53 protein-coding genes, 4 tRNA genes and 1 pseudogene (1 of these 58 running past the window's edge) are annotated in these 57,161 nt (G+C 53.4%); 13 read left to right on the top strand and 45 right to left on the bottom strand.

Annotation, left to right across the window (positions count from 1 at the left end; all coding sequences use genetic code 11):
• Positions 1-1,064, bottom strand: partial view of a long-chain-fatty-acid--CoA ligase gene (locus tag HMPREF2609_RS04965; RefSeq protein ID WP_246825576.1) — the 5' portion only. It extends 733 nt beyond the left edge of the window; the window shows 1,064 of its 1,797 coding nt (coding positions 1-1,064); its start codon is at positions 1,062-1,064; its stop codon lies off the left edge, out of view.
• Positions 1,065-1,263: 199 nt separating this feature from the next.
• Between HMPREF2609_RS04965 and HMPREF2609_RS04960 the strand changes: the two genes are divergently transcribed.
• From HMPREF2609_RS04960 to HMPREF2609_RS04950, 4 genes are all read left to right on the top strand, one after another.
• The gene (locus tag HMPREF2609_RS04960; RefSeq protein WP_070535321.1) at positions 1,264-1,803 is read left to right on the top strand and encodes a potassium channel protein; all 540 of its coding nucleotides are present in this window, start codon (positions 1,264-1,266) and stop codon (positions 1,801-1,803) included.
• Positions 1,804-1,894: 91 nt separating this feature from the next.
• A complete protein-coding gene (locus HMPREF2609_RS10905; RefSeq protein ID WP_004005629.1) occupies positions 1,895-2,047 on the top strand; it encodes a hypothetical protein in 153 nt (50 codons plus the stop codon).
• A complete protein-coding gene (locus HMPREF2609_RS04955; RefSeq protein WP_070535319.1) occupies positions 2,044-2,718 on the top strand; it encodes a sugar O-acetyltransferase in 675 nt (224 codons plus the stop codon). Before HMPREF2609_RS10905 ends, HMPREF2609_RS04955 begins: the two co-directional genes overlap by 4 nt.
• 80 nt (positions 2,719-2,798) lie before the next feature.
• On the top strand, positions 2,799-3,965 hold the full coding sequence (locus HMPREF2609_RS04950; protein WP_070535316.1) for a voltage-gated chloride channel family protein: 1,167 nt from the start codon (positions 2,799-2,801) through the stop codon (positions 3,963-3,965).
• A gap of 223 nt (positions 3,966-4,188) precedes the next feature.
• Here the strand turns inward: HMPREF2609_RS04950 and HMPREF2609_RS04945 are convergent, their stop codons facing one another.
• The 6 genes from HMPREF2609_RS04945 to HMPREF2609_RS04920 form a co-directional block, all read right to left on the bottom strand.
• A complete protein-coding gene (locus tag HMPREF2609_RS04945) occupies positions 4,189-5,679 on the bottom strand; it encodes a dihydrolipoamide acetyltransferase family protein (protein WP_070535315.1) in 1,491 nt (496 codons plus the stop codon).
• A 77-nt stretch (positions 5,680-5,756) separates the two neighbouring features.
• Positions 5,757-6,752: an alpha-ketoacid dehydrogenase subunit beta gene (locus HMPREF2609_RS04940; RefSeq protein WP_048751797.1), complete on the bottom strand. Its 996-nt coding sequence runs from the start codon at positions 6,750-6,752 to the stop codon at positions 5,757-5,759.
• 2 nt (positions 6,753-6,754) lie between these two features.
• On the bottom strand, positions 6,755-7,921 hold the full coding sequence (locus HMPREF2609_RS04935) for a thiamine pyrophosphate-dependent enzyme (protein ID WP_070535312.1): 1,167 nt from the start codon (positions 7,919-7,921) through the stop codon (positions 6,755-6,757).
• 297 nt (positions 7,922-8,218) lie between these two features.
• The gene (locus HMPREF2609_RS04930) at positions 8,219-9,352 is read right to left on the bottom strand and encodes a histidinol-phosphate transaminase (RefSeq protein WP_210391449.1); all 1,134 of its coding nucleotides are present in this window, start codon (positions 9,350-9,352) and stop codon (positions 8,219-8,221) included.
• Between the two features lie 86 nt (positions 9,353-9,438).
• Positions 9,439-11,616 carry a hypothetical protein gene (locus HMPREF2609_RS04925; protein ID WP_070535311.1) on the bottom strand — a complete coding sequence of 726 codons (2,178 nt, stop codon included), beginning with the start codon at positions 11,614-11,616 and terminating at the stop codon, positions 9,439-9,441.
• Positions 11,617-11,643: 27 nt separating this feature from the next.
• Positions 11,644-12,258: a hypothetical protein gene (locus HMPREF2609_RS04920; protein WP_070535309.1), complete on the bottom strand. Its 615-nt coding sequence runs from the start codon at positions 12,256-12,258 to the stop codon at positions 11,644-11,646.
• A 424-nt stretch (positions 12,259-12,682) separates the two neighbouring features.
• Between HMPREF2609_RS04920 and purB the strand changes: the two genes are divergently transcribed.
• Positions 12,683-14,122 carry an adenylosuccinate lyase gene (purB, locus tag HMPREF2609_RS04915; protein WP_070535307.1) on the top strand — a complete coding sequence of 480 codons (1,440 nt, stop codon included), beginning with the start codon at positions 12,683-12,685 and terminating at the stop codon, positions 14,120-14,122.
• Between the two features lie 279 nt (positions 14,123-14,401).
• Here the strand turns inward: purB and HMPREF2609_RS04910 are convergent, their stop codons facing one another.
• Complete coding sequence (locus HMPREF2609_RS04910) at positions 14,402-16,144, bottom strand: DUF5635 domain-containing protein (RefSeq protein ID WP_070535305.1); 1,743 nt, start codon at positions 16,142-16,144, stop codon at positions 14,402-14,404.
• 259 nt (positions 16,145-16,403) lie between these two features.
• Complete coding sequence (locus HMPREF2609_RS04905) at positions 16,404-17,291, bottom strand: hypothetical protein (protein WP_013397908.1); 888 nt, start codon at positions 17,289-17,291, stop codon at positions 16,404-16,406.
• 442 nt (positions 17,292-17,733) lie between these two features.
• On the opposite strand from HMPREF2609_RS04905, the gene HMPREF2609_RS04900 reads away from it, so the two are divergent.
• A complete protein-coding gene (locus HMPREF2609_RS04900; RefSeq protein WP_070535303.1) occupies positions 17,734-18,804 on the top strand; it encodes an EamA family transporter in 1,071 nt (356 codons plus the stop codon).
• Between the two features lie 110 nt (positions 18,805-18,914).
• On the top strand, positions 18,915-19,952 hold the full coding sequence (locus HMPREF2609_RS04895; protein WP_070535301.1) for an EamA family transporter: 1,038 nt from the start codon (positions 18,915-18,917) through the stop codon (positions 19,950-19,952).
• 60 nt (positions 19,953-20,012) lie between these two features.
• On the opposite strand, the gene HMPREF2609_RS04890 is transcribed toward HMPREF2609_RS04895, so the two are convergent.
• Together HMPREF2609_RS04890 and HMPREF2609_RS04885 are read right to left on the bottom strand one after the other, a co-directional pair.
• Complete coding sequence (locus HMPREF2609_RS04890; protein WP_070535299.1) at positions 20,013-20,858, bottom strand: spermidine synthase; 846 nt, start codon at positions 20,856-20,858, stop codon at positions 20,013-20,015.
• 9 nt (positions 20,859-20,867) lie between these two features.
• Complete coding sequence (locus tag HMPREF2609_RS04885) at positions 20,868-21,683, bottom strand: DsbA family protein (protein WP_070535297.1); 816 nt, start codon at positions 21,681-21,683, stop codon at positions 20,868-20,870.
• Positions 21,684-21,842: 159 nt separating this feature from the next.
• Here HMPREF2609_RS04885 and HMPREF2609_RS04880 point away from each other — a divergent pair.
• Positions 21,843-21,914 (top strand) — tRNA-Thr (locus HMPREF2609_RS04880).
• Positions 21,915-22,048: 134 nt separating this feature from the next.
• Positions 22,049-22,243, top strand: a complete 195-nt coding sequence (locus HMPREF2609_RS04875) for a hypothetical protein (RefSeq protein ID WP_013397915.1) — start codon at positions 22,049-22,051, stop codon at positions 22,241-22,243.
• Between the two features lie 94 nt (positions 22,244-22,337).
• Here HMPREF2609_RS04875 and HMPREF2609_RS04870 read toward each other — a convergent pair whose 3' ends face one another.
• The 3 genes from HMPREF2609_RS04870 to HMPREF2609_RS04860 form a co-directional block, all read right to left on the bottom strand.
• Entirely contained in the window at positions 22,338-23,213 is an 876-nt protein-coding gene (locus HMPREF2609_RS04870) for an HpcH/HpaI aldolase/citrate lyase family protein (protein ID WP_004005648.1), read from the bottom strand.
• 268 nt (positions 23,214-23,481) lie between these two features.
• Positions 23,482-24,000, bottom strand: coding sequence for a hypothetical protein (locus HMPREF2609_RS04865; RefSeq protein WP_004005649.1), 519 nt, complete (start codon positions 23,998-24,000; stop codon positions 23,482-23,484).
• 164 nt (positions 24,001-24,164) lie between these two features.
• Positions 24,165-25,175: an NAD(P)H-quinone oxidoreductase gene (locus HMPREF2609_RS04860; protein ID WP_070535559.1), complete on the bottom strand. Its 1,011-nt coding sequence runs from the start codon at positions 25,173-25,175 to the stop codon at positions 24,165-24,167.
• A 149-nt stretch (positions 25,176-25,324) separates the two neighbouring features.
• On the opposite strand from HMPREF2609_RS04860, the gene HMPREF2609_RS04855 reads away from it, so the two are divergent.
• A tRNA-Ser gene (locus HMPREF2609_RS04855) sits at positions 25,325-25,412 on the top strand.
• Positions 25,413-25,481: 69 nt separating this feature from the next.
• Here HMPREF2609_RS04855 and HMPREF2609_RS04850 read toward each other — a convergent pair.
• Entirely contained in the window at positions 25,482-25,814 is a 333-nt protein-coding gene (locus HMPREF2609_RS04850) for a DUF4190 domain-containing protein (protein ID WP_048751817.1), read from the bottom strand.
• Between the two features lie 231 nt (positions 25,815-26,045).
• Complete coding sequence (locus HMPREF2609_RS04845; protein WP_070535295.1) at positions 26,046-26,612, bottom strand: cell division protein FtsK; 567 nt, start codon at positions 26,610-26,612, stop codon at positions 26,046-26,048.
• Between the two features lie 228 nt (positions 26,613-26,840).
• Here HMPREF2609_RS04845 and HMPREF2609_RS04840 point away from each other — a divergent pair.
• A tRNA-Ser gene (locus HMPREF2609_RS04840) sits at positions 26,841-26,932 on the top strand.
• A 188-nt stretch (positions 26,933-27,120) separates the two neighbouring features.
• On the opposite strand, the gene HMPREF2609_RS04835 is transcribed toward HMPREF2609_RS04840, so the two are convergent.
• The 12 genes from HMPREF2609_RS04835 to HMPREF2609_RS11250 form a co-directional block, all read right to left on the bottom strand.
• Positions 27,121-27,642 (bottom strand): SixA phosphatase family protein, encoded by a 522-nt coding sequence (locus tag HMPREF2609_RS04835; protein ID WP_004005656.1) that lies wholly within the window; start codon positions 27,640-27,642, stop codon positions 27,121-27,123.
• Positions 27,643-27,764: 122 nt separating this feature from the next.
• Entirely contained in the window at positions 27,765-28,532 is a 768-nt protein-coding gene (locus HMPREF2609_RS04830) for a winged helix-turn-helix domain-containing protein (RefSeq protein ID WP_004005657.1), read from the bottom strand.
• Positions 28,533-29,076: 544 nt separating this feature from the next.
• Positions 29,077-29,715: a uracil phosphoribosyltransferase gene (upp, locus tag HMPREF2609_RS04825; RefSeq protein WP_070449326.1), complete on the bottom strand. Its 639-nt coding sequence runs from the start codon at positions 29,713-29,715 to the stop codon at positions 29,077-29,079.
• 1,286 nt (positions 29,716-31,001) lie between these two features.
• Entirely contained in the window at positions 31,002-32,723 is a 1,722-nt protein-coding gene (locus HMPREF2609_RS04820) for an ABC transporter ATP-binding protein (RefSeq protein WP_070535293.1), read from the bottom strand.
• Between the two features lie 64 nt (positions 32,724-32,787).
• Positions 32,788-33,270, bottom strand: a complete 483-nt coding sequence (locus HMPREF2609_RS10590; protein ID WP_168162152.1) for a CPBP family intramembrane glutamic endopeptidase — start codon at positions 33,268-33,270, stop codon at positions 32,788-32,790.
• 26 nt (positions 33,271-33,296) lie between these two features.
• Entirely contained in the window at positions 33,297-34,130 is an 834-nt protein-coding gene (locus HMPREF2609_RS04815) for a SagB/ThcOx family dehydrogenase (protein ID WP_070535291.1), read from the bottom strand.
• Positions 34,131-34,140: 10 nt separating this feature from the next.
• On the bottom strand, positions 34,141-35,541 hold the full coding sequence (locus HMPREF2609_RS04810; RefSeq protein WP_070535289.1) for a YcaO-like family protein: 1,401 nt from the start codon (positions 35,539-35,541) through the stop codon (positions 34,141-34,143).
• Positions 35,538-36,521 carry a hypothetical protein gene (locus HMPREF2609_RS04805; protein WP_070535287.1) on the bottom strand — a complete coding sequence of 328 codons (984 nt, stop codon included), beginning with the start codon at positions 36,519-36,521 and terminating at the stop codon, positions 35,538-35,540. The genes HMPREF2609_RS04810 and HMPREF2609_RS04805 overlap by 4 nt, the downstream gene beginning before the upstream one ends.
• Before the next feature lie 10 nt (positions 36,522-36,531).
• The gene (locus HMPREF2609_RS04800; RefSeq protein ID WP_070535285.1) at positions 36,532-37,209 is read right to left on the bottom strand and encodes a hypothetical protein; all 678 of its coding nucleotides are present in this window, start codon (positions 37,207-37,209) and stop codon (positions 36,532-36,534) included.
• The gene (locus HMPREF2609_RS04795) at positions 37,199-37,912 is read right to left on the bottom strand and encodes a class I SAM-dependent methyltransferase (protein WP_070535283.1); all 714 of its coding nucleotides are present in this window, start codon (positions 37,910-37,912) and stop codon (positions 37,199-37,201) included. Before HMPREF2609_RS04795 ends, HMPREF2609_RS04800 begins: the two co-directional genes overlap by 11 nt.
• The gene (locus HMPREF2609_RS04790) at positions 37,905-38,399 is read right to left on the bottom strand and encodes a hypothetical protein (RefSeq protein ID WP_070535281.1); all 495 of its coding nucleotides are present in this window, start codon (positions 38,397-38,399) and stop codon (positions 37,905-37,907) included. The genes HMPREF2609_RS04795 and HMPREF2609_RS04790 overlap by 8 nt, the downstream gene beginning before the upstream one ends.
• Before the next feature lie 97 nt (positions 38,400-38,496).
• Complete coding sequence (locus HMPREF2609_RS11250) at positions 38,497-38,637, bottom strand: plantazolicin family TOMM peptide (protein WP_141745260.1); 141 nt, start codon at positions 38,635-38,637, stop codon at positions 38,497-38,499.
• Between the two features lie 193 nt (positions 38,638-38,830).
• Here HMPREF2609_RS11250 and HMPREF2609_RS04785 point away from each other — a divergent pair, with 193 nt between their 5' ends.
• Positions 38,831-39,352 (top strand): hypothetical protein, encoded by a 522-nt coding sequence (locus tag HMPREF2609_RS04785; protein ID WP_246825575.1) that lies wholly within the window; start codon positions 38,831-38,833, stop codon positions 39,350-39,352.
• A gap of 77 nt (positions 39,353-39,429) precedes the next feature.
• Here HMPREF2609_RS04785 and HMPREF2609_RS04780 read toward each other — a convergent pair.
• The 6 genes from HMPREF2609_RS04780 to HMPREF2609_RS04755 form a co-directional block, all read right to left on the bottom strand.
• Positions 39,430-39,516 (bottom strand) — tRNA-Ser (locus HMPREF2609_RS04780).
• A 225-nt stretch (positions 39,517-39,741) separates the two neighbouring features.
• Positions 39,742-40,392, bottom strand: coding sequence for a TetR/AcrR family transcriptional regulator (locus HMPREF2609_RS04775; protein ID WP_070448762.1), 651 nt, complete (start codon positions 40,390-40,392; stop codon positions 39,742-39,744).
• Positions 40,393-40,401: 9 nt separating this feature from the next.
• Complete coding sequence (locus tag HMPREF2609_RS04770) at positions 40,402-42,966, bottom strand: YhgE/Pip domain-containing protein (protein ID WP_070535277.1); 2,565 nt, start codon at positions 42,964-42,966, stop codon at positions 40,402-40,404.
• Between the two features lie 2 nt (positions 42,967-42,968).
• On the bottom strand, positions 42,969-43,898 hold the full coding sequence (locus HMPREF2609_RS04765) for an ABC transporter ATP-binding protein (protein WP_070535275.1): 930 nt from the start codon (positions 43,896-43,898) through the stop codon (positions 42,969-42,971).
• 368 nt (positions 43,899-44,266) lie between these two features.
• Positions 44,267-44,797 (bottom strand): tRNA adenosine(34) deaminase TadA, encoded by a 531-nt coding sequence (gene tadA / locus HMPREF2609_RS04760; protein ID WP_070535273.1) that lies wholly within the window; start codon positions 44,795-44,797, stop codon positions 44,267-44,269.
• Between the two features lie 55 nt (positions 44,798-44,852).
• A complete protein-coding gene (locus tag HMPREF2609_RS04755; RefSeq protein WP_070535271.1) occupies positions 44,853-46,985 on the bottom strand; it encodes a RecQ family ATP-dependent DNA helicase in 2,133 nt (710 codons plus the stop codon).
• A gap of 358 nt (positions 46,986-47,343) precedes the next feature.
• Between HMPREF2609_RS04755 and HMPREF2609_RS04750 the strand changes: the two genes are divergently transcribed.
• Positions 47,344-48,003 carry a DedA family protein gene (locus HMPREF2609_RS04750; RefSeq protein WP_048754996.1) on the top strand — a complete coding sequence of 220 codons (660 nt, stop codon included), beginning with the start codon at positions 47,344-47,346 and terminating at the stop codon, positions 48,001-48,003.
• Positions 48,004-48,110: 107 nt separating this feature from the next.
• Here the strand turns inward: HMPREF2609_RS04750 and HMPREF2609_RS04745 are convergent, their stop codons facing one another.
• The 11 genes and pseudogenes from HMPREF2609_RS04745 to HMPREF2609_RS04700 all read right to left on the bottom strand — a co-directional run.
• Positions 48,111-48,815 carry a cation:proton antiporter family protein gene (locus HMPREF2609_RS04745; RefSeq protein WP_070535269.1) on the bottom strand — a complete coding sequence of 235 codons (705 nt, stop codon included), beginning with the start codon at positions 48,813-48,815 and terminating at the stop codon, positions 48,111-48,113.
• Positions 48,816-48,986: 171 nt separating this feature from the next.
• Positions 48,987-49,754: a hypothetical protein gene (locus tag HMPREF2609_RS04740; protein ID WP_070535266.1), complete on the bottom strand. Its 768-nt coding sequence runs from the start codon at positions 49,752-49,754 to the stop codon at positions 48,987-48,989.
• A 160-nt stretch (positions 49,755-49,914) separates the two neighbouring features.
• Complete coding sequence (locus HMPREF2609_RS04735; RefSeq protein ID WP_246825574.1) at positions 49,915-50,619, bottom strand: hypothetical protein; 705 nt, start codon at positions 50,617-50,619, stop codon at positions 49,915-49,917.
• Complete coding sequence (locus tag HMPREF2609_RS11120) at positions 50,595-50,798, bottom strand: hypothetical protein (protein WP_246825573.1); 204 nt, start codon at positions 50,796-50,798, stop codon at positions 50,595-50,597. Before HMPREF2609_RS11120 ends, HMPREF2609_RS04735 begins: the two co-directional genes overlap by 25 nt.
• 307 nt (positions 50,799-51,105) lie before the next feature.
• Complete coding sequence (locus HMPREF2609_RS04730; RefSeq protein WP_070535265.1) at positions 51,106-51,639, bottom strand: mechanosensitive ion channel protein MscS; 534 nt, start codon at positions 51,637-51,639, stop codon at positions 51,106-51,108.
• 348 nt (positions 51,640-51,987) lie between these two features.
• Positions 51,988-52,833, bottom strand: a complete 846-nt coding sequence (locus HMPREF2609_RS04725) for a hypothetical protein (protein WP_070535263.1) — start codon at positions 52,831-52,833, stop codon at positions 51,988-51,990.
• 114 nt (positions 52,834-52,947) lie between these two features.
• Positions 52,948-53,664: a hypothetical protein gene (locus tag HMPREF2609_RS04720; RefSeq protein WP_048751708.1), complete on the bottom strand. Its 717-nt coding sequence runs from the start codon at positions 53,662-53,664 to the stop codon at positions 52,948-52,950.
• A 164-nt stretch (positions 53,665-53,828) separates the two neighbouring features.
• Positions 53,829-54,656, bottom strand: coding sequence for a hypothetical protein (locus HMPREF2609_RS04715; RefSeq protein WP_070535262.1), 828 nt, complete (start codon positions 54,654-54,656; stop codon positions 53,829-53,831).
• 237 nt (positions 54,657-54,893) lie between these two features.
• Positions 54,894-55,505: a hypothetical protein gene (locus tag HMPREF2609_RS04710; RefSeq protein ID WP_070535260.1), complete on the bottom strand. Its 612-nt coding sequence runs from the start codon at positions 55,503-55,505 to the stop codon at positions 54,894-54,896.
• A gap of 129 nt (positions 55,506-55,634) precedes the next feature.
• The gene (locus HMPREF2609_RS04705; protein WP_246825572.1) at positions 55,635-56,603 is read right to left on the bottom strand and encodes a skin secretory protein xP2 (protein APEG); all 969 of its coding nucleotides are present in this window, start codon (positions 56,601-56,603) and stop codon (positions 55,635-55,637) included.
• A gap of 104 nt (positions 56,604-56,707) precedes the next feature.
• Positions 56,708-57,161, bottom strand: a pseudogene (locus tag HMPREF2609_RS04700) (hypothetical protein); the annotation flags it as partial.

Below are 57,161 nucleotides of genomic sequence, written 5' to 3'. Positions count from 1 at the left end.
TGCTCTTTGGCGACATCCATCAGGCGGCGGTAGACCGGAGGTACTGCGGGCAGAATCGTGGGGCGAGTCTTCTTCATCGCCTTAGTAATCAGGCCCATATCGACGGTTGGGAAGAGCACCAGCCGGGCGCGGCACAGTGCCGCAATCGTCACACCTAAGGTCATGCCGTAGGCGTGGAAGAGAGGCAGCACCGAGTAGATGCATTCGTCGTCGCTGGGTTTAATCCAGGCTTCGCCCATGCGCCCGTTCGATTCGAGGTTGCGGTGGGTGAGCATCACGCCCTTGGGCAGTCCGGTGGTGCCGGAGGTGTACTGCAAGAGCGCTACGTCGTGGGCGGTGGGCCGTTTAAAGTCGGGGTCGATCGGCGGCCTCTTGAGCAGCTGCGCCCAGCTTGTGGTTCCAGGGGCGGCGCCTTCGAGCTTTTCGCGGGATTCGCGCGCCTTTTTGACCGGCAGTTTGAGCGCCGCGCGGGTGAAGACTGGCATCGCTTTAATAAGGTTCACGGCGTAAATATGCGCTGGTTTGATGTCTGCGGGCAGGCTCGTAATATGCCCGGAAATTTTATCCCACACGATGGCGGCCTTCGCGCCGTGGTCCTCGAACATGTGCCTCAGTTCGGCGCCGGTGTAGAGGGGGTTGTGCTCCACGACAATAGCGCCTAGGCGCAGAATCGCGTAGAAGGCAATAATATGCTGCGGGCAGTTGGGCAGAATCAGGGCGACCCGATCCCCCGCCTGCACCCCGGCCAGGCGCAGCCCTTCGGCGGCGCGGTCGATCTGACTGCCGAGTTCAGCATAGGTGGTGGTTGCGCCGAAGAATTCGAGGGCGACCTTGTGGGGAACCTCGCGGACAGCATCGTCAATCAGGTGGCTCAGCGAGGTTTCGGGCAGGTGAACGTCTACGGCGACGCCGGGTGAATAATTTTTGAGCCAGGGGCGATGCGCCAGCGGGTTCTGCCCGGAAGCGGCATCAGGCGTAGTTTGAGCGGGTGCGGGTCTTTGAGATTCCTGCGCGGAAGCCTGGGCATCGTGCGGATGCGAGTCGTGATATTGCGGGTCAGTCATGCTTCGATTGTGCCTGCTGAGAGTGTTTCGCTCAACCCGCGACGCGCTGTGTGCTCCCATTCGGCGAGCATCCCGCCCCATTCCGCGAGCAGTATTCGAGGTTTCTTCGACCATACACTCGCTCCCACTTGCGACGTCTCTATATACAACGACGTACACCACATGCATCAGCACACATCGCAATGTTACGGTGGAGAATATGAGTGAGAAGTCTTCCGGCGATAATCCCACGCACCAGAATTCGAGCTCGCAGATCTCGGCAGCGGGCACCACACGCCCGGCTCTTCCTCTCCGGAAACTCTACGGTATGCGTTTGGGATTAGCAGGTATAACGCTTGCGCTCATGGCTCAGACTTTTCTTGCCATCTTTTATCCGAGTTCTCTCAATTATTTCCCGGTATATACATCCTCACCTATCCTCGTTACTGTGCTCTACTGGGCTCTGCAGATCACCGCGACAGTATTTTATCTGCGGTCACGGTATTTAGGGTTTATCCTCGGAGCCAATATCGTGGGTGCGCTGCATCATGGGCTTGACCTCTTCATGCTTATCTTCCTGGGGCTTCTGTATCACCCAGGCGGTATCGGTCATTATCTCGAAGGTGCAAACGCTGTATATATAATTGCTTACTGGCTCGGACAGGCTGTTACCCTCATCGACTTTACGCTCTGCATTGTCTTTATCATTGTGCTCGTGCGTGTGTTTTCTCGCCGCCGCCAGAGCAAAGTTCAGCCCTAGCGCCTAGCCCAGTTCCCTGTGTTCAAGCCCTAGTTGAGGGCGCTATACAGTAAGCCTGCATCCGGTGGGGCCTTTCTGAGATACTAGGTGTATGAGCAACAGGCATGACATTACCGATGAGCAGTTTAAAAAGCTGCTCCGAGAAATCTCGAAACGCTTCGCCATTCTGGGCGGCATCGTGATTCTCATCGGCTTAGCAATTATCCTCATCATGTACTTCTGGATGGGAGGGACTCACTCATGAGCAAGCCCAACCGCCAGAACCTCAGCGAGGCTTTTGAACGTATGACGGCGGGCAAAGCCTACCGCTCTACCGAGGAGAATAAGCAAGTCGGCGATTCTATCTACCAAGCGGTCAAGTTTTTCGAGCAGTACTATGCGCGCGGCGAGCACGCCCACGGCATGCATGTGCTCCGCGACTACTTGGGCAGCCTAGGCGAGCATACCCAGATGCGCCCGCCGGTTGCCTTCGATTTTGGGGTCAATACCCATATTGGCAAGTATTGTTTCTTCAATTTCAACACCACGTTCCTAGACGTAGCCCCCATTACCATCGGCGACTACGTGTTCGTCGGCCCCGGCTGCCAGTTCCTCACCCCCACCCACCCGATTAATGTTCAGGATCGCATCAATTTTTGGGAGGGCGCTCTGCCGATCACGGTAGGCAATAACGTGTGGATAGGCGGCGGAGCCATTATTCTTGGAGGCGTCACGATCGGCGAAAACGCGGTGATCGGGGCGGGGTCTGTGGTCACGAAAGACGTTCCCGCGAACACGATCGTCGCCGGTAATCCGGCGCGCACTATCCGCACGATTGACCCGCAGCAGCGACCGGCACATCCGCACCAATACAGCGACCAGGAAATGACGCAAGCGCAGGAATTTTATGCGCGCCTTGAAGCTGATAACTTTTAATATCGCTCAACTTCCGACCCTTAAACTGAGCGCCACAAGCGCCACAGTTTTTATGAGCATATAAAGATAAAAATTCTCAGATGCCAACCACCGATATGGAGGAGACCATGACATCTACCCCAAAGAATACCTCAGGTCCCCATCACAATACCCCTGCTGAAGAAAATACCGCTCACGCGAAGGATAAAACGAACCAGAGTGAGCTTCGGGAGAGCTCTCATGACGCATGGGACGCCGCTTTTGAGAGCGACGACCCGACCGTCGTGCTCTCCCCCAAGGATGTACCGGTCGATGATATAGCCGAAGAGAAAACCCGTCCTCTCTCTGCCGCCGACCAGCAGAAATATCTTGAGGAAAGCTCTTCATCCGCCAATGCGCAGGTGAAGACTGATGCGGGTACCGCCAAGGAACGTTCACGCGATGGCGATTCTTCCTTCGGCTGGTTAGAAGATTCCGACGAGTCTGCCAGCAGCGACTCCGTGGATCAGTTGCGCCCCGCCGTGCCCAGCAGCATGGTTACCTACAGTACGGAGGCGCTTCCCCCGCTCCCCGAACATCCCACAACGCCCAGGGAAGTCGGCGACAGCGATGCCATTGTGGCCGTGTCTGCTCCTTCCCCCACGCAGGGTTACCTCATAGAAGACGGTGAAGATACCGACGAGCACGCCCCCATTCTCACGGCGGCAACTGCGTTCGAGCTTCAGAAAGCACGCTACGGGCGACTTCAGGTTATTCCCGGGCTGATGGGCTGGTTCGCCGCAATGGGCGTTTTGCAGTTTTTGCTCTGGGTTACGGCAACCGTGGTCGAGGCTAATCACGGGTCCCCCTACGATTCCATGGCTCCTATTGTGCGTGGGCTATTCTCGGGGAACGATGCGCTCGCCCTCTGGCAGGGTATCGGAACCGGTGCCGCGTACCTGGTGGCGTACTGCATTGGCGGGTATGTGGCTGGCCGCATGGCGCGGTTCTCCAGCGCAAAGCAGGGCATTTCGGTGTGGCTGTGGCAGGTCATGATCATGTTTGCGGCAAGCCTGCTCACCTATTTCACGCCCCAGGTTTTCCAGGGAGGCTCCGCAAACCTTTCCGTGCAGTGGTATACGCAGCACGGTACGGCAAGCGCTATTCTTTCGGTTGCGTTGGTTCTCTGCATCACCTTCATCGCTGCGGTTCTGGGCGGCCTGATGGGCGGTCTCTATCACCGTCGTGTGGAACGCTACGCACAAAACTATGTGGACCAGGAGTTATAACGTTTCAGGCATATAACCCATAGGGAATATAGTGATTGGGGCAGGGTTTCGTGACGACATGAGAACCCTGCCCCCATTTTTGTGTGCACGATATGGCTATATGCCAACTCGGGAATATTCCAGAAACAGAATATGTGTGGTTTCAAGACCCAAAAAATACACCAGGGCGCCGAAGGATTCGTGTCTCCTTCGGCGCCCTTGAGCGTTACTGTACTTGTAAGCGCTACATATCCAGAAGCATGGCGGGTTCTTCGAGAATTGCGGCAACATCTGCCATGAAACGCGCCGAGAGGTCACCGTCTACCACACGGTGATCGAAAGAACCGCCCAGCGTGGTGACCCAGCGCGGAATAACCTCGCCATCAACCACCCAGGGCTTTTGCTTAATCGTGCCGAAGGCAACGATCGCCACTTCGCCGGGGTTGATAATCGGGGTTCCCGTATCGATGCCAAGCGAACCGATATTCGTAATCGTCAGGGTTCCGTTTGCCATCTCGGCGGGCTGGGTCTTCCCCTCACGGGCGCGAGTCGTCAGGTTATTCAAGGCGATCGCCAGCTCACGTAGAGAGAGCTCTTGCGCATCCTTGATATTGGGCACCATCAGCCCGCGTGGGGTCGCCGCCGCAATGCCCAAGTTCATAAAGCGCTTGATCTGAATCTCGCTGTCCGTCCACGTAGCATTCACCTGGGGGTTCCGTTCTGCCGCCCATATCACGGCGGCAGCAAGCACCAGCAGCGGAGTTACCTTCACGCCCTCGAAGTGGCGTGACTTCTTCAAACGCTTGATAAATTCCATGGTGCGCGAGGCATCCACGTCCACGAAAATCGACACGTGCGGGGCGCTAAACGCCGAAGAAACCATAGCCTTCGCGGTTGCCTTGCGCACCCCGCGCACCGGAATGTGCTGCATGCGGTCGCCCTGTGTGGACGGGGACTGCCAGAAACGCTGGCTCGTGGACTCCTGCACGTCGTTAAGATGCGCCACATAGTTCAACAGGTCTTGTTTCGTCACCTGCCCGCGCGAGCCGGTCGCGGTCACATTCGCCAGATCGACGCCCAGCTCTTTTGCCGCCAAGCGTACGGGTGGCGCCGCCAGCGATGGGCGATGCGGCACCGGCTCCTGCGTCGGCTGTGCGGTTACGACGGGCCCCTCAGCCCCGCCTTGGAAACGCTGCACCACCGTATTAAACGGGCTGTTTTCCACGAATTTGGAGGCGCGTTCGGCAAGCTCGCTGAAAAGCCCCTGATTGCGCGGCTCGGGTGACGAGGGGGTATGCGCCACCGGCATCTCCTGAGCGGGTGAAACCTGGGCCTGCGGTGCGGCATTCTGAGCCCTTGCGGATGCGGGACGCTTGCGGGCGCGGCGCTTCACCGAATCGGCCTTGGGCCCCGAACCCACGAGTGCCTGGTTACCGCTCTCGCCCTCATCGGCGGATGCGGCAGGCGCATCCTGCGGTTCGTCTGCAGTGGATGCGGCACTGCCGGAGATCGCGATAATAGGCGTCCCAACTTCGATCGTCTCGCCCTCGCTCACCAGAATCTTCTCCACGGTGCCGGTGTAGGGCGAGGGCAGTTCCACAACGGATTTGGCGGTCTCGATTTCGACGAGAACATCGTTGATGCTGACCTCGCTACCAACGCTGACTTTCCAGGTGAGGATCTCAGCCTCGGTAAGACCCTCACCCACATCTGGGAGATTAAAAATCTGGGACATTTTATGCCTTTCGCTAGGGAATATAGCCTATCGGGAATATTCTTCGCGGGTTATATAAGGAATATGGAATATACGGTTTAGTATTCAAATGAGCGATCAACGGCTTCAAGAATACGGTCAATATCGGGCACGTATTCGTCCTCCGTGCGTGGTACCGGGTACGGCATATAGTAGCCGCCCACGCGCAGCACCGGGGCCTGCAGGCTGTAGAAGCAGCGCTCAGTGATCGCGGCGGCGAGTTCGCCGCCCATGCCCCCGAAGGTCGGCGCTTCGTGGGCAACAATCAGGCGCCCGGTCTTCACCACGGATGCGGCGACGGTGGGTACATCCATCGGGGAGATCGACCGCAGATCAATGACTTCGATCGAGCGCCCATCTTCGACGGCAGCCTCTGCGGCGGCAAGCGCTACCGGCACCAGCGGACCGTATGCCACGATGGTCGCGTCTGTGCCTTCGCGCACCACCTGCGCCTGGAACGGATCAAAATCGGTGTCCGCAAAGTTCACCTCGCCCTTGAGCCAGTAGCGGCGTTTGGGCTCGAAAATAATCACCGGGTCGTCGCATTCAATGGATTTGCGAGTCATCCAGTAGGCATCATGCGGTGAGGACGGTGTTACGATGCGCAGCCCGGCGGTATGCGCGAACAGTGCCTCGGGCGATTCCGAGTGATGCTCGACCGCCCCGATTACACCGCCGTAGGGAATACGGATCGTAACCGGAACAACGTATTTTTTGTCGCTGCGGTTGTGGATTTTGGCGAGTTGTGTGGTGATCTGGTTGTAGGCGGGGAAGACGAACCCGTCGAACTGAATCTCGGCTACGGGCCGATAGCCGCGCATCGCCATGCCGATAGAAGTGCCCACAATACCGGCCTCTCCAAGGGGAGAATCCATCACGCGCTTCTGCCCGTGCTTCGCCAGAAGCCCTTCGGTCACGCGGTATACGCCGCCGAGTTTGCCGATATCTTCGCCGATCAGCACGACTTTGCGGTTATCTGCCATTGCGTCGTCGAGGCCGCGAGTGATCGCTTTCGCCAGGGTCAGGCGCTCAACCTGTGCATTCTGCTCGCTCATTCTTAGTCCTCCTCGAAACCTGCGACGTAGTTGCGGTAGAACTCGCGTTCTTCTTCTACCTGAAGGTGTTCTTCGGCGTAGGCGCGGTCGAAGAACCGGTCGAATTCATAGGGTTCGGAGGCAATCGCCGCCTCGCGCACCCCGTTAGCAAGTTCTTGTGCTTCTTCGGCGAGTTTTTCGAAGAAGGCATCATCTGCGTGCCCGTTCTCGCGCAGATATTTTTCCAGGCGAATCAGCGGGTCTGCGTTCAGACGCTGCTGGAGTTCTTCGTCGTCACGGTATTTGGTGGGGTCATCGGCGGTGGTATGCGGGCCCAGACGGTATGTTTCCGCCTCGATTAACACGGGGCCTTCGCCGCGGCGGATTTTATCGAGCGCATAGCGGGTGACGGCGAGGGTGCCGAGCGCATCGTTGCCGTCAACGCGCAGTCCTTCAAAGCCGTAGCCTTGGGCGCGGGTTGAGATGGGCACGCGCGACTGCACGTCGAAGGGTACCGAAATAGCCCAGCGGTTGTTTTGCACGAAGAAGAGTACGGGGGCATCGTAGGATGCGGCAAAGACCATGGCCTCGTGGACTTCGCCTTCGGTGGAGGAACCGTCGCCGAAGTAGACGCCGACGGCGGGTTTCACGGTGTCATTCTCGGGGTTGGTGGCCTGCCCTTGACCTGTCTGCAGCTGCCCGGTTTCCGCCGCAATATCGGCATCAAAGTTCAGGCCCATAGCGTAACCGACCGCATGCGTAACTTGTGCGGCAAGCACTTTGGTGTAGACGTGGAAGTTATGTTTTTTAGGATCCCACCCGTGGGTGTGTGAACCGCGGAAAATCGTGATGAGTTCGCGAAAATCTACACCGCGGGCAAAGGCAACCGCGTGTTCACGGTAGGAGGGAAAAATATAGTCGTTGGGCGCGAATGCCAGTGCGGAGCCGATCTGCGCCGCTTCCTGTCCTCGACTGGGTGCCCATAGAGCCATTTGCCCTTGCCTCTGAAGTGCCGTTCCTTCGTCATCGATACGGCGGGTGATGTACATCAGGCGGTAGGCTTCGCGAAGCTGTTCTGCGTCTACGTCCTGCACATAAGAGCTGAAGGTGGGGTTCTCATGTACCTTGCCGTTCTCATCCATGAGCTGGATGCGTTCAGGTACTCCCGGATATTTTTCGTTCTCGTGCATCAATCCTCCACGCAGATACGAGCTGTCCTTCACGCCGAGCGCACGCAGAGAGTTTCGGCACGCGGGGCGGAAGGCTTGGGCATATTTCCTCTTATTTTACTCGCTTAAGAACGAAGTGAAGATTTATTGTGCGGTTTTCTATGCTTTCCTTCTGGCGTAATGCACCGTTTCTGTGTGCATGTTGATTCGCGGAATACTTACGTGGGCGAGGAGCAGTCTAAGTGTTGTCGCCGAGAACCAACACGGTCTCTTCCCGAGCCCTCGGCGACATAGCTCAACCCCGCGAGTTGAGGGAGTTTAGACTCTGTGCGGGAACTGCTCGCAGATGCTGATGAAGCGGTCATTTGCCTCGTCTTCGCCGATGCTCACCCGCACGCCCTCGGAATCGAATGCGCGCACCGCTAGGGCGTTAGCGCGCGCCAGTTCGGTAAATTCCGCGGTGTGTTCCCCCAGGGGAAGCCACACGAAGTTGGCATAGGTTTGCGGTATGTTGTACCCCAGCTCGTGCAGCCGGGCGGCCACGCGCTCACGCTCAGTCACCAGGTGTTGTACACGTTCCATCACCTGATCTTCATGTTCTATGGAGGCGACGGCGGCGGCCTCTGCCACGGCGGTGACGGCGAAGGTTGTGGCACTCACCCGCAAATACTGGGTCAGCTGCGGATGCGATACCGAGTACCCCACGCGAAGCCCCGCAAGTCCCTGTGCTTTTGAGAAGGTTCTGAGCACGATCACGTTCGGGTATTCACGGTACAGGCGCAGACCGTCCAGCGGTGCATCTTCCCCATCGGGTACGGGTGATACCGTGCAGAACTCGAAATATGCTTCGTCGAGCACCACCACAATATGAGGCGGCACTTGCGCTAGGAACTCGCGGATTTGTTTTTCGGTGACGGCGGGCCCGGTGGGGTTGTTAGGGGTGCACACCAGGATCACGCGAGTGCGGTCGGTGATCGCATCGAGCATTCCCTGCAGGTCGTGGGCGCCGTTGGGCAGGTTCGGAATCTGCACGCTTTTTGCGCCCAGCAGCCCCACCAGAATGGGGTATGCCTCAAAGGAACGCCAAGCGTATATGACTTCGTCCTGCACGCCGTCGGCATCGACTCCGGCAAACGCTTTGAGAATCTGGTTGAGTGCACCCAGGCTTCCGGCGCCGGTCACGATGTTCTCAGCATCCAGGTCGAACCGCTTGGCGAGCGCTTCACGCAACTTCGTTGAGAGCGGGTCTGGGTAGCGGTGTACCGCATCGAAGGTGCTGAGAATTTCGGCAACCTTGGGGACGGGTCCGAGAGGGTTCTCGTTGGAAGATAGTTTGTACTGGGTTAGCCCGGCAACCTGCGGCGCGGGTTTTCCTGCTACATAGGCCGGAAGGTTCGCAAAAATATGGCGCGGGGGAATCGGTGATGTCTGCGGTTGGTGTGATTCACTCATATCCACAGTATAGTGCTCGCCAACCTCCCCGCTCCGGATTTTTGCGCTAGGTCACGCGGGTTTCTGCCGATCGGGCGCGGTTGCGTTTACGCTGGTGCGCCTAGGAGCCTGGGGTCGTGTGAGGTGCGCATCTCGGGGTCTGGGGTGTTGGTGGGCATACGGCTGCCGGTATCGGCGGGGGTTACGGTCTCACCATCGGGCTGCAGCTGATTCTGTGGTATGTGCAGGTGCGGTGTCTCGGCGGGGTTGCTCATCAGGTGCTCACCCAGCGGCGGCAGGTATCCTTCTTGTATTTTCAGGTCAAGGTTCGGCAGCAGGTTTTCGCCTCCGCCCGTGCCGTGGGGCATATCGAGCTTGGGCAGGTGCAGGTCTTCCAGCAGGCGCGGCGCATAATACGGTTCGGCGTGGGAACCTGCCCCGGAGGGTATGATCCCTGCCCCGTGATAGCTGTACGGCATGGGTTTTGGCCCCGATATGTTCTCCAGCGACTCGGGAGCATGCCATGCTGCAGGTGAGTGTTGGGTATCTGTGGTGCCGGGGTTCTGCACCGGTGCGGGCAGTCCCGAAATCTTCGGGTCTGTGTAATCGACGGGCTTTCGTGGATCAAGCGCATCCATACTGGGTTTCAAAAAATCGGGTGTCCATGACCGTGCCTTATCTTGGGCCAAGTCAACCCCTATATTTCCAAGTACTTGAGGATTTACACCACGCTCATTTGATAATGTTGCGGCTCCGCTCTCCCATAACGAAGGTCCTCCCTCAGAGGTAGCGTTATAGACATTTCCGCCTTCGTAGGTGTAGTTACCTTGAGGCGTAACAGCCATAGGTTTCTGCGCGTTAGCATCCCGTTCTAATGATTCACGATAAAACCTCATATCGTGAGTCATTTCATGTGGTTTAGGATCTCCGCCCTGGCGAAAACTTCTACGGTCAGTAATCACGGTCGAGTCACCTGGGCGTTCCTTCCACGTCTGGCCGCTGATGATTGCGGGGATAGGATCGCCTTTATCTTTGGTTTGATGCACGCGGAAGGTCTTATTTCCTCGGTCTGGTAATGCTTGTACAGGGCCGCCAAAAGTGTACACATCGCTCACGTGGTAGCGTGAGGCAAATTCGTTGTTATTGGCGGCGTTATAGGCGATAGCTGCGCCTTGAGAATGTCCCACGAGAATCACATCATCGGCTGAGGTCACGCCTTGATCTCTTAGCGCACGGTCTAGGGCGCGCATCATGATATGGCTGTCTTGGATAGAGGCGTTCGGGGTATCGGCGCCTATTTGCAGGGTGCCTTGGATACCGTCGGGCTCGCCAGGTTTATTGGAAAAGTCCGTCCCTGGGATATAGGCGTATACGATTTTGCGGCCGGTTTGGGGGTCTCGGTATACCTGTACCTCAATCCCCGAATAACCCTTCCCGTCTTTATCTTCGCCTTCGTATTTTTTCGAGAGGTCTCCCTTGCTCACGCGCTCCATATTCTGGGCGATCTCGGCGCGGGTGCGGGGCATTTTATCCGTCGGTTCTGCCTTATCACGATGCCAGTTCTTGAGTTCACCGCGGTTCTTGTTGTCCTGTTCTTTCTTCCCGAGCCACGGCATTTTTCCATTCGCAATTCGTTCGGCTATCTCACGGGGAATACCCATTTTTTCGAGTTTTCGAGCTATACGTCTGCGCGCCATCTCCGGGTTGGCGCGCATATCCTGGTAGGCGGTCGCCCCGAAGAGAGTGATCGCCGTCAGTGCGGAAAAGCCCATAATATAGGGGTTGCCGCTACGCATACCCCACCCGAAAATGCTCTCTGCGGCGCTATATCCAAGCTCGTACTTTTCCCAGGACCACATGTCGTTGAAGGCGCCTTGCGGATGCATGAGCGCGTTGCGCATCCACTCTTCCTGCGACATGCCGTTAGGCATCTTCCCGTCCTGAGTGAGCCCGATGCGGTTGAACAGTCCCTTCGCGGCTTCTTCTGCCTGATGGTAGCCTTTCGAGCAGGCGTCTATTGCACTGGCGGTTGCCTCCAGCTTAACGGCCCGCTCCCCCAACGTCGCTGCGGCAGAGGTGGTCATGACCGAGGCTTGCCGCCCATGTTCGTTGGTGCCGAGAAAAAGCATGAGCTGCGCCGCGATACCGCTCATCGGCAGGGGTAATGACCCGCAATCGCCGCCTAGCTGGTGTACATTCTGTGCGAGCTGCGGCAGCTCTTCCAGCAGAACGCTAATGGTTTTATCGTCCCCACCGGCTGCTATCTGTTGTCCCGGAGTGTTCATCGTGAGTCCTTCCCTGTTGTCTAGCGATTAGTGAATGCCCGAGCTCTGTAAGAGCCCGGTGGGAACCTGCGAATAATTGAGTAACTGATCTAAGGCATGCTGAGCGTTCAGTGCGCCGGAGGATTTGATGATGTCTGCGGGGTTCAGGTTTTCGAGGGTATCGGCGGTGGTGTTCAGCAGGCCTTTGAGCATTCCGTCTAATCCGGCGGCGGTACCCAAAATAGTGTTTGCTTGGGATTCCAAGGCTGCGGCAACTTCTTCGCCAGCGCGGCGCGCATCCTCGGCTGCGTGCTGTACTTGCTGGTGAGTTTCGGTCAGGCTTTTTTCGTGCTGTTCTAATGCGTTTCGATAGGCTCTCCCTGCCGAGGATTTCCAGTGTTCGGCACGCATACCGTGGGCTTTGTGAAGCATCGTCTGAATGCTCGCGGCATGTTGTTCTAAGCTGGCGGCGAGTTCCTGACCCTTACTGCGCGCCTGCCCCGCTAACCCTTGCAAAGACGCCGCAAAACTGGTTGCAGCGCTGGTACCGATCCCCATGTCACCGGCGGCACGCAGAATATCTGCGGACGTGGGCGGATGCGCTCCCGGGGGAATATCGCCGGTATGCGGCTGGGGCGTTGGTGCGGGTGCGATGGCTGTCATGTCTTCCTCGTTAGCTCTTTGTGTACGGCGGGCGGCTCCCGGTGTGCGGCCGCACGGGTACGCCTGAGTACCCGTGCGCGTGACCGATGCTGTACCTGTTTACCTTCACCCTAGAAGGCTCGGCACAGGTTAATACCCGCTCTCTCGTTGCCCTGTGGATAACCTGCCGTAGTGGGACACTTTCGCTGATTATCCACAGGTTATTTCTCCCGATTTCGTTGGATGCGCGCACTCGCATGACCGAATATGACATGGGCCCGCACAAGCGTGGCAGACCGCGCATCCCATAAATAACGCCTTAGCGGAACAAAGAAAATAACATCCAGAATCCGCAATACGCCGCACCAAGACAGACACGGCGCCCCAGCCGCCATAGAAGACACCCAATCTGACCTTTTACGCCAAAACGTGCGAAGATAGAGGTATGTCTCACCCTGAAAACACGCTCCTGCCCTCGGGAAGAATCGACCTGGGCACCAGTAATCTTGCGCTCGGTCCTCTCGATGGGCGTTACGCCCCTGTGACCACGCCTTTAACGAACTATCTCTCCGAAGCCGCACTGAACCGCGACCGCATCCATGTGGAAGTCGAATGGTTCATATACCTGTGCGAGCATGCCGTTCTTCCCGGGCTCACGCCGCTCACCGATGAGCAGAAGTCTGGTTTACGCGCTATCGTGACCGAGTTCAACGCCGATTCCGTCACCGAACTCGCCGAGATTGAGGCGGTCACTGTTCACGATGTGAAGGCCGTCGAGTACTATATCGGTCGCCGCCTTGAAGCGCTGGGGCTGGGGCATCTGGTGCCGCTCGTGCATTTTGGGTGCACCTCCGAAGACATTAATAACCTCTCCTACGCCCTGGGTATTAAGGACGCGGTCGAGAATGTATGGCTCCCCGCCGCCCGCGATCTGGTGCAGGTTTTGCTCGATCTCGCCGAGACCGGCAGAGATGTTCCGATGCTCTCTCGCACGCACGGCCAACCCGCAACCCCCACCACGTTGGGCAAGGAAATGGCTGTGCTGGCGTACCGTTTGAAACGCCAGATTTCCCATGTTACCGCCACCGAATTTTTGGGCAAGATTAACGGCGCGACGGGCACCTATGCGGCGCATTACGCCTCGGTTCCGGGGGCTGACTGGCAGGCTATTTCGCGGGGTTTCGTGGAGCATCTGGGGCTTAGCTGGAACCCGCTGACTACGCAGATCGAATCGCATGACTGGCAGGCGGAACTGTACTCTGATGTGGCGCATTTCAACCGCGTGCTGCATAATCTGTGCACCGATGTGTGGAGCTATATTTCAATTGGCTTCTTCCGCCAGATTCCGGTGGCTGGTGCAACGGGCTCGTCGACGATGCCGCATAAGGTGAACCCGATCCGCTTCGAGAATGCGGAAGCTAATCTTGAACTCTCCAATGCGATTTTCGATTCGCTGGCATCCACGCTGGTGACTTCGCGTTGGCAGCGTGATTTGACCGATTCTTCGGCGCAGCGCAATATTGGCGTGGCGTTTGGGCATTCGGTGCTTGCGATTTCCAATGTGATTAAGGGTCTGCAGCGCCTCGATATTGCCGCCGACGTTATTGCCGCCGATCTGGAGTCCAATTGGGAGGTTCTGGCGGAGGCCATTCAGATGGTTATGCGCGCGGAGGCGATCGCGGGTACCCCCGGCATGGAGAACCCCTATGAGCGTCTGAAGGAGCTTACGCGCGGTCATCGGGTGGATGCGGTGCGCCTCAAAGAATTTGTGGGCACCCTGGGTCTGTCTGCCGAGGCGCAGGAGCGGCTGTCGAACTTGACCCCGCATACGTACAACGGCATCGCCGCGCAGCTGGTGGATCACGCGAAGGATGCGCAAGGCTAAACGCCTTCGACTCCTTTCGCCCGCCCTCTACGTCCTAAAAAAGGCTCTTTATTCACATAAAGCGGTTTTTCCAATGCTTTATGTGAATAAAGAGCCTTTTTATGGTTCTGACAGGGGCTATAGAACACCCATTTATTCGCCAGGTTTCCCCCTCAACACAAAAAGTTGTTAGATTAAGGATGCTCTAATCTAACAACTTTTCGCACTTTGACGGAAAAGTGTTAGATTAGCAGGCTGCTAATCTAACATCAACTACTTCACCTACAGAAATTCAGCAGATTACCGCCCCTGATGAACCATAACGTACCTTGTGGAACGACCCTGTCCTTCCTGCCTTAGAGTACCTTCATCGACTAGAGCGTCTAAAGCCCTTTTGGCGGTACCGCGGGCTATATGCGTCAGCTCCATCAAATCTCCCGTTGTGATTGCACCGGTGAGGTCGCACCACGCCCGGATCACATCGTGCATAGCCTGCGGGGATCGTGACAGATAGGGCAGCACATAGTGGTCGTTCTCGCCCCGAGCATTCTGAGCAAGGTTAAGTGCACCTTCACCCAGAACCCACACCTGTTGCTCTTTAAGACGGGCTACCAGCGGAACGCCCTCAATAACAGTCTGTTCGGCAGCCCGCAGCGTGAGCGCCGCTGATTCTTCAGAAGATTGCAGACGTTCGGCCAAAGTTTTCAATGTGATAAAAGGGTGCTGTATCAAATAGCTGAGAATAATAGCGATTCCCACGTCTTTCTGACGTGCGGTAGGAACAATCGCTGATACGACCTCTAGTACAGGCAGTACTGGTGTTCCTCCCACGAGCGTGCATTCAATATGCGGACCCGCCACTTCCGCGAAGATAGGGGGCAGATGCCCAAGAACCATCATGGACTGGTACATCCGATCAACCCCCACTCCCTGTTTCTCAACAAGGGTCAGGGCACGGAACAAATCGGCGAGCGCGGGGTATCGTGCAGAACGATTACTGAGCACATTATCCGCAGTAACTCCACCGTAAAATCCGCCTGGGCTTCGCACCACGAGGGTATTATCGAGTGTAATCCAGCGGATATCGGTAGGTTCAGAGCTGTTCCAATCGCGGTGAATAATGCCGTTGAGAATAGCCTCGCGCACAGCGTTTTCGGGAACCTGCCGGACTGCGCGGTGCGCAAACCCGGTGGGAAGCGTAATTTGTGTATTTACGTTTTGCAGAGCCTGCTCGATCTGCCGTATTTGTTCCAGCAGCGGCAGGTCAGCGTCGGGTCGCACAGTATTGAGGATTGACCCGGCGGGAACGTCGAAGATAGTGAGTTCAAGCAGGGTTCGGGATGCGGGGCACAGGGTGAGCGCGGCGGCTTGCGAGAGCTTTCCATCGGAACGCAGTGCGCCCAAACGCTGCAAGACCTCACGGTCCGTGAGGGCTGTATCGGCTCCGAGCAGGGCGCGCACATAGTTCATGGTGGAGCGTGGAATATCTTCAGGCGTGTAGCGGGTGCTTTGAGCCATTTCGTCGTATTCCCGCATATTTTCACGGTGTTCCCACCAAAGGGAACGGTCAATAGGCTTGCAGTGATCCCCAACGCGCCACCGCAGCTTATTGCCGGTATCATACACAGGCTCTTTGGCCTGGGGTACGTAGAGAACCAGCACGCGCAGACCCTGGGCTCCGCCAAGGTGGTGTTCCACAATATCGGGGGCGACCTGTACCGCCTCATCAATACGCTGGCGCAACCATTCAGTATCAAGCTCGGTTCCCAGTACCGTTCCATGACTGTCTTCAACACCTAGTATCAGAGCGCCTCCGCCGGGTGTATTGGCAAAGCAGGCGACTTCATCTGCAAGTTTTGATGCTGCTTCAGCGTTGCGTGTTTCGCCGGGCAGAAGAATACCGCCAGCGCCTCGGCGTCCTGCTTCCTCTTTGAAATCTATGGATGCGCTCTCCCGGTTTGCGTGAAGCTGCCCGTCTCGATACGAAGCAAGGATTTCGGCGACCTGTTTTTCAAGGTCTCGCCTGCGTTCCGAAAGTATCATGCCGTCTCCACAACAGTAGGTTTCAGGGTGGTTGGAGTGTTCTTCTTGACCAACGTCACCACCAAGTCTACCTAAAAACACAAAAAGTTGTTAGATTAAGGATACTCTAATCTAACAACTTTTCGCACTTTGACGGAAAACTGTTAGATTAGCACCCCGCTAATCTAACACTCTCCCGTGTATGTCTCGTGAAAACCGCGGCAAAACGGGCACTCTTACCCGCGAAATACCGGCGAGCAGGGGCAAGGGGTTAGTTCTTCTAGTTCCCCATCGTCTTGCGATGCTGCGCGCCAGGGTTTTGCAGCCCGTGAGCGTGCGCATCGTGGTTTTTCGTATCGGCCTTGGTGCGCTTGAACTTACCGGTCAGTGCTCGCGTAACCTTGGGTCCGTGAGAGTTTTTCTGCTCATCAGACGTGAACTTGGGGGCACGCGGGGTAAGCATCAGCTCAGCCGGGAAAAACGCGGGAGCATCACCAAACGCATTACGGGCGCTCTTAACCACGTCACGCCCCAGCGCCAAGTTTGCGCCGCCGCCGACCACGGCGCCCACGCCGAACGGCAGGGCACGCCCCAGCAGGGCTCCGCTCTGGCGGGTCAAGAAACGCTTGATAAACATATTGCGAATCGTGCGTTCCACACTAAAAGTCTTGCCCGCCGACTTACCGCCCAGCAGCATGCCCCACCGGTTGGAAACGCCGCTCGCCTTCCCGGTCTGCAGCAGCACGGTATTCATCAGCTGCGAGCCTTCTTCGCCGAGCATAATCGCCATCACCATCGAACGTGCAACCTCGGGGTTCTCCACGTGCACGCCGTGCAGCTCAGCCACCGCTTGGGCGAACAGTGCGGTCCTTTCCAGGTACCCGCCAACCGCGAGCGCCGAAAGGCTCATCGAGGTCACGGTTCCGATTCCGGGCACGAAAGCGGATGCGCCCGTCACCCCGCCGATCGCGGTCACGTCACGCAGATAGTTGCGTTCAAGGCGCCGCAGAATCTTTTCGGGGGTTTCGTCCGGATGCGCCGCCCGCAAACTTTTCACCATCGACAGCGCTAGGGGGCGCTGAACGCGCAGAACGGTATCAAGCGTTTTGGTGAGTGCAGGGCGGGGATTGCCGTTATCGTCAAAAAGTGACTTTTTCGGGTCTAGCATAATGTCAGTAAAGCACGTTTTGACTCAAAGTAGGTACCGCATCCTGCAGAAACGGTGCTTATTCCGCCCAGCGAGTATTCCGCCGCGTTCATGATACGCTCCTGGCCTGGAATTTTGGTGCGTCAAGAACTACCTTCCCCAGCTCTACCTGTGCACACTACACATGACATAAATCTTGCCCGCTAACCCATCGGTACGGTATATACGCCCCAAGTCCAGACCTGGTATCTCAAAGCGGCATAGCTCTTTCCGCCGTTTACCTTCGGCAGGTTTTATGAGGGAGTAAATTTCACGGTATGACGTTTTAGTTCGGCTTTTCGCCCCGAGGGCTTAGAATTGAGCTAGGTTACACAACACACTCGTTCATTCAGGCGCTCCGACGCGTCTTCTGCGGTGTTCAGCAATGGCACTAACACCGGCCTTCACACAGTAAGGAACCTATATGTCTGCTCCTGCTTCGGCGCGCTCGCCACTGGCGACTCAGGGCCTCGGTATGGCGTATGCTATCGGCGCCATTATTTCGGCACAGTTCGGTTCTGCGCTCGCTAAGACAATGATGGGCGATCTGGGCGCGTGGGGTGTGGTGGCTCTGCGCATGATCACCTCGTCGCTTCTGCTGTATCTCTTTTTCCGCCCACAAGTTCGTCAATGGACGCGCCCGCAGTGGCTTGCCGTGATCGTCTTGGGGGTTGCCCTTTTCGGTGCAAACGCCTTCTTCTATGTGGCAATTCAGCAGGTTCCGCTGGCGATCGCGGTGGCTATCGAGTTTATGGGTCCGCTCGTGTTGGCAACGGTTCTTTCGCGAAGAAAACTCGACCTGATCTGGATTCTTCTTTCCTTTACCGGTATGGCTATTTTGACGGCAGAGTCGCAGTCAAAGCCCGAAGATTTTGCACTGATAGGTATATTTTTCGCTATTCTCACCGCCGTTTCTCGTGCCGCCTATATTCTGGCAACAGAGCGTGTGGGCGCCACAATTCCGGGGATGGGCGGTATGGTGATGGGCAATCTTGTCTCCACGCTCTTGGTTATCCCGTTCCCTTTCTTCATCACGGGCAATCATTTAGGGAAAGTAGTCACCGACCCCGCCTTACTGGCGCTTGGTTTTGCGATGGGACTTCTGGCCTCTGCGCTTCCCGCACTGGGCGAGATTTCGGCGCTTCGCATGCTCCCCTCGAATGTATACAGCGTGGTGCTTTCGCTGGAACCTGCCGCGGCGGCGCTGGTGGGCGTTATTATTCTGCAAGAACCCACCGATGCGGTGCGTTGGATTGCAATTGCGCTGCTGATTACGGCGAGTATTGGGATCACGATATCGCACGCTCGGGTGGAACGCCGAGCCCTTGAGGAAGGTACAGCGGAGACAATTACGCATTTCCTGCCTGGCGCGGTTGACAGCATCGGTGCCGACCTTGTGCAGAAGACCGGGGTGATTACCCTGCCCACCACCGAGCAGATCAAGCTCGACCGGCAGGCTAAGGAAACCCGGCCAGAAGGCTCCTCCCAAACGTAGAATATCCTTCACATTTGGGGTATTCCCTAGGTTACAACAGTACGCAGGCTACGTTACCATTATTCTCACGTGGTACCGCCGCCTGTTGTCGTTGTGATCTAGGAGGTTTCTTGACCAGCCTCAGCCATCATAGTCACCGCAAGCGCCCCACCGTCGGCATCATTTTTGTGGTCATCTCGTGCCTTTCTCTGCAATTCGGTGCGGCTTTCGCGGTGCACCTTTTTCCGCTTTTTGGTCCGTGGCTCGTCACAGTTCTGCGCCTGCTTCTCGCCGCGATCACGGTGGGTGCGGCGGTCTGGATTGCCGGGCGCTGGCGGGCGCATCGGGCAGGTGCACAAGCCGCATATATGGCAGTACCCGCAAAAACATCCGACGGATTCTTAGGCTGGTCTTCCCGCCAATGGCGTGCCATGCTCATTTTCGGTGTCACGCTCGGGTTCATGAACGGCTTCTTCTACAATGCGCTGGCTCGCATCCCGCTCGGGCTGGCAGTAGCGGTCGAGTTTACCGGTCCGCTCGTACTGGCCTCTATCCTCACGCGGCGTAAACGCGACCTAGTGTGGGTATTCTGCGCGGCGGCAGGCATGGCGGTACTCGGCTTCGAGGCGGTACACGGGCAGGCAACGGACCTGCTGGGCGTACTATACGCCCTGATTGCGGGCGCATTCTGGGCGCTCTACATTCGCTCAAGCGCCTCAGTCGGCGAGCTCGTGCCCGGTGCAAGCGGACTCGCCGTAGCAATGGCCGTGGGAGCCATCTGCGTGGTCCCCGGAGCCCTGCTTTTCCCCGGCCCCGTAGCGCTCTGGAGCGTTACGCACGATACCCAACTGGTGCTCTTCATCATCGGAACCTCCCTGCTGGCATCAGTCGTGCCGTACAGCAGCGAGTTGGCAGCCCTGCGGCACCTTCCCGAACAGGTCTTCAGTGTGCTTCTCAGCCTGGAACCGGCGATTGCGGCGCTCGCGGGGTGGGCGCTGTTGGGTCAGGAAACCGGCCTGATGCGCTGGGTTGCGATTATCCTGCTGATCACGGCAAGTATCGGAATTACCCAGACGACTGGGGACTCTGCACATGCGGACGAAACTTCGGATTCTTACCGGAGGAACGAACCTCCCGAGCATACCTCTCCCCTGCCGTTGCCGGAGTAGACTGCGGGATACTACGCTGCCTGCGTGCCGGGTCGGTTCTGCAACGGGCAGCGTGGGCAGCTATTGCTCGGCCAGGTACCCCAGAAAATCCCGCAGTTCTTCGGTACCCAGCACCTCCGCCGGATGCGGTCCCCGCGCGAACAGCGCATCGGCGGTGTCCTCGTCGAGCTCGCGTGCGGTTGCGATCAGCACCAGGTTCCCCTCGTGCTCACCGCTCAGCATGGAAGAATCGCACAGGCACCACACATGCTCGAACGTATCCAATAGGGCGTGCGCCTGACCCTGGAAGAAGGGCAGCCCGGCATCATCGCCCACGTTCACGGCGAGTGCCCCGCGAGCGCTCAGAAGCTCACGCAGCTCGGCGTAGTAGTCGGCGTTGGCAAGGTGGGCGGGCGCATCCATGCCCGTAAAAATATCAAGAATAATGGCGTCGATCCCGCGAAAAACACCGCCGTCGGATGCGGCATGAGCGCCGAAAAGCGCGGGAATCTCGGGGAGTACGGCGCGCGCATCCGCAACCACGAACTCGCACCGGGTACCTGCGGGCAACGGCAGCACCTCGGTCACAAACCCCATCAGCTGTGGCTCATAATCGACGGCCACTTGCGAAGACCCCGGGCGCGTGGCCTGCACATAGCGGGCAAGCGTGAGTGCCCCGGCCCCCAGGTGAAGAGCCGTCACGGGTTCGCGCGGGGGTGCGAGTACATCCAGCACATTGGCGATGCGCCGCAGATACTCGTAAAACACGACGGTCGCATCAGCAGCATCAACATGGGATTGTTCGGCACCGCCAATGTCAAGCACATAGCCGTGCTCGCTGAATCCGTCCTCAAGAATACGACCGCGCTGGCCGCTCACACTCAGGTGAACGCCCAGCGCGGCACGCTCTCGTTGTCTGTCATCCATCACGAAAGATTAGCTCAGCCCTGCGGCTTTCTTGAATTCTTTAACCATATCCTCAGCGGAGGTCGAAGAATCCACATTCTTAAGAACCTTGTCATTAACCGCGAATTGGGGGGTGCCCGCCACACCGATCTTTTGAGCGTACTCAAAATCGCCCTTGATCAGGTCGAGGGTTTTTGAATCCCCCAGATCGTCCCTGAACTTCTCCTCATCCAGTCCAAGTTCCTGAGCATAGCCGATGAAAACTCCCGCCAGATCGGTCTGGCTCACATCTTTCCAGGAATCCTGAGTTTCAAAGAGCTTATTCGCCATCTCTAGGTGCTTACCCTGAAGCTCTGCCGCCTGCACGGTCAGCGCAGCGGGTACGGCGTTCTTATGGGCGGGCAACGGCATATTGCGCACGGTCACGTTCATAGTGCCCTCAAGGTCCTTGGCAACCTTTTCATAGGTGGGTTCAGCCTTGGCGCAGTAGGGGCACTGGTAGTCGGTGTACAGGGTCACGGTGGGCGCACCCTGCTTAGGAGTGTTGAGGTGGTATCCAACCTCGTCACGCTCACCAACTTTGGTGGCGGTCATTTTGGCGGAGTCACCCGAGGCCGAAGCCGAACCGGATGCGCTTGCCTCTCCCCCGGCGCTAGCGCTGCCGGAAGCATCGCCCGAGGGAGCGCTGTTTGCTGAGCCGCTTGAGCTGGCGTTAGAGCTTGAACTGCCGCTTGCGGATGCACTCGACCCGGAATTTGAGGTGGCGTTCGCGCATGCGGAGAATACGACTGCGAGAGCGGGTACCCCGAGTGAAAGCGCGGTACGGCGATTAAGCATAGATGTCATGAGGGTTCCTTTACCGTAAAGATAATAGATCTTCGTTTTATCCTCCCATATCTTGCGGGGGAACGCACCCCTTTCGAGTTATGGGTCATATTCGCCCTGCCCTGTAATCTCTGCTAATATTGGCGATGGTATATGCGCCATCTAGGGCGTATATGGGGTGCCTCCTTAGCTCAGGGGTAGAGCATTTCCCTCGTAAAGAAAAGGTCGTGGGTTCGAATCCCACAGGGGGCTCAGCGTAACCCGTCGTCTTCTGCCAGCGGGCAGAGTACGGCGGGTTTTGTGTTTCCCATCTACGGATTACCCTTGAAAACCCGTACAATAAGGAAAGAGTTTTATCGTTTTGTTTGCACTTCGAGAGGGGCATCATGCGTCATAAAAAACAGACCCAGCGTTTTGGGTTGGTATTCGTGCTTCTGCTGATACCGTGTTGTGCGCTGTGGTTCTTTTATCGATGGATTTTCGGTGAAGATACCATTATTGCCGTCCCCATCGTGCTGGGGGTTGTGACCTCCTATATTTGCGCCTATGCCTTTACCGGCGGCAGGACTCCGTACAACTAGCCGCCCGCAGCGAAGCTGTACCGCACAGAGAACACGTGAGCCGCGCATCCTAACCAGAGGCAGGATGCGCGGCTCACGTTCTTGTACCAAGACTTTAGACGTTGGCGCGCTGGGCGTCACTTTCGGTCTTTCCCCACAGCCCGTAGACTTTGGCGAGTTCTTTGACCTTCTTGGCGCGCAGGTAACGCGGCAGATATGAGCCGTCGTGCGGCCCGTCAATGGGCACGTCAAGCATTTTGTGCGCCTCGGCGATTTCGTGGTCACTCGGTGAGAATGCCTGGTTGATGGTGTCTGCCTGATCGGAATCGAGGGTGAGTTTGCCGGTCATGCCGTGGGCCGTGGCGTAGGTGCAGGCTTCAGTGAGAGCCGCCTTGTACTTTCCCACGGATGGACCGTCGATAGGACCGGGGATACCACCCAGAGTTGAAGCGATCACGAGCTGCGAGCGCACATAGGCGAGCGCCATGGGGGTGTCGCTGGAACCGGTATCGCGGCGGTAATCGCCTGCTCCGAAGGCGATGCGGAAGGTTCCGATAGCGCTGGCGATTTCGACGGCGTTGTGCACCCCGAGAGCCGATTCGATAAGCGCGATGATGGGCGTTCCGGCGGGCAGTTCGGAGGCGGTGCGGTCGATATCGGTCGCGTGCTCTGCGGTGGCGAGCATAACGCCGCGCAGACCTTTGGTATTTTTGAGGGCTTTAACGTCTTTCCACCAGTGCTCGGTGGTGATAGCGTTGATGCGCACCCATGCGACCACGCCGGAGTTGAGCATTTTGACGACTCGACTGCGGGCTTCGTCTTTTTCGTCTTCGGGGCACCCGTCTTCGAGGTCTAGGATAATGGAGTCTGCTTCACTGGCGAATGCTTCTTCAAAGTCTTTTTCGGCTGAATTAGGGCGTACAAGAAGCCAGGAGCGAGAGAGACTGGGGCGTAGCTGGCGTGCACGTTCATTGCGATGGAATTCGAGCATTGGTTGGTCTTTTCCCTGATGTGCTGGTGTCCGAGCTTTTAGTGTAGGTGTCTGATCCATGATGGTTATACTAAGCTCAACCTTAGTTAAGGTTCTAGTTACCTCATATCGTGTGGGTTTTTACGCGGATTTATATGGTTTTATGTTGGATAATTCGCGGCATGAAACCCTCAAAAGACACTAAACCCCCGAAATTACCGGGGAAATTATACGGAGCCCGCGACTACACAACTATTCGCACATCGCCGCTAGTTTCACGTTTATGACGTTAAACCGAGGTTGTCTGCAGAGACAGGTTTTCGTTGCGCGCCTGTGCAGCTTTTTCATCACGCGCGCGGGCGATCAGGCGTTCCGCATTTTCGACATGCTCAACCACACTCTGCACGCGGCGCTCTACCGTAATCTTGCGGTGGCACTGCACACTGCACTCGCCAAAGCACCGCGCCATCGCCAGCGCCTCAGCGCAGAGGGCTACCGCATTACCAGCTTTTGAGAGCGCCCGATGCAGATCCGAGAACGTGCCTTCAGGGGAGGCAGGAATATCCATGCCATCACTGGGGGCAATACGCTGCGCTTCCATCGCGACGGCACGAACCCGCGGAATAAGATCGGCAAGAGTATTCGCATCCGGCACGATAAGTTCGATCATCTCGGTATCGGCAAGGCGTTCAAGAACCTGATGAAAACGATCAATACCGCGAATAAACCGGTCGTGCGCACGACGCCAGAGACCACGCCCAAGTTCCGCGTCATCACGCCGTGATTGCAGGAAATCTTTGAGTCCCATAGCCCCTCCTCATGCTCAGCCGGTCGTGCGTCTAGAAAGCTCTATATACTTAGGGTACCCTAAATCTCGTTTTGGTGACAGGATGTCGTACAAAAAATGTTGATGTGGGATTAAGCTCTCGAAAAATTCACGCATTTAGCCCGGCCAAACCAGCACAACACGACTTACATCACACGCAAAACAACCTTGCCGCGATGCTGACCCGCATCAAAATACTCATGAGCCTGCGACGCCTGCCACCACGGAAATTCACGATCAAGATTCGCCGAAAGAACGCCACGTTCGAGCAACGGTAACACGTTCTCATGCACCCCTGCCATAATTTTTGCCTTCTCATCCGCAGACCGTGACCGCAAAGACGTACCGTGCACCGACAGGCGCTTTGTTAGCATAAGACCCAGATCAAGTTCCGCGCGGCGGCCGCCCTGCATGGCAATCGTTGCCAGATGCCCGCCATCAGCCAAAGACCGCAGATTATCTTCCAGGTACTTTGCGCCCACCACATCAAGAATATAATTCACACCGTGACCGGCACTCTCACGCTGAATCACCTGACGAAAAGACTCCGTGCGGTAATTAATCGGATGCGCCCCCAACGCCCGCACCACCTGAGCCTTCTCGTCATCACCGACCGTCGCAAAAACCCGCACACCGGCGGCGCGCGCCAGCTGAATAGCGTGCATGCCCACACCCCCGGTACCGCCATGCACCAGAAGCGAAGTCTGCTCATCTTCCGCCGGGTTATTCTGCACGGGATCAAGACTCATTCCACACAGAAGCACCAGATTCGAGTACACCGTCGCGGCGACCTCCGGGATGCACGCCGCCTCAACCATGCTCATACCCTTAGGAACGGGCAGGGTATGGCGCACATCTACCGCCGCATACTCGGCGTAACCGCCGCCAGCAAGAAGCGCCATAACGCGCTCGCCCACCAGAGTGGGATCAACGCCCTCACCCACAGCCTCTACCACACCCGCGATCTCAAGACCGTATACGGAGCTTGCCCCCGCAGGAGGCGGATAATGCCCGCGCCGCTGCAGGGAATCCGCCCGGTTCAGCCCGGCGGCATGCACCCGCACCAAGACCTGCCCGGGTGCAGGGGCGGGAATCGGAACCTCAGAGAGCGTTAGAACCTCTGGATCTCCATGTTCTTTCTCGACAATGGCGCGCATAGTAGCCTCAACAACCTTCTTATCTGTATCTTCCTGCACCGAGATTAGCATGTGTTCTCGGGGCATACCGCAATGTTCAGATTTACAGAAAAGCATAGAACATGAGATAATCGGCGGGTACCTTTTCCGCTCAAGGGCGGAAAATACCGGGATGGTTGTCCGAGCGGCCGAAGGAGCTGGTCTTGAAAACCAGTAGGCGGTAACCCCGTCTCAAGGGTTCAAATCCCTTACCATCCGCACACTAAACCCCGCGATGCCCCTGAGTTTTCAGGTGTACCGCGGGGTTTTCTGCGTAGAATCTGCAGGTTACGAGACCAACCTTGAGAGGAACCACAGCACAATATCAAAGACACCGAGGATACCCCCGATAAGCGCCATAGCGGTATAGCCAGCATTCTTTCCCTTATTAGCAATAAGACCCCTAATACAGGAAACTACGGCAACAATCCCAAAACCGATGGTAAAAATCCCAATACCGACAGCACCTAGAACAAGGGAAGTAATGGAATAGGTTTTTGCGTTTTTCTCTGCTTTGATTGCTTCAGGATCAATTGTCGGCGGGTACGGCTGCTGGTAACCTTGCTGAGGGTATCCGCCCTGTGTGTTCTGCTGGGGCTGGAAGTTGTAGTTTTCGGACATTACTATCCTTCTTGGGGTAGACGATCCTATCGTTGCACATAAGATCTATTTCATTATCGGCTTTATTTACTGTACAGGGTTAAAGATAAGTACACACTTTCTAGCCCGCTGTGTTAACAACCCCGCACCAACACGGCATACGCTTTAAAGCGCCCAGATCATGCACAATAAAGCCCCGCTGTCCTCCCGGCATCGGGATTCTGCGGGGCTGCATCTGTAAGCCCACAGCTGCTACCGAGTGCTGGCTATAGCGGCTATCACAAACGCCACCATCGGAATAAAGAAGAACAGAGTCTCAATCGCCCCCAGCGACAGGGCAATCCAGCTGGTGGCAAGGCCGCCTCCGGCGGGAACTCCGACACGTGAAGCCTGAGCACCTTTAACCGCGCCCCAGATCCCCAAACCCAGTGGAATCACACTCGTAACCCAGAAGAGGGCGAGCACCAAACCAACAATGCCCAGCGCTAAAGAGGTTTGTGCCGCCTGCTCACCGGCAATCTGCTGCGGGGTTTTGGGGACAACCGTCATCATGGGCACGGGCTGCACATATACCGGCTGCTGATAGTAGTGTTGAGGAGCAGGCTGTTGGTAATACTGTTGGGGGGCGGACTGGTGATAGTACTGCTGAGGAACAGTTTGTTGATAGTCTTGCTGTCTAGGAGCGGGCTGCTGGTTCTGATAAAGCTTAGTGTATTCGGGCAGAGAGTCAGAGAGAGGGCGAGTTTTCTCGTAGGCGTCCTCACCCTGATGGGGGTTTTGCGACTGAGACGGTTGCTCTCCCGCGGGATACTCAGACATAGCTATTCCTTTCGGTGACAAGAAGCGACAACTAGACCTGCCCACTGTCTACCTGCTGTAAGGAAATATCTGGGGAACCGTTTTCAGCCTGCGTGAATGGGCGTGGCAATAACTCTAACTATAGCGCGTTGTTTTTCGCTCGTGGGGGAAGTTTGGTCGGCAATTCCGAATTGACCAGCCTGCTTACTCCCGATATTCTTATAGGGATGCACTCGTTTTGTGCACCGTGGAGACGTGCCAGAGCGGCCGAATGGACTTCACTGCTAATGAAGGGTCGGGGTTGAACTCGACCGGGGGTTCAAATCCCCCCGTCTCCGCCAAAGAACGAACCCCCACACTGTAAAAGGTGCGGGGGTTCGCTGCCTCCTAGGAGCGTAGGGCATCAGATTTTTGCAGTCTGTCTTATGATGCAGCTTTGTTTCCGCCTGGCTAACCTTGCCCTCCCAGTCGAAAAAGCGGCGGTTCAGCAAGAAGGGCGAGGGCGCAACGTGCCGACTGCGGATAGGATTTAGAAGCTCATAAAGTCGATGAGGCGCGCATCCGCACCGTCAAGAAGCGCCCACTCCCCCGGCACCTCAAAGACCGCTACGGACGAAGGCGAAAAGCCATAGGAAGCGTCCATCAGGGAATTGTAGTCAGAGTCGGGGCTCGCAAGCTGTAAGGTCACATCTTGCACCGCAGGCAGATGCGACACCACCATAAGCGTGCGCACGCTCTCAGAAACCCCGTTAATGCGCGCCAGCACCCGGGATGCGGGAACCTCGTACAGCCCCTCGTCCAGGTGCGGGGTGGGTGCCTGCTCACCGAGCGCATCTGAAATCCAGGTGGTGGTCTGCCGGGTGCGCAGCGCCGCCGAAGACATCAGCTGTTCAGGAATATAGCCCTTCTGCTTGAGCCAGGAGCCCGCATCCGCAGCCTGACGATGCCCGCGTTTAGTCAGTGGGCGATCAAAATCATCCATACCCCAGTCGGCTTCGGCATGACGCATGATAATCAGGCGCTTAACGTCTCGGAGTGAGTTCTCAACCATACCTTCATAGTACAACGTAGGCGCCCCGATACGCCGGGTTGCCGCATGATAGCGCGCCACAAAACCGGCAGCGAAAACCCCGCGCTCTTAAGAAAAAACGCGGGGTTTCGAGCGTAAAAAGACTAGATAGAGTATTCGGGGGCTGCCCACACCACAACTTCGGGATGCTCAAAGAACCTGTACCCCTGACCGCGCACGGTACGCACGGTTCCCGAAAGACGCCCCAACTTCGAACGCAGACGCCGAATATGCACATCAATAGTGCGTTCGTGGGGATGCTCATCCCCGGCGCTCCAGAGCGACTCCAAAAGCTCATCGCGCCCCACGGTACGGGTGGAGTTCTCAACCAGATGCGCCAGAAGCTCAAACTCTTTGAAGGTGAGCATCAGCTGTTCCCCATCAAGGAACACCTCACGACGCGCCAAATCGATCAGAACGCCATTGGAACTAGGAGTTGCGGGCTGCTCGGCTTCACGCGCCTGCTTGTGCAGCTCAGCCTGGTAGAACACGGCAGTCGGATCGCCAAGCGCATTGCGCACAACCTCAAGATCGCTGCCCTCCGCATGAACGGGAGCCAAAGCAACGGCGGCATAGGATTCGGCCTCAGGTGCCAGATGGTGTGCATAGGTTCGCAAATCCTGCACAATACGCACCAGCGATGTGCCGTTGGCTGCGGCAAGTTCTTCATTGAGCCCCACATACAGCACAAACCCGCGCGCCTCGTTCTCCTGAGCTCCTGCCTTCTGGGTGCCCTGCTGATCCCCGGAGGAGAAGGTCATCGGGCGCAAAGTAGCTGCGGACCCTTGTGTGCGGTTCTGCTGCGGCACTTGACGCTTTGCAGCACGACCACGCTGGGAGATGTGGACGTATCCAGGTACTGCACCTGACATTGTTCAACCTTCTCTCAAGATTTGTTGCGTACGGGTCCCTTGATTCTGCATGATGCGGAATGCTCAAACGCCGCGCGGTAAAGGCGGCGTTTCCTTTGCTATCAATATTTCTATTATTTGACTCATAAATCAAGCAACTTGGGGTATCTGCGACGTTCCGCTCGCAGCTTCACGCCCTCGTGAACTTTGATTCAGTGCCGGGAAACGACGCTGACAAGCACCGTTTCTCCCTCATATTATACATGGAGATTCGGAACCGATACCCCAAAAAGCCGCGCGCTCAGCGCCCCAGACCGCATACGAGCCGGGTGCAATTTCCACGTTCTGGCGCGGAGGCTCCCAAGGGTACCAGCGACTCGTGCACTACTAGTGTTTTTCGCCGCACTCGCAGATGCATGTGATGAAGGGTGCACACCGCAGTATCAAGGGGTCCTGAAGGACCGACGCTCCGTGCGCAATCTCAGAGTCAAGTCCCAAAGCACATGTTTGCGGCGCCCGACGTCTAAGACCGCCCGCGCAGAATTGTCAGACCCGTGAGGATGCGCTACTGCGCCAGCCCGTAGAGGCGGTCGCCTGCATCGCCCAAACCAGGAACTATATATGCCTTTTCGTTCAGGCGCTCATCTTTAGCGGCAAGGAACAGGTCGACATTCCGCAGACCCTCAACGCCCTTCTCGAGAGCCGCAATACCTTCGGGAGCGGCAATCAGGCAGACACAGGTGATGGATTCGGCGCCACGTTCGCGCAGGAATTTAATAGCCTCAATTAAGGTGCCGCCGGTAGCGAGCATAGGATCGAGCAGGTACACCTGACGACCGGTCAAATCTTCGGGCAGACGCTCGGCGTACGTGACAATATCGAGGGTCTCTTCGTTACGGGCCATGCCCAAAAACCCGACTTCGGCGGTGGGCACTAGACGAGTCATGCCTTCGAGCATGCCCAGTCCGGCGCGCAGAATCGGCACGACCAGAGGCTTCGGGTTAGCGATAACGGTTCCCATCGTGCGCGCCACCGGGGTTTCGATAGGACGCTGCTCAACCCGAATCTCACGGGTGGCCTCATAGGCGAGCAGGGTAACGAGTTCATCAACGAGCTGGCGGAACGTGGGTGAGGGAGTGTTTTTATCGCGGAGCACACTAATCTTGTGCGCCACCAGCGGGTGATCAAGAATCTTAATACGCATACTCTCAGTTTACTCTGCCTGCCGCAGTGGGTGGTGCAGAAGCTAATAAACACTAATCAAGGCAGCAAAGTCTGTTGGGGTCTTATGGTGTAGGTTCCGGCGGGTTTTGCTATATACACTCTATCTGGGTTTATGGGAGCTTCCCCAGGAGCGGTCGAGCAAGTAGAGGAGAAAATATGGGCGGCACTGTTCGATCTTGAGAGCTTCTAAATCTTTTGTAACATTTTACGCCCGACATAAGATTACTCAGCACCCATTGAATAAACTGTAAAATACAAGCTCCTTTAAGGGCGTTCTGCTTTCTCAAACCTTGTCACAGACGTAGATCCAGAGTTAAAAATCCAAAAATTCAAAAGAATCACTTTAATAATACCCACCTACCTCCAAAGAACCTGAGTCAGAAGTCATTCATCTGAGGTGGTCTTGAAGCTATAAAAGCAACCCGCGCACTACCAAGAACACTTGACCGTAGGAACTGATGACCCTAGGAAACACGCTGAAAAGTACCAGCCGGCAACTTGATATGGACAATGACAAGCTCAACCATAGCTCGGCAATGATCCCTCTAGGTGGTTTTTGCTCGGTGCGATCAACCCCAACCCGGTATACCCTTTATCTGTTAGAGCGTTCCGACCATCCAGGCTTTACTAACAGTGCACAACTATCATAGTGTGCGCCTCAGAGACAGAGGCCGTGAGCACCAGGATCCCATCAAGAATTGACAAATAGCCTGGTGGTTGAACCCGCTTTGGCGGCATTTACCGCTAAACAGTCGCAGCATTGGGGTGGTGCGCAAATTGTAGGTAGGCGCAAGAGGTACCGTCCACGATGATTACGCTAAAAAGAGTTTAACTTGTGAGCTAGAGGACACGACCGGGCGTAGAATTATCAGTGCTGCCTTTCCGATGATGGTGATAATACAACCTTGAAGTTTTCGGCGAGGGTTCTTCGGCATGGCTTTTCCTCAGGTACAGCAGGGTGTGGCCACAAAGGCTTGCTTCAGAGTGAGCTTGTGGAGTTCAATGTTCGGTGCGTTCCAGGTCAGGCTACCGTTCAATTCAGGGTGATGAACAGTGTCTAGCTCAGTCCTGTGGTATAGCGAGGAGGCAACGATTTCTTCCGCTATGACCCAATGGATTAGTTGGCTTGATTGTAAGATTCCACAGTACCATTAGATAAGGATTCATGGTTTTACATACTGGAACATAGGGGGTGATCTATCCTAATGAATAATCACTATAGATATAAATCCTCCCTACCAATAAATACCTTTATTATAAAATAAGCTAATCCAGATTTATTTTATCCTCTCGCTCCCACATTGCACGGTAATAATTAGATATTTTTAATAATTCAGCATGCTTGCCAAAAGCTTCAATGGCTCCACTTTTCATCACCACGACGTTATCCGCATGCTGTGCTATGGATACCCTATGTGAAACAATAAGTTTAGTTTTTGTTCCCTGTAGCAGTTCTGAACTAAAGATTCGATCTTCTGACTCACCATCAAGCGCGGATGTTGGCTCATCTAGGAGTAGTATAGGTTTATTACTAGCGATAGCACGGGCTATAACAAGCCGCTGGCGCTGTCCACCAGAGAGCTGTGCCCCTGCCTCTCCAAGCACCGTATCCAACCCATTTTCTTTAAAACGTGTATCTAAACCTACATCATGGAGCGCTCTGATTAAATCTACGTCCTTAACTTTTGGATTTCCAATAAGAAGATTTTCACGCACAGTCCCAGGTATGACCATTGAATCTTGATCGACATATGCAAATAGGTCACGCAAAGCATACAAATCCATGCACGAAATATCCTGTCCTCCAATACTGATGACACCCTTTTGTGGAGTAATGATTCGTAGCAACATGGCTAATACAGTAGATTTTCCAGCTCCTGATGGACCAACAATAACAGTAGTCGACCCATGCTCCAAGTTAAGAGTGAAATCTTTTAAAAGTTTCTCTGACGCACCATAACTAAACTCAATATCTTTAAAAATAATTGATTGATTCTCCAATGTTTTCTTTACTCCATTCGTTTTCTCTAAAGGAATATCGAAAATTGGTTGAACACGCTTAAACGCACCTTCACCTTTTTGAATAAAACTGATACAGCCAAATGCTTCACCAAAAGCACTTGTTGCCACTGAAAGGTAAAGAATGAAAGATATCAAACCTTCCATAGTAATCGTATTGCCGATAACCCTCAAACCACCATATGCCAATACCACAAGCAAAGATAGTTGTAACGTGAGATTGGAAATAGAACCCAATACTGCATCGAAGGCAGCAAGCACACGACCACGACCTTCAATACCTCGAATGGAAATACTAAGATAATTACCAAATTGCTTTAGTGAGTTGGATACTTTAAGAATGCGAAATCCTTCAATAAATTGGACTATACGTTCAGAAAATAAACCCACTTCATCGTGATAATTCTTAGAGTAACCATTAAGTTTACGTGAAGATAATAAAAAAGCTGTAAATATTATTATTAGTAAAATAAAAACTACAGTAAATAATTTTATATCAATACAGGCCATACAAATTGCAGATCCAATAACCAAAATAATTGATTGAGGTAATCGAAAATATCCATCGGAAAAAGCACTTTTTACCTGGGTTATATCTGCCCCTAGACGAGATGCAATCTCACCTTTGGACCATTGTTCGACTTTAATGATATGCCCAGACAAAAGGTGTTTTATCAACTGGCGACGAAAATTAGCAGCTATATTCTCTCCAGCAATACCGAAGGTATATTGTTCCACTGCTCTAGCTATTGCACCGACTATCAACAACACTAGTAATGCAAACCCATAAGTGCTTATAGCAGGGCGATCCCCTCCTCCAAGCAGCTGATTAAGTAAATAGGGCTGAATAATTGGGGCAATAGTTGCAATTATAGAAGAAATAATAGCCAAAAAAATCACACTATTACTTATTGAAGCATAACTAAAAATACCTACCAAACGATTTCCAATATTTTTGTGAGGTTTCATTCCTTATTCCTTTGAGTATTTGATTACCATAAAACAAAACTGCAATTCGATAATACAATTTATTTCATCGAGTAAAATTGTAAAAAACATGGAATACAATAGAAGACATTAACCCATATTTTTCACGAATTTTAGTTGCCAAAAAAGCAAATAGCAACATATGTAATACTGCTTTCTCTCGACCGAGTGGATAATGCAATACACCAAACCCAGCAATTGACGTCACTCTATCAAAAGATCCATCTATATTTCCTCGCCAAATAATCTCTTCTGCTATTGCCACTGAGATAAGATTCAAATCTTTTAGCCGCTTAGTGTCTATATTCGGCGGTAGCCCTGCTACCCAACGACTAACCTGAGCAAAAGTAATCCCAGTAGCGGCACCCATAATAAAACTACTAACATTAGATTTACTTATATGCTTTTGTTTTATATCTGGAATATCTAATAATGCAAGTGCAAGTGTAGGACCATCGTAATAGAAAAATTCAGGCGCGTTAATACGCCATAAATTTTTAGGAGCTTTTAGCGTCCAAATACAATGCATTCCTCGTAATATACACTGGATCATAGTTACGCACGTTCTCCCAGTGCAATAATGTACATCGGAACATCGTCAATACCATTTATATCAGGGAGAAAACTAACAATTTCGTTATCAATGAACCCACCGAATATACGCGTTCCCAGCCCCAAATCAGTAGCAACGGTTAGCAAGTTTTGGGCTAAATGCCCAGATTCAATGCAACAAAACCGATAAGCTCGCTGAGCATATTTAAATCTACACCGCCATATACTTGCGCTAATAATGATAAATGCTGATGCTTCTTTAATTGCATCAGGCAATAGTAAAGCATCACGAAAACTGTCCAAGTCAATACCTTGAGCCATATCAGTTAGGCCATGCCGAAATGGGTCAAAGAAATAGAGGTTCTCTGAAGTAAGACCTGTAACATCACGTGTTACTATGAAAATATCCAGTGGATAAAGGGCACCACCTGATGGCGTGTTTCGACGAGTTTGCCCGCCATGCACATCGTAGGCACCATAGGAATTTTCCAATACTGATGCAAGCACTGAGAGCTTCAGTGATTTTTCTTTAAACTGCTGTGTGGATCGTCGTTGCGAAAGAGCACGCTTGAGTGCCTTAGATATCTCTGTGACCTCTTTGAATGAAGTGAATACTCTAGAGTCGTACCGGCGAGCAGAACGCATGGTTGTTCTCTGCAGGTCTTCCGATTCCATCAGAGTTGGAATCATTGGAGTCTCCCATGCTAGCCCTTCACGAGTTAACTTAGAAGCTTGAAGATAATTTTCGGCAGGATCATTAATTCCTGGAACCGGTCCCCCATGTATGAGCTCACGAATATTGGACCCATGCTTTTGTAAAAAGTTTTTATCATTCATAATGTGTACCTTACGGAAATGGATGCGGCCATTGATTAAAATCGGTTATAGTAAGTTCGGTATTCTTGAATCCCATCTCGACAGGTCGATTCCGAAGCCTCGACCCTCCAAGGAAGCGTCGTCCATAGCCACAATCGAGCTGCTGAAAACCGTGGATAATAGTTTTGAATACATGTCCTCCGACTTGGCTAATATCAGGAGTCGTCAGGTCAAAAGTGAGGACTCTACCATTTTGCTGTCGAGCTTTCTCAATCAGTTCCTTAAGTTGAATAATTTTCGAGTTAGATTTTTTTAAGTCATGTGCATTATTCAAGGGCTGTAGCTCTCCTTCGTAGAAGAACCTAGCTTTGTCTGCGGCTTCTCGCGGAATATAAAACATGATGTGGTCTTCGAAATCTTTGATGGTTTCATAGAGATCATCCGTTAGATTAATATTGCTGATTCCATCTCGCTGATTGGCTTTTACCCAATTGCGAGTTTGTAAGCTTTCTACTGAAGCCGATTTGCACGCGTCGAGTAATGATGCAGCAGATGATGCTCCAAATGCTATTGGAGCCACATCGGTCGTCCGGTTTACTGATACTGCAACAACCGTTGGAATCTCATTCACCTTTGAGACATCAATCAGCTCGACATCAATTCCAGAAGGTTCGATAAAATCTTTCCAAAAATATCGTAGCTCTTTATCGCTGTATGGATCGATGCGTGGAAAAGTTAGTCCACCATACCATGCTATACAAAATGCATCTCGTTCAGCTTGCTCATAAAGCCCAGAGATAATAGCGTCGAGAGGAGTGGAATGTGATGCCAAACCACTACTTGTGCTATATCCAATTGGTTTTCCTTCAACTTCGGCAAAATTAGTCAGCAATAATAACGCAGCTGGATAATAGATTTCAGTACTATTAGTTAGGTCAAATCCACGGACCCAGTGGATCACACTATCTTCATTGAATTCTCGAAATTCAAATCGAGAATCCTCAAACTGTGTTGGGTCAAAAAGACTAATATCATTCGGATCTATTGCTTGAAATCCATCATTAATAAGCTCACGGTATGAAGCTTGTCGTTGCAAATCAAAGTGAGGATAAGCGCCACAATAACGTTCAATAGTCTCACCGACGGCTGCAAGATAAGTTTGGGTCTCATCAATCCAGCCACCACCATTATATTTGTTGGTCGTGGTACCAAGGGTAAATTTAGATTCTGCAGCAGTTGACCCGATAGAGAAAGTATAAGCATCATCCCAATCGTGAGTACGGTCTACAGCACGTACTACGACACCATATCGCGAAGATGTAACCTTTCGTGAAAACTCTAAACCTAGTTTCGTGAGGTTAACAGGCTTATCCCATTCTTTTAAATAATCCAAGAATTCTGTATATGTCAGTTTTGAACGTTGTGTATTCATTTTTGCCCCATTTCTCCATGAAACCAAATCTGTGGATATCCAGTGTGTGCAGTTGGAGAACATTCTTCACATCGCGGTACTCGCAATATGTAATGATTCTCGGCAACGAATCCATCCATAGAATTAGAAAAATGGGTAGTATAACCATGTGGTGCCTGACCGATGTATCCATTAAGTCCTACATGCATAATAGAAGAACGTGCTATTTGAGCAGATAGGATAGTCGTTGCAAGCGAATCGTCAGCATACAATGAACGAGTTACTGGCCTAGCAATAGTATCCAAATCTGGGGCAACATAGTTATCGCTCCAGCTCACACTAGTTTTACGTAGACGATAGCAACGGTAACATGCGCTCGAATGGGGATAAATCCATGGACCAATCTGCGAAGATGTACCCATCGGTGGGGAAATAGGTAGCCATACTCGCCACTTCTCTTTTAGGGCAGTTTCATTTACATGATCAAATAGCTGATCACCATCTGCTGAACCAACGACAAGAATTAAAGATTTTTCACTGAGTGCACCAATACTCTCTAACTCATTACAAACATGCACATTCATTCCTGTACCAGTTATTTCATGCTCTATATCATTTTTAAGTTGATATGCAAAATCTTTCTCATTTGGTGCAAAAATAATAATTGTTGCAGAATCAAGGGCAGATTTTATTTCAGAAATTTCACACGTACCCTCAGAATAGTTATATAGGTTAAGAACAATATTTGGCCAAGGCTCAGCTTTATCTACTTGCACTAAAATACCTGCATCTTCTAGAAGAACCAGTGCTCTTTCCAAAGATGCCCGTTGTTCAAAGTCTTCTACTATCTCCGAATCAATAATACCACCATCTGCACACATCTGAAGAATAAAATCCAGGAGTGTATGATCTTTAATTTTCTTGAGGGACCGCTCGCCGTTGATCCAAATATTGTCTTTATTATATTGAATCGTGTGGGCAGTATTAAGGCAATATTTCATGTCCTTGTCCTTACTTCCTTTTCATTAGACCTTTTAGGTTTCCAACCCATTCGTCTATTTCTTGTACTGTATTTTGGCAAAAAAATTTGTTACTGACAGGCCCGCTGAAAAGACTTTGAAAGCTAGCGAGTCGTTCGACTGAATCTTTTTCAGCAAATTTTATTAGCGTCTCGACATACTCTGTTGGTGGAAGTTCAATGTACTCAAAAACCGATCCTGCTATATCTTTAAGTTCTTTAGGATCAAGTTCAAAATCAAGATATACATCACTTACCTCACCGATGTTTATTTGAGATAACCCATTGCAGAGAGATCTTGTTGTTGTTGCTCGAAATTTTTCATGAGGCTCCATAACTAAAAAGTAGCCAAATCTTTGTGCATTAGCAATATATGCAGTCCAATCTTCTGGTAAGGTTCCCATGTATATTGTTTTATGCTGTGGCGGTAGACAGGATTCTACATGATTAATCCACTGTGCATATGCTTGATTGCATTGTTCATAGGAGATAAACGGACGTAATACGACAAGTTCATCAATACCTTCCCAGGTAGTCGACTCAATCTTTTGTCCGACCTCCTCCCAATTCATAGTAAATAGATCAATGATCTGTCTAGTGGTTTGAAATTCGGGAAAACCTGCGATAAGCCTATTGACAAAGGGTCGTGTTCCAAGGTAATTAGCCGACATTTAGTTCCTTTCGAGTTATTCTAATAAAAAAAAGAGTAGTGAACGGCTTTTGGTTTTGAATAGAATTATAATCAATTTCCTGCGGTTCCAACCCTATATCGACAAACCATTTAATTTCTGATTCACAAGTTGCAGACAAATCTTCACACAAAATGTTAATATCAGACTCAGCCAAAGACGAGTTGTATTGATCAATCTTATACCGACTCAAGGGGGCTGCATTAAGTGGATAAGGAATTTCACACAACTTTAAAAGGTCTACAGCAATGATCTGTCCGCCTGGTGGAAGTGCATGCGCTACCTTAATAAGATCTCCAACTGGATCGTTCCAAAGCCCAAGACTCAGCACAGATGTTACTACATCAACATGTGTGTTTTGCACATAATCGATAGCAGATTCCGAATCCCCAAGATGGGCTTTACACTGTTTTGAGTGTAACTCTTGTAAAGATTCTATGCATTTTTTATCTGGATCAAAGCCTATATATGTAACCGGGATATCACGATAGTACAGAGCTTTAAACAATTCTCCATACCCACAACCAATGTCTATAAGTCGAAACGGTTTCATTCGAGAAACTTCACATGCTACCATTTTTGAATAGCGTAAGTCATAGGGTTTATCATGACCGCGAGCAATGTGCCGCAGCGATTCATTAACATACCAATCGCTAGCTGAGGTTACCCTTTGGGCTTTATTCATAATTTTTCTCTCTTACATGTGCATACCATTTCTCGACGCCCCACCACATCAGCGGCGTGAAGATGACGGCGATGACCCAGTACACGAGCCAGAAGCTGCCCCTAATCCCAGTCACCAAAATCTCAGCAACAAGCAGAACCACCGCGATTAAGCACGCCACCACGCACTTCTTCAGCTGTTGTGCACTGTTTGCCGCAAGTACCGCTGGGGTGGCACCAGAAAATTTTCTATCGAAAGTTTGAATAATGCTACGGCCAAAAACAATGGAGAACGCAATATAGAAGGCCGCGAACCCGTGCATAAATTCCGCAGTACTGGTCTGTCGTAGCGTGATGAAAGAAAACGCTAGCAACATCATATCAATCAGGGGAGTTGCCGCTAAAAGTGTGATTCCAAGTTTAGGCATTTTCAGGGTGTAACGGAATATGCTTCCTAATACTAGACATACCCAAAACATCACCTCAGTGACGATAGTTGCTATCAGCATACTCTTTCCTTTAGATAGACGAAGATAAAGACCCACACATTCTATTATGCAGGTCTTTATCTTCTTGACAGACCTTTACATTTAACTTGCGAAATGGTTAATTGCTCCAGCAGCAGCAACAAGGAACAGTGCTACAAGTGCAACGTGCAGCGGTTGGTTCGAATGCCTTTCCCGCAGTTTGAACATTTTCGACTGTAGTATCGAAGTGCTTGGGCAATGCAGCTAATAGGTCAGACATAATATTCTCCTTAAAAGAATTATTTGATTACAGGAATAATTGATGATCCAAGAAAAACCAAGTACTAAAAGGCTTAACCTGAACCTTCAAATCTATCGATATTATATATCGATAATTACACCTTAGCATTACATTGAGTAGTGTGTAAAGAATTGTTTATTTGTAAATTAATTCTTGTTTTGAAGCTTAGTGGTTGGAGCACCTTCTTGTTATCCTGTTTATGCCTTCTGTGGTGTGGGGTTTGTGGGTGTGCAGGGTCTCGTACCGGGAAATCCTGCCCGAGAAACTCATGAGGGTCAATAACCGGGGACGTAAGCAGGTGCTGCACTACTGGCAGATTGACTCTAGCTATTTCACCCTATTAGGGGATGAGAACGGGCTCTTTGAGCTCACCGATACCGCAGGGGTGGTGTATCGGTTTAAACCGCATATAGAACCGTGCCGGTATGTGGGTTCTCAGGTGGCGTTTCGGTTGGATTATGGGTATTGGGCTGATCCGAACAATACTCAGGATGCTGAAATACTTGTGCAGTATATTCGGGAAAAGTTGTGGGTGCAGCGTCTGTTGGAGGTGCCCACTGTTTCGGGGTTAGCCCTAGACGGGGTGGGGCTAGAGTATAGGCCTGCTGGTGGTCCTGGTTTCGGGCCCGAGTTCCGTAGTAGGCAGAGCGTGTCGGGGGATTTCACCTGGGCCACAAACTTCGTCCTCACCTAAGCCTATGGTTCCATAAGCGTGACATGCAGAAAACCCGTCGGGTCTTAGAGTTCTAAGACCCAGCGGGTTTAGCTATGCGGTGGTGGAGGGATTTGAACCCTCGTTGGCTGTTACACCAAACATCATTTCGAGTGATGCACCTTCGGCCGCTCGGACACACCACCAATAGGATATGATTCTACCGCATCCGCCCCAAGGGGGCAAAAACTCCACCCCCTCGCTCGGTTCCATCCAAGGTGTTGGGGACGCCCCTCAAATCCTTAGCGACAAGCGCATCGTACCGCTTATTCTGCCTGAGGATCTTAGTTCCTCACCCAGGGGGTTAGCCTTCAGTCAAGAGCGAACCCATAGCGGCTGTGCACCCCAATATCGCCTGAAAGCCGCATCCGTCAGTGCCGAATATAGCCGTCAAATACCAGCATGACCGCACGGGTGGAGTCCTCGATGCTACGCTGCACCCCGTGTATCTCCCGGTCCATCGCCAGCATAAAAGTAGCACCAAAAATAGAAAGCGCCAACGCACGTGTATCCTGGGCGGTATCGATCGTGTAGCGGCTGCGCAGGGCGCGTACCTGCGACTCTATGAAATCCAGGATTTCTTGGCGGTTGTCCACCATTGAGTCGGTCCAGGCGTCCAGCCCCTTCCACACTTCGCTCACCCAGAGCCTGGTGAATCCTCGGTGTTCGTGCAGATAGGTGAGCGCCGTGGAGATGCTTTTGCGCAGCCCTTCGCGCGGGTCGCTCTGAGCGATGGAAGCTTCGCTCATGCTCTCCACGAGCAGGTGCGTGCCGTATTGCAGAAGCCGGTCGATCATGGTTTTCTTCGACCCGAAGTTGTAGTACACGGTGCCTTTGGAGACCCCGGCGCGCTGGGCGACCTCTTCAATGCTCACGTGGGCGCTTCCCCGATGCTCCATGATCTCCATCGTGGCGGTGAAGAGTTTGCGTTGGGTTTTGCCGGTGCGGCCCGGTCGGCGTGCGGGGTTCGGCGTATCGGGCATGGGGATGGTTCCCTTCGTGGCGGTTGCTGTTCTCTCCATGCTAAGGCCCTACACCGTGATTTCGGGGATTAGTTTTTTCAGGGACCAGATGCGGTCACGGCGGGTTCCCAGGTACCCCAGCACCAGACCGACGGCACCCCACAGCAGCAGGTACATCATGATCGGCATCAGGCTGGATTCGTTGATGCCGTAGCTGAGCCTGCGCATACCGGTGACGGCGTAGCCCATGGGGAAGAAGTCGTGCATCCATCTCATGGCGTGCGGCAGAGTTTCGTAGGGCATGGTGCCGCCCGCCGTGATGAGCTGCAGGATCATGATAATTAGGGCTATGAGCTTGCCGGGCGAGCCGAAGAACACCACCACGCCGTGAATGAACAGGGTGAAGATCGTTGCGACAAAGCAGAGGAAGAAGAAGGCAAGCCACGGATGCGCCATCTGGAATCCGAGCCCGAATTTCACTGCCGCGAACATGAGTACTGCCTGGGCGATACCGATCAGTCCGAACGGCAGCCAGCTTCCTAGGATGATGCGCGCTGTCGGTGCCTTTGAGGCCAGTGCACGGTTGTTGAGCGGGCGCAGGGTTTGCACGAGCATCAGGCCGCCGATCCACAGGGCTAGGCACATGAAGAACGGTCCCATACCCTCGCCGTAATTACGTCCGTTGGCTAGGGAACTGTGTTCGAGGTCCACGGGTGAGGACATGACGGAGGCTACGTCTTTTTGCTGTTCTTCGTTCAGGTTGGGGATTTGGCGGGTGCCGTTTTGCAGTCCGGTGGAGAGCTGCCCGGTTCCGTCTTTGAGCTGTCCCGTGCCGTCGGCGATTTGGCCGGTGCTGCTGTTGAGTTTTCCGGTGCCATCGGCAAGCTGGGACGACCCGTCCTGCAGTGTGGTTGCGCCGTCGTGCAGTTTATTTTGGCCGTCTACGGCTTCTTTTTCGCCATTGGCAAGCTGCTGTGCGCCGTTGTGCAGGTTTCCGGTACCGTTTTTGAGTTCGCCGGTGCCCTCGGCCAGTTGGGCTGCTCCGTTATTGAGGGTGGAGGCACCATCGGCAACTTTCCCGGTGCCGTCAGCGAGTTTAGCTGAACCGTCTGCTAGGGTGGTTGCCCCGGAATCGAGTTTGGTGATGCCGTCGCGCAGTGTTCCGGCACCCTGCGCTACCGCCGTGGCGCCGGAGTCGAGCTTATCCACCCCATCAATCAGGGTACTGAGTTTTTGCGCTGCAGCGGATTCCCCGGTGGCCACACAGTTGTCATTTTTGAGGGTTTGCAGCTTCGCCAACACATCTGAACCGGCTTGTCCGTGCTGCGCCAGATGGTTTTTGAGTGCCTGATCGTTCGCGGATGCTACAGCCGATTTCGTCTGTTCGGAATTGATGTTGGCGACGATCGCGTCGGCGGTTTCCTGGCTGATGGAGCCGGATTCGACGAGAGGCGCTAGTTTCTGCCGGGTATCTTCGGCAACCTTAGACACCACCGTATTTGACAGATCTGTGCCAAAATCCCCGCTTGGGGCGGAGGTGTCGATTGAGTTCAGGTTTTGGCACATGGCGGTGAGCGTTCCGGGAAGTTGACGCACCCCGTCCTGATCCAGTGCATTCTTGAGCGAATGCGTTCCGTCGGCGACCTGCTGGGCACCTTGGGCGAGGTCGTTCGCGCCTTTCTTAAGGCTGCCGGTGCCGTTTGCGAGGGCTGCGGAGCCATCCGCCAGCTGGGAAGCGCCGTTATGCGTGTCAGAGGCACCGTTGGCCAGGGTTGATGATCCGTCAGCGAGCTTGATGGCACCGTCATTGACTTTTCCGGCACCCTGGTTGAGGGTGCCTGCGCCGTCAGCCAACTGGGACGAACCGTCGGCGAGCTTATTTTGCCCTTCGATGAGCCTACTGGAACCATCCACCAGCTGCTCAGACCCGTCCGCGAGCTTGACGGCACCATCGTTGAGGGTTCCGGTTCCGTCAGCGAGTTGGGTCATCGCATCGGAAAGTTTGACGGTGTTCGCGTTGATTTTGTCGGCGCCGTCGGCTGCCTCATTCATTTTGCCGTGAATGGTCGTGAAGCTTGCCAGCAGAGTGTTCGCCGTCTTATCCCCCACCTTGGAGGCCACGGAATCCCGCACGGCTGTTCCCGCCTTCGTCACGATGTTGGTGAGCACATAGTTATTGGCGTCGTTCGTGATAATTTCCAGTCCGGCGGCCTGCGGGTTAATGGGACCGGTGTTGCCTTTCTCATCAGGTTTGAACGAGCCGGTACTCACGAGCCTGGCCGAGAAGTCTTTCGGAATCACGAGCGCAAAATCATAGGTCCCGTCGCTGACGCCTTGGACAGCTTTATCACGGGTCTCTACGCTCTTCCAGTCGAAGGTTCCCGCATCCAGCAGGCTCTTTTTGACATCCGCACCAGTGTTCAGATCGTTACCAGAGGCATCTTTCGCGCCCTCGTCTTCCACCACGAGTGCGCCCACAATACCGTTCACATTCCCGTAGGCATCCCAGTTGCCGTACAGGTACAGTGAACCGTACAGCAGCGGGATACACGACATAGCAAGAAGCACCAGTACCGGAAGCACTCCGGAGGTTAGACGCTTAAGTTCGACGAGCGCAACACGAACTACACTCACAGTTACTGTTCCTTCTCTGCTGGATTCTTCGGGTTTGATAATTCTTCGAGCTGTTCTTCGTGGTCTTCGGGGAAAGGCTCGGATACTTCGGATGCGTTCACCGCCGAGTCTTCCTGCGGTGACCGGACGGTCTGTACCTTCTCGCCCGGATCCTCGCTCTCTAGCGTCTCGCGATCGTTCGGGTCGCTATGATCGTCGTCGTGGTGGTGGTGGTCGCCGAGCAGGTCATCCAGGGACGAGTCGGTTTCCTCCCGCGCAACGGTAAGGCGGATACTCTCGCGCGCATCCTGCGGGGTTTCTTCAAGGTCTTCGTGGGCGTCACCAACCACGGCAGTTTTGCCGTCCCAGCTTTCGGAAATATGCGGAACTACGGCGATCACGGCACGCGGATCGTCTTCGTTTTCGGCGAGTTCCTGCAGATACGGCAGCCACATGCGGGTGTGGTCCAGATGCCGTGACGGAGTATCAAATACCAGAAGATCGGAGCGGGTATGCGCCGCTAGAGCGCTCATCAGACGGATGTTCTGCTCACCTGTAAGCTGTTCGGTCCAGAGCCTATCGAGCTCGCCTAAATCATTCTGCTCCAGCCAGTGGCTTGCCCGGGGCCGACCGAAGAACGGCAGAGAGTACGAGAGCATTTCGGAGACGTAATCATGCACGCGCATATGCACTTCGGGGGCGGTAACTTCTGGGGAATCAATAATGTCAGAGATACTGCGCAGGTAGCGCAAGCTGACGGGGCTTCGGTGATCCCAGCTGAGAGTTCCGCCGCTGAGCTTCAGCCGCCCGGTAAGGGCTAAGCTCAGGGAAGTGCGTTCAATCTGACTGTCGGCCTGTATCAGGATGACCTCGCCGCGTTCCACCGTGAAGCTGGTACGGCCGAAGAGCGCCTTATGGCGACCCCGAGCCCAAATATCGTCTGCGGTTAACATATGTGCTGAACCTTTAAATGAATACGTGTCAGGATTCTTGGCGCGTCCCCGCGTTAAGTGGCACGCAGGACCCTGAATTACCTCATCTATCGTAGATCCGCAGAAACAGTGCACATGACCATTTTTTGACGATTTCCGATATTATTTTTGAAATTTATGGATTATTTTTCAAAGAAAAAGCGATTTTCGTTCAAATAAGGGGGTGAGCGGTGCCGGCTCCCGTCGCTTCCCCTCTCTCCCTCTATCTTCTTCCTTCCCTTCTCAGACTAAAAGACTCATGATGTAAATAAAACGTTGGAAACTGTTTGATCACATCACGAGACTTTTATGAGGGAAGACAAAGAATTTAGACAAAAGTGCCCAGCAACTTAGACCCCTTGCTGTGGGCGGCGTGCTTCAAAAAATGTGCGCATCAGCCCGGCACATTCCTCGCGCAGCACCCCGGCGTAAACCTGCACATCAAGCCCTAAACGACGGTCACGGAGCACATCATATTGACTCCCCACCGCACCCGTTTTTTCTTCCCAAGCACCCATCACCACCGTGGGTATGCGCGCCATCAGAATCGCCCCGGCGCACATGAGGCATGGTTCAACGGTCACCACGAGCGTGCACTCTTCCAAACGCCAGGTCTTAAGATGCTGTGCCGCCTGGCGAATCGCGTGGATCTCAGCGTGCCCGGTGGGGTCGTGATCGTGTTCACGGCTATTGTGCCCCGAGCCGATAATTTCGCCTTCGGCATTTACCACCACCGCGCCGATAGGTATCTCACCGGCGCATGCTGCGCGTTTGCCTTCGTCGAGAGCCAGGCGCATCCAGCGTTCATGCTCAGCCAATGTCGCAATGGTGCTGAGAGCTTCACCGTCACCGGTGTGAACACCACTATTGTTATATTCCATATCGCCTATATGTCCTTGTCAAAAGCTATATATTCCTCATGAGAAATACATATTCTCAGTGTGTCACACCCAGCGCGAAGGGGTATACGGCGGATGCCCCGCCCGCCCGCAGCCGCTGCGCCAACACGGTGATACTCCAGCGAGAATCCACAATATCGCTCACTAAAAGCACAGGCCCCGGATGCTCACGCAGCCTCTCAATTACCTCAGGAAGAATCTGGTAGGAACGCATGACATCGGCACATCGGAAAACACTGTTACCGCCGAAGAAACGCGGTTCGGCAGCCAGCTCAGCCTCTCCCAAATACACAAGTTTGCCGATATGGGCCAGCCCTTCCCCCAACGAGCGCGCTAACGTGGGACGCACCGGAGACGGTACCGTGAGTACGGTTTCGGGGCGCCCGGTTTCACCCCAGTCCCATGCCGCAAGAACCCGCACGCAGGCCTGCCCAAGAGATTGAGGAACGGGCATATCAAGAGGTTCCCCGGATTCGTCGGTCGCCAAAAGTTCACGCACACGGCTGCCCCATCCCACATCGCTGAGGCGTGCCAGCGCGTAACCCGGTTCGGCGCGCTCTGACACCGGAATCTTACCCTTCGGCGCGTTCTCCCCCGCGAGCTCCTGCAGCCCGGTAGGCCACATGCCGCGCGGGGCTATTTCTACGCCAACCGCGTTGAGGGTTCCTTGAGCCTGCTGCACGGCGCGCTCAGAGACCTGTTCGGGGTACCAGGGGCCCGCGCACCTATCGCATTTTCCGCACGGAGCCGCCGTGGTATCGTCCAGCTCGCGTGCCAGAAAGACCATGCGGCACCCTTCGGTACTTTCGTAGGCGAGCATGGCCTCTTGCTCCCGAACGCGCGCCTGCGCCACGGCACGGTATCGTGGCGCATCGTAGCTCCAGGGAGCACCTGTGGAGTACCAGCGTGAGCCGATCTTGCGCACCGCATCCTCAACATCGAGTACTTTGAGCAGAAGCTCTAAGGTGCTTCGGCGTAACTGTACACGCGCCTCCAGCGCGGGTATAGACAGCCCATCGGGTTCAGCAGCCAGCGCCTCACACACGGCGTAAGCGTTCTGTTCGTCGGGCATAGATGCGGTCGCAAAGTACTCCCAGATTGCGCGGTCTTCACGCCCGGGCAGCAGAAGTACATCCGCATGGTCGGTGCCGCGACCGGCACGGCCTACCTGCTGGTAGTAGCTCACCGCCGAAGAAGGCGCCCCAAGATGCACCACAAACCCCAGATCCGGTTTGTCGAATCCCATACCGAGGGCACTCGTGGCAACAAGCGCCTTAACCCGGTTGGCTTTGAGGGCTTCTTCGGCTTCGCGGCGTTCATCGGGATCGGTTTTTCCGGTGTACGCAAGAACCTTGTGCCCGGCGGTTTGCAGCAGTCGGGCGGTGTCTTCGGCGGCGGATACCGTCAGGATATAGATAATTCCTGAGCCCGGCAGCGTATCAAGGTGTTCAACCAGCCAGCCTAGACGCTGCGCTTCGTCGGGCAGCTGCAGCACGCCCAGCCTCAGAGAATCGCGGGTGAGCGAACCACGCAGCACCACAACATCCTCAGGGCTGGCGCCTGCGGCAAGCTGTTCGGCAATATCGCGACTTACACGTTCGTTCGCGGTTGCGGTCGTCGCGAGTACGGGAACGTTCGTATCAAGCTCACGAATAAGTGCCCCGATGCGCCGGTAATCGGGGCGAAAGTCGTGCCCCCAATCGGAGATACAGTGCGCTTCATCGACCACCAGAAGACCAAGCCGCGGCTGCAGATAAGGCATCCATTCTTCACGAAATGCGGGGTTATTGAGTCGTTCGGGTCCAATGAGGAGAACGTCCAGCTCGTTTGCATCAAGGCGGGCGCGTATTGCCTCCCATTCGGTCACGTTAGCGGAGTTCACCATAGCGGCACGAACCCCGGCGCGTTCGGCTGCCTGCACCTGGTCGCGCATGAGCGAAAGCAGCGGAGAAATAATGAGGGCAACCCCGGAACCTTGGGCGCGCATCAGAAGCGCCGAAATAAAATACACGGCAGATTTTCCCCAGCCTGTACGCTGTACCACGAGGGTGCGGCGGCGGTCGGTGACAAGCGCCTCGATAGCCTCGAACTGCCCGGGATGAAAGCTCGCATTTGGGTTTGCGGTGAGCTTTCTGAGCAGGACTTGGGCGTTTTCATGGAGTGTTGGCATGGGGTTCCTTTGTGAGGGGTTTCTCCCATCATGGCAGATTTCAAGGCTCCGCACATGCTGTACGGTTACCTCGTGCATGCAGGTTTGGGAATACTATCGCGGTCACGGAATATATGGGTACTGACTTCACCGCCCTTATATTCCTCATCGGGTATAAACGCCATGATTCCATCAGTTAGCCAAGCTCGTGAGGCAGGTTCACGCTCTTAATCGTTTCTCACAAAGAATCCCGGTAGAATATTGCGAGACACTTCATAGCTTCCACATATTTTTGCCTTAGTGGTCTCTCAGGCAGACCGCATAGGATTGTGTGCAAGCACCGCGCGTGCCTTGTGTTCGACTACTTCAGGATTTTTCTATGGCTTTTTTTATCCCCGTACTTCTTGCCCATCTTCCGCTGGGGCTCCTCGGTTTCAAGCTTGAAGATGTGCTGATCAGCACCGGTCCGTGGGTTCTGGTGGTTTCGGCCATCATCGTTTTTATCGAATCGGGCGTGCTGTTTCCGGTGCTTCCGGGCGACTCTTTGATCTTCGCTCTGGGTATGCTCCATGACCGCATGGGGCTGTCGCTCTGGCTGGCGTTCCCGGTTCTTATCATTGCAGCGGTAGCTGGCGGCGAGGTCGGGTATCAGCTGGGTGCCCGCTATGGCCGTAATCTTTTCAAAGACGATGCAAAAATCCTGAGCACCAAGAACTTGCACGCCGCGGAAGAATTTTTTGCTAAACGAGGCGGTTTCGCACTTGTTGTAGGTCGCTTCGTACCGATCGTTCGTACCTTTGTTTCGCTGGCGGCAGGTATTTCTTCGTATCCACGCCGTAGGTTCAACCTCTGGAACATCTTGGGTGCCGTCTTGTGGATTGGTTCTATTGGCATGGCGGGCGTGCTGTTGGGTGGTGTCGAGTTCATCCACAACAATATTGAGATGCTTGCGGTCATTATTGTGTTGGTTTCGGTTCTGCCCGTGACCTTTGAATACCTGCGCGGCCGTTCCAAAGCCAAGGGTGAGGCAGCCGAGTAGGGGGCGCCTAAATCTCAAACTTCTGCATATGCATAAGGGGTCGGCGAATACAGTCTGTATTCGCCGCCCCCCCTGTATATGCTTATATTCTTATCGAAGCATATACCCTAATGGTTATAGGGTTGGTTCCCCTGCTGGTAGGGATTTACACCGCTCTGATTCTGCTGGTACATACGCCAGATGCGGCTCTGAGCGGTATACTGCGTAGCATCACGCAGCACCATGAACACGATAATGGCGCCCTGCAAAACCGTGGAGAAGATTGTCATACCAATTGACACAGGGTCGTTCATCGTAGAATACGGGGAATAACTTACCGACCTTGTGCCGGCACCCATGAGGATCATGATCAGGGTAATCACACCGAATGCAGTACCAATACTACTTAAGACCAAAGCTGTAATACGCGCCCAAGTGTGCCCTTTGGCGTAAAAATAACCGATAACGACCGTAAGAGCGACTATGATGACGGCTATCAGAATGCCAACAACAATACTCGTTGTTATCAACGAGTCTGAAAAGTTGACGCTACTGTAGTTCCCATACGGAGAGTACTGGTTCTTCTGCTGTTCGAGCAGGGCATTCATCCTGTCTCGAAGGGTTACCGAGTTGTAAATACTTGATACCAGGGCATAAAGCGCATACCCAAAGATCAGATAAATACCTGTTTTTACTACCGTGCTGGGTTCGGGTTTTTTCTCTGGAACAGACATATAAGCCCCTGGCTGGTATGGCTGGCCATAAGGTCCTTGAGGCTGTTGGGCGTATGAGGGCTGATACTGCGGATCTTGATAATAGGGATTTTGGCTCATGATGTGTCCTGGTGACTCTTATCGTGTGTACCGGTGCTATATCTATGGCGGTCGTATGCATGCCAGCAACACTTTTATATGGTGCAAAAACGCAAAACGCTCGCCATACTTCAATGGTAGTGTACGGCGAACGTTTCCGCGCTGTTGAGGGCGCATACGGGTGTCTGTAGGTTAGTTCAGGCGGTATCCATCGCTACCACCGTCGTACCGGTCATTAGGATTCTGCGGTGCGGGGTTTGGTCGTGATTGCGGATTCTGCACCTGTGGGTTTTGTGCAGCCTGACCGAATCCTTGCTGAGGCTGGGAATCTGTGGGCTGTTGAACGGGCTGCGGACCCTGATCCTGCCGGTAGTTGCGCCAGAGGCGGCTATCGCTCGTGTACCGAGCGGCATCACCACGAAGCATGAAAACCACTACCGCAATCTGCAAAATAATGCCCAATATAAGAACTATGTATACAGCAGGGCTTATAGATACCTGCTGCGCCCCATCCATCTGAGATGTAACGGACTGTACCAGCGACTGGGCGAGAAGGGTAAGCAAGAAGTAGAGCAGATCGCGAATGGTACCGATAATCCCCAGGACAAGGGCGGTAATGCGTGCCCATCCGTGGCCCTTAGAGTAGAAGAATCCGAGGAAAATGGTAAACGCAGCAAAAATTGCACTGATGACATAGCCGAGTCCCGTCGAAGAGTTTACTTCGGTCGTCTTGCCGTTCTCCGTATGGTATGTCTGGAACCCGAAATCATCCAAGCCAACGATGGCTCGCATGATCATGTACAGTGCCACGGCGTAAATCAGGTAGGTGCCGATCTTGACGACGGTAGTGGGCTCGGGTTTCTGCGTTGGCACGGGTGCGTATTGAATCGCCGGGTGCATGGGCGCGTTGGGATGCGGCGGCTGGTATGGGGGTTGTTGACCATAAGGATCTTGACTCATGGTTCCTCCTCAACAATGTTTTTTGTGGTTGGGCTACGGAATTCTCACTTCGATCGTTGAGAGTTCCTTAAAAGAATGTTCGTCGTGCCCCCGTCTGAGGTGCACGACGAACATTGTTAGGCATGCACGAAGTGCATCAAACCTATGAAATTTTCAATCTCTAATTCAGATTGTACCCGCTATTGCCCTGATGGTCTTGGGGATTTTGCGGGTTTTGCGGCACATTATTCTGCTGAGCCTGCGGATTCTGAGGAGCTTGCGGGTCATATCCATACCCCTGCTGCCCGTTCTGAACATGCTGGGCGTTATGCTGTGCAACGGGTGCCTGTCCCTCGGATGCGGGCACGGCGAGGGCGCTGGCATCGACGGGCTGGTTCTTTCCGTGAAGCGCGTCATAGTAGGCCTTAGCCTTCTCCATGTACTTTGTTGTCGGCGGTATCCAGGTGAGAATAACCAAAAGTGCAAAAACAGCAACAGACGCTATGCCCAGGTAGACCACGTATACGTAGGAGTTGAGGAACCCAACAAACCTCTCCGGAATGAGGTCCGTCTGCAAAAGATCCTGTACACCCCGCGCGTCATCCAACCTTGGCAAAAAGATGAAAAGGTTAAAAGCAGAAGCACCAATTGCAACCACAGTCAGGGTGGTGGAATTCGACCTATCGCCGTATTTAACCTTGTAAGAAAGGTAGATGAAAGCAACGATAGAGATAACGGCGCCAATATAAGCCCTCACACCAAAGTCGAAGGGATTATCTTTTTTAGGATCCAAATCGGTTGCTTGTGCGAATTCTGCGAATTTCGAGGTCACGGTGAGCTCAAGAATTAAGCACGCAAGACTTACAAGAGCCGCAATAATACCCACGATGAGAACGGCGACAACAGTTCCTCGGTACGCGGGCTTCTCAGGAAGTTCAGCGGCGGGAGCGGGGCGTTCCCATACATGGGCTGACCGGCGGGTGCGGGTTGTTGGGGGTAGCCTTGGCCTCCGGAAGGCTGAGGGTTTTGAGGCAGAGCCGGGTCAGGTCTATGCTGCTCGCTCATCGGTGGTACTCCTTTGTTCTCGGTTACCGTGTTAAACGGCTGTATTACGAGCATAGCGGAGCCTTAGTTTCAGGTCATACATTATTGACCGATGTCGTGAAATATTTTTTAATCACGCCGAGCTCAACCTGATATTTCGTCATATACGACGAATTTTTGGACACGACCGATCTCGAATTTTATTCGGGAAACACACCCTTCAGTGACCACAAACCATCGCTCCCGAATTCAGAAATGCTGGCACGCTGCCGTTAGCTCAGGAGCATAGCCCGGATATGTCTTGTAAATAGGCTCCCAGAACCTACGGCTAACAGTGCGCGCATGCCTGACGGTAGGCGTTGCTCTCACGCATGTACAGGGTAACGCTGGCGGGGAACATCAAAAATCCTAACAGCACCGAGTGCGTCAGTGCCGCCATGCTCAGCACCACAACCGACAAATATGACCCCGGAATATCGGGAACGGCGGGGCGCAGCCAGCTCAGAGTCAGCAGGGATGTTCCCAAGGTCAGCAGCGCGAGTGAAACCAACAGAGCACGCGCCAGCGCATACCCCCGAAGAATAAAAATTCCTAGAATAATGTGCAAGAAAACGTTGGCAATAGTCAGGGCATTCCCCAGAGCAAAATTGTCAAAATACCACGATGCCGTCAGGTATATGGTGCGAAGAATAGCAATCATCATGCTGGCGCATGCGGCTATCTTCACCGCCCGCGGTAAATAAGGCCGCTCTAAAGAGGCTCTCGGTACGGGCGAATAATTCACCATATTCTCTTCACCCATATACCCAGAGGTCAGTGTTGTTGTGGAGTATTCAGAGCGTACAGCACTGTCATAGCTCATTGGCGGTATTCCTCCTAGAGGGCTGCGGCATTGTACGAAAGTATCTGAGGTCTTAGCTGAGTGTTACGAAGAACCTCCACAACCCTTAAAGCACACGTTACAGGTTCATCAAGCAATATGACAATATCTCTAGGTTTTTGCACTATGTTTTAATGTCAGAAAAGCGTCGATTTAAGGCGCTTATAGTTTTATTATTTATCGGTCAGATGCCCAGAAATAAAGGCTTTATGGACATACAAGAAATTATTTACACGCAACGAGATCAGTTATAAAAAAGGTGCTGCGGCATATATTTAACATATATGCCGCAGCACCTTTACGAAGTAAAACTCTTATATCCTCAGGGAGCTAAAGCTGCTGCTCTCCAGAGGAAGGCTGATTCTCGGGTGCCTGCCCCGGATGCGGCGCGGGTGCCGGATATGCATAGGGCTGCGGCATTCCGTAGGGGTTATTTTCCTGGTTTCCCGCCCGCCGCACCGAAGTACGCTGGCGAACATACCTATTCGCGGGCGGTAGCCACATCAGAATCAGGGGCAGAAGACCCACCACCAAAATGGCAATATAGATGATGAGGAGCCAGGCAGCGTAGCCATGAAGATCTATAAAGTCCATATACTCACCGGATACGCCGTAATCCACAATGGCACTTACCATCAGAAGCCCAGATAAGAGTGTGTTTAACGCCGTGAAAACCGTCAAAACAATACGCGCCCAGTTGTATCCCAGGAAAATAAAAATTCCGAAAAGAATGTAGATGATGCTGAAGAAAATACCGATGATCAAACGAACTATCACGACATTCTTTACAGTCTTAAGCTCATAATATTCTGGGTTAGCCATGACATGTTGGTAAATATCCTCCCCAAAAGACTGACGGATCGATTCCATCATGCTACTCACCATAGAGGTCATAATGCCGTATTCGATGACGCGCAAGATGGGCATCAAGATCGCCAGGATGAGGACAGACAGCAACAGAATCGACATTTTCGGTTTTGCGGCTGATTCCGGCGGCGTGGAAGGTGACGGCGCCGCCTGATGCGCCGGATTCTGCACATACGGCTGCGAGATCTGCGGGTTTACGGGTTGGTTCTGCCCATACTGATTCTGCGGCTGGTTTGGGTATGCGCCCGATGTCTGCGGACCTTGCTGCGGCTGGGGGTCTGGGTCGGTTGGCCTGGGGTATTCATTCATCGACAATAGTCCTTACGGTTATAACGGGGTGAAGCACCGCATTGGGCTTCTTTTCGAGAATAGCGGAAAGCGCTCACACTGCCTAGCATTCGGGCTTATTTAATGACAACCAGGTTATGAGTTTGTACCTTTAGTCTGCTCTTCCGAAGCTGATTCCGTCTGGTAGCTCTTACTACCCGCCTCCAGCGCCTTTTTAGCTTTCCAGTAGGCTTTAGTGTTCCGCATATACACGTTCACGGGCGGCATCCACACGAGAACAACCAGGCATATATTCGCCAGGAAAAGTAGCATATATACGGCCACCAGAGCTCCTAAATACCCCTGCGCATTCGCAAAAGCCGGCGCCTCTGGATTGGACATCGTATAAGCCTGGCCCAAAGCGCTCATACCGCTCATCAGCATGCCCAAGGAGGCAAGAATAGTCAGCAGAATGCGACCCCAGTTTTTCCCACTATTCACGACGAGCCCAAAAAGAATATAAAGCAGAGCAGATGTCAGCACGGAAAGAAAATGGAATGTGAGCGTTGAGTTTAGCTGCGCCTGTGCAAACATTCCAGATTTCATCTGCTCAAGAGACATATCACCGTACGCAGGTACGTGCGTGCGTGATTGATGCCATTTAAAAGCCTCACTCAAATATGAAGACGTTAGGACATACTCCACAAAACGCAGGATTGGGCACACCGTAGCGGTAAAAATTGCGAAGACAAAAACAAAAGCAGGTCTTTTAGGCTCCTTAAAGGCGGCAGCAAGACCTCCTGGATTCGGTGCTGCCATATGAGGCTGATACGAGGGCGTGCCTTCCGGCATGGGCGCGGCAGAATATGTCATGGTGCAGTCCTTACACGGGTTTTATGAAATTTATAGTGCTGCATGGATACTCTTTTGAGCATACTAAAAGTTCCTTGAACACCAACATTGTGGTTCTCTTATGAACCGAACCTTGGCGGCTTAAACTCTGCCGCCGCCCTAGCTGCTGATCGCGGTCTGCCCGTCTACGACCGCTGTTCGGGATGCTGCCGCCCAGCGTTGGGGTTGTAACCTCCTGGCTGCTGACCCGCATAGTAGCCTGGCTGAACAACGTGATATGCATATACCTGCTGATATTGAGTCTGTTCCATTAAACGCGCCAGCCGATATGCCTTGAGTTTGCGTACATAACGATTAGCCGGGCGAAGCCACATCACAATTATCGTAAGTAGGTTAACCGCGCAGAGGGCAGCGTATAGAATCACGAGCACCCTCATATACCCCTGTACCTGTGGATTTTGTGAGATCCCTTCAATACCTGTCTGTGCGGTATTAAAAGCCCAGCATTTGAAGGCGCTCATAATAATCCCGATAACGGCAAGAATTGTCAGCATAATACGCGCCCAATTCCGCCCCACATATGCGAAACAGCCGAAGAGCAGATAAAGACACGAAGACACAAAAACAGATACCAGCAAAAGGGCTGCCTGGGCGCCCGAGAGTAAAAATGCGGGAACCGCAATGGCCTCGCGATCAATATTCTCTGCATACTGTTGGGAGCTTACCCAGCGTGCCGCCTCGTTCATTAACGATGCACTGACCAGATACTCTATGATCCGTAACGCGATGCATGCCAAAGCACCCACAAGAACCAGTGTCAGTACGAATGTTCGTGCAGGTTTTTCAATCTTAACCGCGTTATTGCCATATGTGCCCTGAGGGGCAGTTTGAAGGGGAACTGTAGGATTCTGCCCCTGCCCCACCGCCATATGCTGCTGTAAATGCTGCACATAAGGGTTTGTAGGTTGCTGGGGTGAGGGGTCTCCTGAAGCCGGGTTTGGGTGGTTGGTCATCGGCGATTCTCCTTGAGGTTTTAGCTCAATAGAACTGTGAACTTATTTCTGAGAGTAGCCGACCTCAAGGGCGGTTTGCAGTATTTACACCCGTATTCCATATGTGGAATATTTCTCAGCAGGTTTTCTGCGATATACAAAAGGGACTGTACCAGCTCGGAAAATACCTGGCACAGCACCCTCAAAATACCCTCTCACCTGTATATATTCCAAATAGAGAATATACCGTGGGGTGGTTTAGAACATCAGGGAATCCTCACGCTGCTCGGCACGCCATAAACTTCGCGCATGCATGTATTCGCGGGCGGCACGGCTCCAGATCAGTCCAAGAGCAATAACGCTCATCACAAGATACGGCATACCCACATAAAGAGGCACATAAAGCGGCGACGAGTTGGAATCCAAGAGGAACTCTACTTCCTCCATAGGAGCCCCATTAAGACCGGCCATGATAACGCCCACCAGCAAGAGCACAATAAAGGCGCAGAGCATTCCCAACAGCAAAGAGGCAGTCAGCACATACGCAGCCCACCTATGCCCGCGTAAATACGCAAATAACACCACCACATGAAGCGCCATCAGCACGAAGGTTGCCATCATGAAAAATACGAGGGGAAGCTGGTCTTTGAGCGTCAGAAAAGTTTCTGATTCCCAGAGCGACACGCCCTGCAGCGGCACCGTAACAACCCAGACGATATACGAGATCAGAATGTACGCCCACATCCCTATAAATATCGTCATGATGAGGGCTGCCAGAGACACTTGAAGGGGCCTTATAGGCTTGCCCGATATCTTCGACACTAATACCGTGGCCCGATCGTCATGCGGATGCTCTGGCTGGTTTTCCACCCGGGTTTTCCCCTCTCGTACTGGTTTCTAGTGTTAGATTAGCAAGGTTTGCCAGCAAGAGACAGATACAACACCGCCGCGCAGTCATATCGCGTCGCACAGCGACGCAGTGGGTCCTGTACATACGCCCTAACGAATACTTAATGTTGGGCGAGCGAGTATCGCACGCAGAGTATTGAACTTATACAGGGTTACACTCAGCAATGCGATTTCAAGAAGCCATAAAGCACCCAGCGCGCAGAGCACAATCATGGGGTCAAGACCCAGTGAAATACCATCCCAGTTCAAGACGAGAAGTAGGAATGTGATGGGTGAAAGTACCAGTCCAACACCGATAAAGCAGATTAGTGAAAATATTCCCCACACGGAATATACGGATGCGTCCGAAGCGTCTTTGGGCGGACGCGCTAACGGCCATACCTGAACAACGGCGTAGATTGTGATAATCAGCCAAAACCCCCACCCCATATTGGTGGTGTAGCGTGCAATAATAGAGCCTTCAAAAATCCCCAAGAGAGCGAGCACTGCTAACCGGATACCGATGGTGATGTTCAGAGAACGTCGTCGTGCATTTATTGTTTCAAGGCCTACCTGCATTTGAGAGAATGCGCGGCTCAGATTCTTCGGCGTATATGCCTGATGTGGAATACTATTCCGTCGCGGCGATACATCCTGCTCAACCTCTTGTGAGGTTTGTGATGGGGCAGGTTCTGATGTAGCGGATACTTCCGAAGAACTAGGCGCTGGCGGCTCTGGCGTGGGGGCGGGAATAAAACGTGGGGCAGGCGCATCCTGAGGTGCCTGAGGCTCGGCAGTTTTCGATTTCGTGGCTGCCCGAAGCGCCTGACGAACCGCGCCCTGTTTCTTGGGCTGCGGCGACTGCGGGGTTGGCTCCGGCTCCCCCGAATTCTGTCGTGCATGCTCAAGGGCGTATGCGGGCGGCGCTGCCGGAACCGCGTGGCGAATCGGTGCCGTGTAGCGGGTGGGCACCGCATCCTGACCGGCCGGCGGGGCTTCGTCCCGAGGCGAAGCATCTTCGGCGTTCATGTGAGCAGGGGGAACCGCATCGGCATCATGCACGCGAGATTCGTGATCCACAGCAGTTTCCTCCTCCCCATATATCCTAATCCTAAGGATTTATACGGATTTTCCGACGTATAAATTCCCGAAGCCGAGTGAGTTTTTTATCTACGCATACCCTATCACGGCTGGTAGGTATTCTTCGGGGAATATATACCTCGTTTCATGCGCGATGCATACACAACAAATACGATCGAGAAAGCTAAATCAACCGCAGGTGCAACCGTCGCCAGGAGGGCGACTAATGCCCCTCTACCCCCGTTATGTCCCCAGGTCGCCATACTTCCAACTGCTATGAGTAAAACTAGGGCTCCTCCCATAGTTCCCAAGGCTGAAAGTACAATCCCAATAATGTTGATAACGCGCACCATCAGATAATGGCGGTTATTTTTAACGGCTAACCAGCCAAAAATATTGCAGATCATAAAGGCCGCAATAAATATTACTAAAATATACCCAGGTGCAACGACTATACGTTCACGTGCAAGGCATTCATCCTGATCCAATGCCCCTTTGCACGAATCAAGCGTGTCATTAATACCTGAATTGACTTCCTCTACCCCGTGAACGGGGTAA

This window comes from Rothia sp. HMSC058E10, from assembly GCF_001809415.1.
In the GTDB taxonomy this organism is placed as follows: domain Bacteria; phylum Actinomycetota; class Actinomycetes; order Actinomycetales; family Micrococcaceae; genus Rothia; species Rothia dentocariosa.
Note: the sequence above shows the minus strand (reverse complement) of the source record. Positions and strands in the feature narration are given on the sequence as shown.

Excerpts from the sequence above, each read along its gene's own strand:
- HMPREF2609_RS04960 (WP_070535321.1), top strand. The coding sequence starts at position 1,264 with ATGAGTGAGAAGTCTTCCGGCGATAATCCCACGCACCAGAATTCGAGC.
- HMPREF2609_RS10905 (WP_004005629.1), top strand. The coding sequence starts at position 1,895 with ATGAGCAACAGGCATGACATTACCGATGAGCAGTTTAAAAAGCTGCTC.
- HMPREF2609_RS04955 (WP_070535319.1), top strand. The coding sequence starts at position 2,044 with ATGAGCAAGCCCAACCGCCAGAACCTCAGCGAGGCTTTTGAACGTATG.
- HMPREF2609_RS04950 (WP_070535316.1), top strand. The coding sequence starts at position 2,799 with ATGCCAACCACCGATATGGAGGAGACCATGACATCTACCCCAAAGAAT.
- HMPREF2609_RS04945 (WP_070535315.1), bottom strand. The coding sequence starts at position 5,679 with ATGTCCCAGATTTTTAATCTCCCAGATGTGGGTGAGGGTCTTACCGAG.
- HMPREF2609_RS04940 (WP_048751797.1), bottom strand. The coding sequence starts at position 6,752 with ATGAGCGAGCAGAATGCACAGGTTGAGCGCCTGACCCTGGCGAAAGCG.
- HMPREF2609_RS04935 (WP_070535312.1), bottom strand. The coding sequence starts at position 7,921 with ATGCACGAGAACGAAAAATATCCGGGAGTACCTGAACGCATCCAGCTC.
- HMPREF2609_RS04930 (WP_210391449.1), bottom strand. The coding sequence starts at position 9,352 with ATGAGTGAATCACACCAACCGCAGACATCACCGATTCCCCCGCGCCAT.
- HMPREF2609_RS04925 (WP_070535311.1), bottom strand. The coding sequence starts at position 11,616 with ATGAACACTCCGGGACAACAGATAGCAGCCGGTGGGGACGATAAAACC.
- HMPREF2609_RS04920 (WP_070535309.1), bottom strand. The coding sequence starts at position 12,258 with ATGACAGCCATCGCACCCGCACCAACGCCCCAGCCGCATACCGGCGAT.
- purB (WP_070535307.1), top strand. The coding sequence starts at position 12,683 with ATGTCTCACCCTGAAAACACGCTCCTGCCCTCGGGAAGAATCGACCTG.
- HMPREF2609_RS04910 (WP_070535305.1), bottom strand. The coding sequence starts at position 16,144 with ATGATACTTTCGGAACGCAGGCGAGACCTTGAAAAACAGGTCGCCGAA.
- HMPREF2609_RS04905 (WP_013397908.1), bottom strand. The coding sequence starts at position 17,291 with ATGCTAGACCCGAAAAAGTCACTTTTTGACGATAACGGCAATCCCCGC.
- HMPREF2609_RS04900 (WP_070535303.1), top strand. The coding sequence starts at position 17,734 with ATGTCTGCTCCTGCTTCGGCGCGCTCGCCACTGGCGACTCAGGGCCTC.
- HMPREF2609_RS04890 (WP_070535299.1), bottom strand. The coding sequence starts at position 20,858 with ATGGATGACAGACAACGAGAGCGTGCCGCGCTGGGCGTTCACCTGAGT.
- HMPREF2609_RS04885 (WP_070535297.1), bottom strand. The coding sequence starts at position 21,683 with ATGACATCTATGCTTAATCGCCGTACCGCGCTTTCACTCGGGGTACCC.
- HMPREF2609_RS04875 (WP_013397915.1), top strand. The coding sequence starts at position 22,049 with ATGCGTCATAAAAAACAGACCCAGCGTTTTGGGTTGGTATTCGTGCTT.
- HMPREF2609_RS04870 (WP_004005648.1), bottom strand. The coding sequence starts at position 23,213 with ATGCTCGAATTCCATCGCAATGAACGTGCACGCCAGCTACGCCCCAGT.
- HMPREF2609_RS04865 (WP_004005649.1), bottom strand. The coding sequence starts at position 24,000 with ATGGGACTCAAAGATTTCCTGCAATCACGGCGTGATGACGCGGAACTT.
- HMPREF2609_RS04860 (WP_070535559.1), bottom strand. The coding sequence starts at position 25,175 with ATGCGCGCCATTGTCGAGAAAGAACATGGAGATCCAGAGGTTCTAACG.
- HMPREF2609_RS04850 (WP_048751817.1), bottom strand. The coding sequence starts at position 25,814 with ATGTCCGAAAACTACAACTTCCAGCCCCAGCAGAACACACAGGGCGGA.
- HMPREF2609_RS04845 (WP_070535295.1), bottom strand. The coding sequence starts at position 26,612 with ATGTCTGAGTATCCCGCGGGAGAGCAACCGTCTCAGTCGCAAAACCCC.
- HMPREF2609_RS04835 (WP_004005656.1), bottom strand. The coding sequence starts at position 27,642 with ATGGTTGAGAACTCACTCCGAGACGTTAAGCGCCTGATTATCATGCGT.
- HMPREF2609_RS04830 (WP_004005657.1), bottom strand. The coding sequence starts at position 28,532 with ATGTCAGGTGCAGTACCTGGATACGTCCACATCTCCCAGCGTGGTCGT.
- upp (WP_070449326.1), bottom strand. The coding sequence starts at position 29,715 with ATGCGTATTAAGATTCTTGATCACCCGCTGGTGGCGCACAAGATTAGT.
- HMPREF2609_RS04820 (WP_070535293.1), bottom strand. The coding sequence starts at position 32,723 with ATGAAACCTCACAAAAATATTGGAAATCGTTTGGTAGGTATTTTTAGT.
- HMPREF2609_RS10590 (WP_168162152.1), bottom strand. The coding sequence starts at position 33,270 with ATGCATTGTATTTGGACGCTAAAAGCTCCTAAAAATTTATGGCGTATT.
- HMPREF2609_RS04815 (WP_070535291.1), bottom strand. The coding sequence starts at position 34,130 with ATGAATGATAAAAACTTTTTACAAAAGCATGGGTCCAATATTCGTGAG.
- HMPREF2609_RS04810 (WP_070535289.1), bottom strand. The coding sequence starts at position 35,541 with ATGAATACACAACGTTCAAAACTGACATATACAGAATTCTTGGATTAT.
- HMPREF2609_RS04805 (WP_070535287.1), bottom strand. The coding sequence starts at position 36,521 with ATGAAATATTGCCTTAATACTGCCCACACGATTCAATATAATAAAGAC.
- HMPREF2609_RS04800 (WP_070535285.1), bottom strand. The coding sequence starts at position 37,209 with ATGTCGGCTAATTACCTTGGAACACGACCCTTTGTCAATAGGCTTATC.
- HMPREF2609_RS04795 (WP_070535283.1), bottom strand. The coding sequence starts at position 37,912 with ATGAATAAAGCCCAAAGGGTAACCTCAGCTAGCGATTGGTATGTTAAT.
- HMPREF2609_RS04790 (WP_070535281.1), bottom strand. The coding sequence starts at position 38,399 with ATGCTGATAGCAACTATCGTCACTGAGGTGATGTTTTGGGTATGTCTA.
- HMPREF2609_RS11250 (WP_141745260.1), bottom strand. The coding sequence starts at position 38,637 with ATGTCTGACCTATTAGCTGCATTGCCCAAGCACTTCGATACTACAGTC.
- HMPREF2609_RS04775 (WP_070448762.1), bottom strand. The coding sequence starts at position 40,392 with ATGGAGAGAACAGCAACCGCCACGAAGGGAACCATCCCCATGCCCGAT.
- HMPREF2609_RS04765 (WP_070535275.1), bottom strand. The coding sequence starts at position 43,898 with ATGTTAACCGCAGACGATATTTGGGCTCGGGGTCGCCATAAGGCGCTC.
- tadA (WP_070535273.1), bottom strand. The coding sequence starts at position 44,797 with ATGGAATATAACAATAGTGGTGTTCACACCGGTGACGGTGAAGCTCTC.
- HMPREF2609_RS04755 (WP_070535271.1), bottom strand. The coding sequence starts at position 46,985 with ATGCCAACACTCCATGAAAACGCCCAAGTCCTGCTCAGAAAGCTCACC.
- HMPREF2609_RS04750 (WP_048754996.1), top strand. The coding sequence starts at position 47,344 with ATGGCTTTTTTTATCCCCGTACTTCTTGCCCATCTTCCGCTGGGGCTC.
- HMPREF2609_RS04745 (WP_070535269.1), bottom strand. The coding sequence starts at position 48,815 with ATGAGCCAAAATCCCTATTATCAAGATCCGCAGTATCAGCCCTCATAC.
- HMPREF2609_RS04740 (WP_070535266.1), bottom strand. The coding sequence starts at position 49,754 with ATGAGTCAAGATCCTTATGGTCAACAACCCCCATACCAGCCGCCGCAT.
- HMPREF2609_RS11120 (WP_246825573.1), bottom strand. The coding sequence starts at position 50,798 with ATGAGCGAGCAGCATAGACCTGACCCGGCTCTGCCTCAAAACCCTCAG.
- HMPREF2609_RS04730 (WP_070535265.1), bottom strand. The coding sequence starts at position 51,639 with ATGAGCTATGACAGTGCTGTACGCTCTGAATACTCCACAACAACACTG.
- HMPREF2609_RS04725 (WP_070535263.1), bottom strand. The coding sequence starts at position 52,833 with ATGAATGAATACCCCAGGCCAACCGACCCAGACCCCCAGCCGCAGCAA.
- HMPREF2609_RS04720 (WP_048751708.1), bottom strand. The coding sequence starts at position 53,664 with ATGACATATTCTGCCGCGCCCATGCCGGAAGGCACGCCCTCGTATCAG.
- HMPREF2609_RS04715 (WP_070535262.1), bottom strand. The coding sequence starts at position 54,656 with ATGACCAACCACCCAAACCCGGCTTCAGGAGACCCCTCACCCCAGCAA.